This window comes from Geitlerinema sp. PCC 7407, assembly GCF_000317045.1.
Classification (GTDB): Bacteria; Cyanobacteriota; Cyanobacteriia; order PCC-7407; family PCC-7407; genus PCC-7407.
The window spans coordinates 880,201-937,871 of sequence record NC_019703.1 but is presented as its reverse complement, the minus strand read 5'-3'; the positions used below and the strand labels follow the sequence as shown (position 1 = coordinate 937,871).

The 57,671-nt window shown below is 61.3% G+C and carries 46 protein-coding genes and 1 other RNA gene (2 of these 47 only partly in view); 7 read left to right on the top strand and 40 right to left on the bottom strand.

Annotated elements, in window-relative coordinates; genetic code table 11:
• The 6 genes from GEI7407_RS03955 to GEI7407_RS03930 form a co-directional block, all read right to left on the bottom strand.
• A protein-coding gene (locus GEI7407_RS03955; RefSeq protein WP_015170836.1) for an FAD-binding oxidoreductase crosses the window boundary here: on the bottom strand, window positions 1–532 show its 5' end (the start). It extends 824 nt beyond the left edge of the window; the window shows 532 of its 1,356 coding nt (coding positions 1–532); it begins with the start codon at window positions 530–532; the stop codon falls past the left edge of the window.
• A 106-nt stretch (window positions 533–638) separates the two neighbouring features.
• Window positions 639–2,003, bottom strand: coding sequence for a cytosine deaminase (locus GEI7407_RS03950; protein WP_015170835.1), 1,365 nt, complete (start codon window positions 2,001–2,003; stop codon window positions 639–641).
• Window positions 2,004–2,135: 132 nt separating this feature from the next.
• A complete protein-coding gene (locus GEI7407_RS03945; RefSeq protein ID WP_015170834.1) occupies window positions 2,136–3,014 on the bottom strand; it encodes an ABC transporter permease in 879 nt (292 codons plus the stop codon).
• Between the two features lie 18 nt (window positions 3,015–3,032).
• Window positions 3,033–3,866 (bottom strand): ABC transporter ATP-binding protein, encoded by an 834-nt coding sequence (locus tag GEI7407_RS03940; protein ID WP_015170833.1) that lies wholly within the window; start codon window positions 3,864–3,866, stop codon window positions 3,033–3,035.
• A 100-nt stretch (window positions 3,867–3,966) separates the two neighbouring features.
• A complete protein-coding gene (locus GEI7407_RS03935) occupies window positions 3,967–5,046 on the bottom strand; it encodes an ABC transporter substrate-binding protein (RefSeq protein WP_015170832.1) in 1,080 nt (359 codons plus the stop codon).
• A gap of 188 nt (window positions 5,047–5,234) precedes the next feature.
• Complete coding sequence (locus tag GEI7407_RS03930) at window positions 5,235–6,062, bottom strand: sulfite exporter TauE/SafE family protein (RefSeq protein WP_015170831.1); 828 nt, start codon at window positions 6,060–6,062, stop codon at window positions 5,235–5,237.
• A 466-nt stretch (window positions 6,063–6,528) separates the two neighbouring features.
• On the opposite strand from GEI7407_RS03930, the gene GEI7407_RS03925 reads away from it, so the two are divergent.
• From GEI7407_RS03925 to GEI7407_RS19300, 4 genes are all read left to right on the top strand, one after another.
• On the top strand, window positions 6,529–9,402 hold the full coding sequence (locus GEI7407_RS03925) for a response regulator (protein WP_015170830.1): 2,874 nt from the start codon (window positions 6,529–6,531) through the stop codon (window positions 9,400–9,402).
• Complete coding sequence (locus GEI7407_RS03920) at window positions 9,396–11,615, top strand: response regulator (RefSeq protein ID WP_015170829.1); 2,220 nt, start codon at window positions 9,396–9,398, stop codon at window positions 11,613–11,615. Before GEI7407_RS03925 ends, GEI7407_RS03920 begins: the two co-directional genes overlap by 7 nt.
• 126 nt (window positions 11,616–11,741) lie before the next feature.
• A complete protein-coding gene (locus tag GEI7407_RS21770; protein WP_255347605.1) occupies window positions 11,742–11,870 on the top strand; it encodes a hypothetical protein in 129 nt (42 codons plus the stop codon).
• The gene (locus GEI7407_RS19300) at window positions 11,864–14,371 is read left to right on the top strand and encodes a tetratricopeptide repeat protein (protein WP_015170828.1); all 2,508 of its coding nucleotides are present in this window, start codon (window positions 11,864–11,866) and stop codon (window positions 14,369–14,371) included. The genes GEI7407_RS21770 and GEI7407_RS19300 overlap by 7 nt, the downstream gene beginning before the upstream one ends.
• Here GEI7407_RS19300 and GEI7407_RS03910 read toward each other — a convergent pair.
• On the bottom strand, window positions 14,368–14,829 hold the full coding sequence (locus GEI7407_RS03910; protein ID WP_015170827.1) for a T3SS (YopN, CesT) and YbjN peptide-binding chaperone 1: 462 nt from the start codon (window positions 14,827–14,829) through the stop codon (window positions 14,368–14,370). The two genes, GEI7407_RS19300 and GEI7407_RS03910, sit on opposite strands and share 4 nt — an antisense overlap.
• Before the next feature lie 385 nt (window positions 14,830–15,214).
• On the opposite strand from GEI7407_RS03910, the gene GEI7407_RS03905 reads away from it, so the two are divergent.
• Complete coding sequence (locus GEI7407_RS03905; RefSeq protein ID WP_015170826.1) at window positions 15,215–16,006, top strand: DUF2993 domain-containing protein; 792 nt, start codon at window positions 15,215–15,217, stop codon at window positions 16,004–16,006.
• A gap of 5 nt (window positions 16,007–16,011) precedes the next feature.
• Here the strand turns inward: GEI7407_RS03905 and GEI7407_RS03900 are convergent, their stop codons facing one another.
• The 14 genes from GEI7407_RS03900 to GEI7407_RS03835 form a co-directional block, all read right to left on the bottom strand.
• Complete coding sequence (locus GEI7407_RS03900) at window positions 16,012–17,343, bottom strand: HEAT repeat domain-containing protein (protein WP_015170825.1); 1,332 nt, start codon at window positions 17,341–17,343, stop codon at window positions 16,012–16,014.
• Between the two features lie 49 nt (window positions 17,344–17,392).
• The gene (locus tag GEI7407_RS03895) at window positions 17,393–17,845 is read right to left on the bottom strand and encodes a nitrate reductase associated protein (RefSeq protein WP_015170824.1); all 453 of its coding nucleotides are present in this window, start codon (window positions 17,843–17,845) and stop codon (window positions 17,393–17,395) included.
• Window positions 17,846–17,871: 26 nt separating this feature from the next.
• A complete protein-coding gene (locus GEI7407_RS03890) occupies window positions 17,872–18,336 on the bottom strand; it encodes a phosphate-starvation-inducible PsiE family protein (protein ID WP_015170823.1) in 465 nt (154 codons plus the stop codon).
• A gap of 87 nt (window positions 18,337–18,423) precedes the next feature.
• On the bottom strand, window positions 18,424–20,628 hold the full coding sequence (locus tag GEI7407_RS03885; protein ID WP_015170822.1) for a molybdopterin oxidoreductase family protein: 2,205 nt from the start codon (window positions 20,626–20,628) through the stop codon (window positions 18,424–18,426).
• Between the two features lie 73 nt (window positions 20,629–20,701).
• Complete coding sequence (locus GEI7407_RS03880; protein WP_015170821.1) at window positions 20,702–20,953, bottom strand: DUF1830 domain-containing protein; 252 nt, start codon at window positions 20,951–20,953, stop codon at window positions 20,702–20,704.
• Between the two features lie 63 nt (window positions 20,954–21,016).
• A complete protein-coding gene (locus GEI7407_RS03875) occupies window positions 21,017–22,537 on the bottom strand; it encodes an MFS transporter (RefSeq protein ID WP_015170820.1) in 1,521 nt (506 codons plus the stop codon).
• Window positions 22,538–22,607: 70 nt separating this feature from the next.
• Window positions 22,608–23,444: a nitrate ABC transporter ATP-binding protein gene (locus GEI7407_RS03870; protein WP_015170819.1), complete on the bottom strand. Its 837-nt coding sequence runs from the start codon at window positions 23,442–23,444 to the stop codon at window positions 22,608–22,610.
• Between the two features lie 24 nt (window positions 23,445–23,468).
• Window positions 23,469–25,475, bottom strand: a complete 2,007-nt coding sequence (locus GEI7407_RS03865) for a nitrate ABC transporter ATP-binding protein (protein WP_015170818.1) — start codon at window positions 25,473–25,475, stop codon at window positions 23,469–23,471.
• A gap of 48 nt (window positions 25,476–25,523) precedes the next feature.
• Window positions 25,524–26,363, bottom strand: coding sequence for a nitrate ABC transporter permease (gene ntrB / locus GEI7407_RS03860; protein ID WP_015170817.1), 840 nt, complete (start codon window positions 26,361–26,363; stop codon window positions 25,524–25,526).
• 162 nt (window positions 26,364–26,525) lie between these two features.
• Complete coding sequence (locus GEI7407_RS03855; RefSeq protein WP_015170816.1) at window positions 26,526–27,863, bottom strand: CmpA/NrtA family ABC transporter substrate-binding protein; 1,338 nt, start codon at window positions 27,861–27,863, stop codon at window positions 26,526–26,528.
• Window positions 27,864–28,063: 200 nt separating this feature from the next.
• Window positions 28,064–29,614: a ferredoxin--nitrite reductase gene (locus GEI7407_RS03850; RefSeq protein WP_015170815.1), complete on the bottom strand. Its 1,551-nt coding sequence runs from the start codon at window positions 29,612–29,614 to the stop codon at window positions 28,064–28,066.
• Between the two features lie 748 nt (window positions 29,615–30,362).
• Complete coding sequence (locus GEI7407_RS03845) at window positions 30,363–32,447, bottom strand: cation:proton antiporter (RefSeq protein WP_015170814.1); 2,085 nt, start codon at window positions 32,445–32,447, stop codon at window positions 30,363–30,365.
• A gap of 313 nt (window positions 32,448–32,760) precedes the next feature.
• Window positions 32,761–33,228 (bottom strand): cupin domain-containing protein, encoded by a 468-nt coding sequence (locus tag GEI7407_RS03840; RefSeq protein ID WP_015170813.1) that lies wholly within the window; start codon window positions 33,226–33,228, stop codon window positions 32,761–32,763.
• 245 nt (window positions 33,229–33,473) lie between these two features.
• Window positions 33,474–34,400, bottom strand: a complete 927-nt coding sequence (locus tag GEI7407_RS03835; protein ID WP_015170812.1) for a TIGR04168 family protein — start codon at window positions 34,398–34,400, stop codon at window positions 33,474–33,476.
• A 193-nt stretch (window positions 34,401–34,593) separates the two neighbouring features.
• Here GEI7407_RS03835 and nadA point away from each other — a divergent pair, with 193 nt between their 5' ends.
• Window positions 34,594–35,556, top strand: coding sequence for a quinolinate synthase NadA (nadA, locus tag GEI7407_RS03830; RefSeq protein ID WP_015170811.1), 963 nt, complete (start codon window positions 34,594–34,596; stop codon window positions 35,554–35,556).
• 83 nt (window positions 35,557–35,639) lie between these two features.
• Here nadA and GEI7407_RS03825 read toward each other — a convergent pair whose 3' ends face one another.
• The 11 genes from GEI7407_RS03825 to groL form a co-directional block, all read right to left on the bottom strand.
• Window positions 35,640–36,125 (bottom strand): TerB family tellurite resistance protein, encoded by a 486-nt coding sequence (locus tag GEI7407_RS03825; protein ID WP_015170810.1) that lies wholly within the window; start codon window positions 36,123–36,125, stop codon window positions 35,640–35,642.
• Between the two features lie 44 nt (window positions 36,126–36,169).
• The gene (locus tag GEI7407_RS03820; protein ID WP_015170809.1) at window positions 36,170–36,670 is read right to left on the bottom strand and encodes a host attachment protein; all 501 of its coding nucleotides are present in this window, start codon (window positions 36,668–36,670) and stop codon (window positions 36,170–36,172) included.
• A gap of 347 nt (window positions 36,671–37,017) precedes the next feature.
• A complete protein-coding gene (locus GEI7407_RS03815; RefSeq protein WP_015170808.1) occupies window positions 37,018–38,805 on the bottom strand; it encodes a M61 family metallopeptidase in 1,788 nt (595 codons plus the stop codon).
• A gap of 5 nt (window positions 38,806–38,810) precedes the next feature.
• On the bottom strand, window positions 38,811–39,494 hold the full coding sequence (locus GEI7407_RS03810; protein ID WP_015170807.1) for a Crp/Fnr family transcriptional regulator: 684 nt from the start codon (window positions 39,492–39,494) through the stop codon (window positions 38,811–38,813).
• A gap of 255 nt (window positions 39,495–39,749) precedes the next feature.
• Window positions 39,750–40,610 (bottom strand): 3'(2'),5'-bisphosphate nucleotidase CysQ, encoded by an 861-nt coding sequence (locus tag GEI7407_RS03805; RefSeq protein WP_015170806.1) that lies wholly within the window; start codon window positions 40,608–40,610, stop codon window positions 39,750–39,752.
• Between the two features lie 103 nt (window positions 40,611–40,713).
• Window positions 40,714–41,802: a sugar MFS transporter gene (locus tag GEI7407_RS03800; RefSeq protein WP_015170805.1), complete on the bottom strand. Its 1,089-nt coding sequence runs from the start codon at window positions 41,800–41,802 to the stop codon at window positions 40,714–40,716.
• A gap of 35 nt (window positions 41,803–41,837) precedes the next feature.
• Entirely contained in the window at window positions 41,838–42,437 is a 600-nt protein-coding gene (locus GEI7407_RS19295; RefSeq protein ID WP_015170804.1) for a hypothetical protein, read from the bottom strand.
• Window positions 42,438–42,844: 407 nt separating this feature from the next.
• Window positions 42,845–43,249, bottom strand: an RNA gene (gene rnpB / locus GEI7407_RS19810) — RNase P RNA component class A.
• 66 nt (window positions 43,250–43,315) lie between these two features.
• The gene (locus tag GEI7407_RS03790) at window positions 43,316–43,987 is read right to left on the bottom strand and encodes a hypothetical protein (protein WP_015170803.1); all 672 of its coding nucleotides are present in this window, start codon (window positions 43,985–43,987) and stop codon (window positions 43,316–43,318) included.
• 71 nt (window positions 43,988–44,058) lie between these two features.
• A complete protein-coding gene (corA, locus tag GEI7407_RS03785; protein WP_015170802.1) occupies window positions 44,059–45,243 on the bottom strand; it encodes a magnesium/cobalt transporter CorA in 1,185 nt (394 codons plus the stop codon).
• Between the two features lie 205 nt (window positions 45,244–45,448).
• Window positions 45,449–47,119 carry a chaperonin GroEL gene (gene groL / locus GEI7407_RS03780; RefSeq protein WP_015170801.1) on the bottom strand — a complete coding sequence of 557 codons (1,671 nt, stop codon included), beginning with the start codon at window positions 47,117–47,119 and terminating at the stop codon, window positions 45,449–45,451.
• A 284-nt stretch (window positions 47,120–47,403) separates the two neighbouring features.
• On the opposite strand from groL, the gene GEI7407_RS03775 reads away from it, so the two are divergent.
• A complete protein-coding gene (locus GEI7407_RS03775; protein WP_015170800.1) occupies window positions 47,404–48,180 on the top strand; it encodes a pentapeptide repeat-containing protein in 777 nt (258 codons plus the stop codon).
• Between the two features lie 3 nt (window positions 48,181–48,183).
• Here the strand turns inward: GEI7407_RS03775 and GEI7407_RS03770 are convergent, their stop codons facing one another.
• The 8 genes from GEI7407_RS03770 to GEI7407_RS03735 form a co-directional block, all read right to left on the bottom strand.
• Window positions 48,184–49,203: an aldo/keto reductase gene (locus GEI7407_RS03770; RefSeq protein ID WP_041268262.1), complete on the bottom strand. Its 1,020-nt coding sequence runs from the start codon at window positions 49,201–49,203 to the stop codon at window positions 48,184–48,186.
• Between the two features lie 54 nt (window positions 49,204–49,257).
• Entirely contained in the window at window positions 49,258–50,610 is a 1,353-nt protein-coding gene (locus GEI7407_RS03765; protein ID WP_015170798.1) for a cobyrinate a,c-diamide synthase, read from the bottom strand.
• 126 nt (window positions 50,611–50,736) lie between these two features.
• Window positions 50,737–52,071 carry a glucose-6-phosphate dehydrogenase assembly protein OpcA gene (gene opcA, locus GEI7407_RS03760; protein ID WP_015170797.1) on the bottom strand — a complete coding sequence of 445 codons (1,335 nt, stop codon included), beginning with the start codon at window positions 52,069–52,071 and terminating at the stop codon, window positions 50,737–50,739.
• 58 nt (window positions 52,072–52,129) lie between these two features.
• Window positions 52,130–53,659: a glucose-6-phosphate dehydrogenase gene (zwf, locus tag GEI7407_RS03755; protein WP_015170796.1), complete on the bottom strand. Its 1,530-nt coding sequence runs from the start codon at window positions 53,657–53,659 to the stop codon at window positions 52,130–52,132.
• A 222-nt stretch (window positions 53,660–53,881) separates the two neighbouring features.
• The gene (tal, locus tag GEI7407_RS03750; protein ID WP_015170795.1) at window positions 53,882–55,021 is read right to left on the bottom strand and encodes a transaldolase; all 1,140 of its coding nucleotides are present in this window, start codon (window positions 55,019–55,021) and stop codon (window positions 53,882–53,884) included.
• Between the two features lie 62 nt (window positions 55,022–55,083).
• Window positions 55,084–56,157 carry a class 1 fructose-bisphosphatase gene (gene fbp / locus GEI7407_RS03745; RefSeq protein ID WP_015170794.1) on the bottom strand — a complete coding sequence of 358 codons (1,074 nt, stop codon included), beginning with the start codon at window positions 56,155–56,157 and terminating at the stop codon, window positions 55,084–55,086.
• Window positions 56,158–56,460: 303 nt separating this feature from the next.
• Window positions 56,461–57,210 (bottom strand): WecB/TagA/CpsF family glycosyltransferase, encoded by a 750-nt coding sequence (locus GEI7407_RS03740; protein WP_015170793.1) that lies wholly within the window; start codon window positions 57,208–57,210, stop codon window positions 56,461–56,463.
• A gap of 432 nt (window positions 57,211–57,642) precedes the next feature.
• Window positions 57,643–57,671, bottom strand: partial view of a 2-phosphosulfolactate phosphatase family protein gene (locus tag GEI7407_RS03735; protein ID WP_015170792.1) — the final stretch only. 706 nt of this gene lie beyond the right edge of the window; 29 of the gene's 735 nt are visible here — the last part of the coding sequence; its start codon lies beyond the right edge, outside the window; it ends in the stop codon at window positions 57,643–57,645.

Genomic DNA, 57,671 nt, shown 5'->3' with positions numbered 1-57,671 from the left:
CCTGGAGATTGCCGCGATCGCGCAGCTGGCCGTAGGTAATCGAGCCAATGCCGCCACTGCCCCCTGCAATGAAGCCCCCGATCGTCGCCGTGCGGTAGGTCGAGGGCACCATGCGCAGCTCCCAGCCCTGGGGGCGCGCTTCTTTGTCAAAGGCCGCCATTTTCACGCCGGGCTCCACGCAGGCCAGCCCGGGCCGGATCCAGTGAATCTGGTTGAGACGGCTCACGTCCAGGATGATGCCGCCCTGCAAGGGCACACACTGGCCGTAGTTGCCGGTGCCCGCCCCGCGCACGGTCAGGGGCACCCGATGCTGGACGCAGACCCGAGCCACCTGGAGAATCTCGTCAACGTTGGCCGGACGCACCACCAGGTCGCCCCGCTTATCGCTCAAGAGGGGCACCAGCACCGGGCTAAAGGTGTAGTAATCCTGGGAAAGCTTGGTGATCTGGGCCGGGTCTGCGATCAGCTCCAGATTGACCAAGTCGCGCTGGACAGCGTCCCAGTTGATAACAGGCGAAGGCGTTGCGGTCATGACAGCTCTAGAAAAGTAGGCAAGGAATTTAAAGGGGGTTTAGCCGAGGCTCCAGCAAGGCTCAAGCGAGGTCCAAGCAATCCACCAGGGGTTCAAGCCCGGGGGTCTAGGACCCGCCGACCAGATCGTCCAGCTCGGCGTAGTCGGGCAGGGTGGTGTCGATGGGCTGGCCCTGGCGCAGCACCACGCGATCGCCCTGGGGACGCGACAGCAGCTCGCTGTAGCTGCGCCCCCGGAACAGCACCAAGTTGGCTGGCAGCCCGGGCGCAATGCGGCCCACCTGAGGCAGCCCCATCAGGTCCGCAGCGGTTTTGGTGACGGCCTGGGGCCAGTCGCCGTAGGGGCGATCGAGATGGGCGATTTTCACCGACTGGCTAAACACTTCGAGGACGTCGTGATCGCCGAAGCTGTGGAAGACATCCCGGCAATTGTCGCTAGCCAGCGCCACCGGAATTCCCTGGTGCTTGAGCTCGTGGATCAGGGTCACGCCTCGCCAGCGGGGGGTCGTGGCGATCGCCCCTGGCAAGCTTTCTGACAGATTCACCCAGCGCTGAGACGCACTTTGGGCGCGATCTTGCAGATAGAGATTGCACATCGGCAGGCTCACCACCCCGGCCCGCACCTGCTGGAGCGCCCGGATCGTCGCCATCACCGCCTCGGGCTGCTGGACCGCCAGGCTACAGCAGTGCCCACAGACAATCTGCTGCTCAAAGCCATTGCGGAGGGCCGCCTCAGCGATGTAGCGCAGGGTAATGCTGCTGGGGTCGCCGGTCTCGTCCGTGTGGAAATCCAGGGGCAGACCCCGCTCCTGAGCCAGCTGAAACACGCGATCGAGCTGCTGGGGCAGCTCCGGGTGCATCAAGACCAAGCCCCCTAGCACGCCCCCAACCTCCGCGATCTGGTCGGCGAGGCGATCGCCCAAAGGCGTCAAAAAGGTATCAATCGAGGTCAGGGTGACCGCCTGGAGCTCCAGGCGACCGGCCCAGGCGTCCTTGAGCGCCCGAAACACCGCCAAGTTCGTTGTTGCCAGCCCATTGTCGTAGCAGTCGAGGTGGGTCCGCAGGGCCTGGGTCCCGTGGGCATAGCTACAGCGCAGCCCAAACTCCATGCGGCGGTAGAGGTCTTCGAACTGCCAGTGCTGGGCGGCGTCCTGCTTGATTTTGGTGATGGCCGACTCAAAGGAGCCGTCGGGGTTGGGGGTGCGCTCCCAGGTGTGGCCCTTGTCCAGGTGGGTGTGCAGATCGACAAAGCAGGGCCAGACCTGACCGCCGCGCCAGTCCACCGCCGGCTGCGGGCGATCGCCGTCTCCGGCCGCCGCGATCTGGGCGATCGCCCCGGCGTCAATTTGCAGATCCACCCGCACCAGATCATCGCGATCGCGGGTCGCCAAGAGGCCAGGATCCACCCCTTCCAGCAGGGCTGCCGGAACCCGGACATTGCACAGCCAGTATGTCGTCGCCTTCGGAATCATGCTCAATTTAACGCCCAGCCCCAGCAAGTCAGCGCGATCTAGAGGCAGCGATCGCCCCCGCGCGCTCTTTCCATTCTTGACCAATTTTTTCGAAAAAACAGCGGCCCCGCGGCCCCATTCGCGATCTGGGGCCTAGCGATCGCGGCGCACCGCGCTCTCGTGCCAGTGACGCAGCCAGTAGTCCGACAGCACCGTCAGCAGCACAAAGATGACGACCCCCAGCCCCGTGGTCATCAGCAGGGCCGCGAACATGCGCGGAATCTGGAGATTGTAGCTAGAAATCAGAATTTGGTAAGCGATCCCCGATCGCACGCCGCCGGTGCCCGCCACAAACTCCGCCACCACGGCCCCGATCAGGGCCAGCCCGCCGCTGATGCGCAGCCCCGCCAGGAAGTAGGGCAGAGCGCTGGGCAGGCGCAGATACAGCAGGGTTTGCCAGCGCGAGGCCCGGTAGAGCCGAAAGAGGTTTTGCAGGTTGTGGTCGACGCTGTTGAGGCCGAGGGTGGTGTTGGCGACGATGGGGAAGAAGGCCACAATCCAGGCGCAGACGACCAGAGCGGCAAAGGTGTTGTTGCGCAGCCAGACGATGATCAGGGGGGCGATCGCCACGACGGGGGTCGTCTGGAGGATCACCGCGTAGGGAAACAAACTGCGCTCGATCCATTTGCTCTGGGCAAACAGCACCGCAATCAGCAGCCCCGAAACCACCGCCGCTCCAAAGGCCACCACCGTGATCTGGAGGGTGATCAGCAGGGACCCAAACAGCTCGCCCCCCTCCGTCCCCAGGGTCTGGAGCACCAGCAGCGGCCCCGGGAGCAGGTAGGGCGGCACATCTAGCCAGCGAACCAGTCCCTCCCACAGCAGCAGGCTAGCGAGGCCCACCCCCGCCGGGGCCAGGACATCCGCCGAGAGCAGCCGAGACCTCAGGCGCTGGATTCTAGGACGCCTCTGGGGCGATCGCACCGGGGGCTTGGGTTTGGGCACACGAAAAGGGGCACCGGAGGGGGGCATGGCAATTTCGTTAGAGCGTCAAACAGGCGAATCTAGAACGCCGGGGTCCGCCAGGGGCGAAGGGGCGATCGCCTCGGCCAACGCCGCCGACACTCGGCGGCAGTACTGATTGAACAGGGGGGAGGTGCGAAAGCTCTCCGAGCGGGGATAGGGCGCTTCGATGGGGATATCCGCCACCACCCGGCCAGGCCGCGCCGCCATCACCACCACGCGATTGGAAAGATACACCGCCTCATAAATGTTGTGGGTGACAAAAACCACCGTCCAGCGCATTTCGCTCCACAGGGCCAGCAAGTCTTCGTTGAGGCGGCTGCGGGTGATCTCGTCGAGAGCGCCAAAGGGCTCATCCATCAGCAGCACCTTGGGGCGAGTGACCAGGGCTCGGGCGATCGAAACCCGCATTTTCATGCCCCCCGATAGCTCGCGGGGATAGCAGCGCTCTGCTCCCTCCAGGCCCACCCGGTGCAGGGCCTCGCGAGCGGCGATCGCCGCCTTGCGGGGCGGCACCCCGGCCAGCTTGAAGGGCAGACACACATTCTCTAGGACCGTCGCCCAGGGCATCAGCGCCGCCTCCTGAAACACAAAGGCCAAGCCGTGGCTCTCTTGGGCCTCGGCATTGCGCGATCGCACCGCCGCCGCAATGCCGGGATCTGCCCACTCCACCTGGCCCGATGTGAGGGTACCGAGACCCGCCATCAGCTGCAGCACCGTACTTTTGCCGCAGCCCGACGGCCCCACCAGGCTGACGAACTGAGACTCTGGCACCGCCAAATCCAGATTTTCGAGGGCCACCGTCCCGTTGCGGTAGACCTTCGTCACCTGACTGAGCCGAATTGCTGGGCGATCGCTCATACCCCTTTCCTCCCTGGGGGAGCCCACATCCCCTTGCCTCCGATCTCCCGCATCAAACCCTCCGATCGCACCGCCACTGTCGCTTTGCTCTCCGTTCGGCCTACGCCTTGTAGTACTCCGGTCCACGATTCACAAACTTCAGCGTGTACGCCTTGCGGTAGTCCGTCTCTGGCTTCAAGATTCCCACCGACGCCATCTCGTCAAAGAACGTCTTCCAGCGCTCCTCGGTCATCGCCCCAATCCCCAAGCGCAGGGCGTCCGGCCCCAACACCATGGCATATTCCTTCATTTTTTGAAGGCTAAAGGCCAAGTGCTCATCGCTCATTTCGGGGTTTGCCTGCTTGATGAGCTGATTAGCGGGAGTTGGGTTCTCCAGGTAGCTGTACCAGCCCTTGATCGACGCATCCACAAAGCGCTGCACTAGCTCGGGGTTTTGTTCAACCAGCTCTGTCTTCGCCTCGATGGTGGTCGAATAAGGCGTGTAGCCGCTATCGGTCAGCAGCAGGACCACGGGCTCAAATTTGCCCTGCTTCTCGATGGCAAAGGGCTCAGAGGTGGCGTAGCCCTGCTGGGCCACGGTCTTGTCTGCCAGAAAAGGCCCCGGGTTGAAGTTGTAGGGGCGTTTTTGGTCGTCGGTGAAGCCGTATTTGGCGCGCAGCACCGGCCAGTAGGTGGCATTTGCGGAGGCCGAGACGTATATGGGGCGGCCCTTGAGGTCCGCTAGGGTGGTGACGCCGGTGTTGGGGTGGGCGATCAGGCACTGGGGATCTTTTTGGAAAATCGCCGCAACCGTCACTTTGGGGATGCCTTCTTCGACGGCCTTGATGGCGTCGATGCCGTAGCCCATGAACAGGTCCACTGCGCCGCCCATCAGGAGCTGGGTTCCGCTGGGCAGCTGAGGCCCTCCCATTTTGATCGTGACATCCAGGCCCGCTTCGCGGTAGAGCCCGGTTGCCACCGCCTGGTAGAAGCCGCCATGCTCAGCTTCGGCGACCCAGTTTGTACCAAAGACCAGCTTTTCGAGGCCGTCGGCGCTGGCCGAGGGGCTGCTGGAGCGATCGCTGGGCAGCCCTGCACAGGCCGCCGCTAGACTGCTGCCCAGGGCCAGGCCGCTGTACTGCAAAAACCGACGCCGATTGAGCTTTGACAGGCTCAGACGAGACCGAGATGTGTGATGCATGGTGCTTCCTCAAGGAACGGGGCCACGGGGGGACGCGGCCACTCACTGGATCAAAAATCGGGACGATGCGGGTCTCTGACAGGGGGTCGAAAGCCTCAACCCCGTAGGTAGCATACAACTGAGGCTCCGTTTCGGGAGAGGGCGATCGCCCAGCTCAAGCAGCGCTGGGGTCCATGCGGGGCGATCGCCTAAAGCGCGATCGCTCCGACAGCCAGGTAGCTTCGCCACGCCTGCCAAAAGGTATAGCCTGACAGCAGGGTCAGCAAGGTACAAAAGGCGATCGCGATCGCCCGGTCGGGCAGCTTGGGCAAAAAGCGCGTGCTCACCTGAGCCCCCAGCAGCCCCCCGGTTCCCAGCAATAGCCCAGGCCACACTAAAACATGCCCATTCCAGGCATGCCCGAAAGCCGCCGAAATGGCTGTCATGACGATCACAGCCAAGCTGGTTTGGATGGCCATTTTGATCGCTTCTCCCAAAAACAGCATTTGCAGGGGCACCAGCACCACGCCGCCCCCCACCCCAAACAGCCCCGCCAGCAGACCAGCCCCACCGCCCGTGAGCAGCTGCGCGAGGCGGGGGTTGAGGCGGGCCTGGGGCGGCACAGCGGCCGCCAGCAGGGAGCGCCGTAGCTGCATCAGGGCGATATTGAGCCAGAGCACCAGGCCGAAGGCCAGCAGAAGCAGGTAGGGGGCGATGTAGTTGGCGAGGAAGGCTCCGATCTGCGCCGTCAGCAGGGCTGGCAGGCCCAGGGCCAGAACCTGCGGGAAACGCAGGTAGCCCATGCGCCAGTTTTGGAGGCTGCCGGAGAGGGAGGTGATCAAAATGGCGAGGCTGCTGGTGGCGACGGCCTGGACGGGGGCAAACCCCAGGGTAACCATGAGGGGCACCAGAATCGTGCCGCCGCCGATGCCGAGAAATCCGGCCAGGATCCCCGCGAGGAACCCCCCAATGGCCAGGCCACCCATCACCAAGGGTGCGATGTCGTCGAGCACGCTGAGCTGGCTCCAAGAAGACATTGAGCTACAAAACGATCAGCTTAGCGCGATCGCTTGATTTCTACGGCTCTGGGGGCAACAGGCGAGACCGGGGCCAGAAATTGGGCGATCGCTCACTGTAGCAGCAGAAGATCGACAAAATTGGCGGCTGCTCGCAGCAGCGTTAAATCTTTTGGGCAGGGGAGGTCCATCGAGTAGATCCCCTTGGTAGCTTTCTAGCAGGGGGCGATCGCCCTTGCACAGGGCACTGGGCTCTGCCAAAGCACCCACCTGAGCCCCAAAATCAGCTCAGAAATCAGCGCGACTAGGCTCTCCCATCAGAGAAATTCAGATCTCTCAGCCAATTTGCGGATTCTCCCCACAGTTCGTACGGACTCTCCAAGATTTTGGGAAAAATAGCCCTTAAACCCGCCACCTGTTTCCCCGCTTGCCAAAGGGCCTCGACTTTGGCGGGCTACCTGCCCAGGACCGTGAGGAGATTTGCCCTATGTCAATGTTGATAGGCCCGCTAGCGGGGCTGGGGGTGTCCTCGACTGCCCTAGGAGCGCTCACGCCGTTTTTGGCCAGCGATCGCCTCCTGACCCTGAGTCACTTGGCCCTTGTCCTAGGCGTGGGCTGGCTGGCCGCTCGCCAGAAATGGGTTGCGCCGGCGATCGCCCTTGGTTTTAGCGCGGTGCTGGTGGTGTGCGCCGGGTTACCCGCGGTGGCGCACTGGGCAGGCCAGCCTCTCTCAGCAAATTTTGTGGGTAGCTTGCAGCTGCTCCAGGCGGTGCTCAATGGCTTGGTGCTGGTGGCGGGAGGCCGATGGCAGCTCAGCCAGATCTCCGCCCGCCGCAACCTGCAAGATCAGCTCCAGCGGGCTGTCTTGCTGCGCAATATCACCCTGGAGATTCGTCAGAGCCTAGATGCGGGCCAGATTTTTCAGACGACGGCTACCCAGATCGGCCAAGCGTTTCAGGTCGATCGGTGCGTCATCTTTGGCTACAGCGCGACGGCCCAGCCCCAGCTGCCCATCGTCGCCGAGTACCGCCAGGGCAGCTACCCGTCCATGCTGCACTACAGCATTTCGCTGGTTGACAATCCGCTGATCCAGCAGCTGCTGGCCCAAAATGAGGCGATCGCCCTCGAAGACGTCAACGCTGAGCCGCGCATCGCCTCCTTTGCGCCCCTGTGGCAGGCCCTAGAGCTTCAGTCGATTTTGGCGATCCGCACCTCCTATCAGGGAGAGCCCAACGGCCTGATTAGCTTGCAGCAGTGCAGCGCCCAACGCCAGTGGTCCCCCGAAGAGACGGAGCTGCTGGCGGCGATCGCCGACCAGGTGGGCATCGCCTTGGCCCAGGCCCAGGTGCTGGCCCAGGAAACCCGGCAGCGCCAGGAAATGACCGAAAAGAACGCCGCCCTCGAGCACGCCCGCTACATTGCCGAGGCGGCCAACCATGCCAAGAGCAGCTTTTTGGCCGTGATGAGCCACGAAATCCGCACGCCCATGAATGCGGTCATCGGCATGACGGATCTGCTGCTGGACACGTCCCTGACGCCCCAGCAGGAGGACTTTGCCCAGACCATTCGCACCAGCGGCGAGGCGCTGCTGGCGATCATCAACGACATTTTGGATTTCTCCAAAATCGAGTCGGGCAAGCTGGATATTCAAAATCACCCCTTCGATCTGCGCAGCTGTATCGAGAGCGCTCTCGACCTCTTGGCCCCCAAGGCTGCCGAGAAGCAGCTGGAGCTGGTGTATTTCATTGAGCCCCACGTGCCGACGGAGCTGGTGGGGGATGAGGTGCGGCTGCGACAGATCTTGGTGAATCTGGTCGGCAACGCGGTGAAGTTCACGGCGGAGGGGTTTGTGGCGATCGCGGTGACGGGGCGATCGCTGACCCCCGACTCCCAGGCCTCCTCGGAGGCGCCGCTGTACACTATTCGGTTTACGGTCCAGGACACCGGGATCGGCATTCCCTCCGATCGCCTCGATCGGCTGTTTCGGCCCTTTAGCCAGGTGGATTCCTTCACGGGGCGGCAGTATGGCGGAACCGGCCTCGGCCTGGTGATCAGCCAGCGCCTCAGCGAGATGATGGGCGGCCGCATCTGGGTCGACAGCGAGGTGGAGCAGGGCTCAACGTTTTATGTGTCGGTGCTGATGGCGGCGCGACCTGCGGCCCCAGCGCCGGGGCGGGAGCGGCCCTTAGCGGGCAAGCGTCTGCTGCTGGTGGACGATCACGCCCTGGTGCGCCACAGCCTGACGACCGACGCAGAGGCGTGGGGCATGGGGGTGTGCGCGGTGGATTCGGGGGTGGCGGCCCTGGCTCGGCTGGCGGCGGGCGATCGCTTCGATGTGGCCCTGATCGATCACACCCTGCCGGACACCGACGGCCACTCCCTGGCCCTGCGCATGCGCGAAGACTACGCCGATCAGCCGCTGGCGCTGGTGCTGCTGGCGCCTTTGGGCAATCTGCCGATTCCGGAGGTCGATGAGCGGGCTCTGTTCCAGGCAGAGGTCCACAAGCCGGTGCGGCAGGCCCAGCTGTACGGGGTGCTGAGCGAGGTGCTGTCGGAGGCCCCGGACCCCATTGCTTCGCCAGCACCGCCGCCCCTGGCCCCGGCCGCAGACGCTTTGCCGCCGCGATCGCTGCGGATCTTGCTCGCTGAAGATAACCTGGTCAACCAGAAGGTAGCCCTCCATCTGCTCAAGCGCCTCGGCTACAGCGCCGATGTCGCCCACAATGGCCGCGAGGCCCTGGAAAGCCTACAGCGCCGCGCCTACGATCTGGTGCTTATGGACATTCAGATGCCCGAAATGGACGGTCTGAGCGCGACGCGGCGAATCTGCGCCGATTTCCCGGCCCAGGAGCGGCCCCGCATTGTCGCGGTGACAGCCAACGCCATGCAGGGCGATCGCGAGCAGTGCTTGGCGGCGGGTATGGATGACTACACCAGCAAACCGCTGCGAATTGCAGAATTAATGCGGGTTCTACAGTCGTGCACCGTGCGATCGCCCGTTGCACCGCTGCCGCCCATTGTCTCCACGCTTCTAGAAACGCTGCAAGCCCAACTTGGTGATGTGACAACCGAAATCTTGGCTGAGGTTATCGACAGCTACCTACAGGAAGCACCGGCGCTTTTGGGCCAGATGCAGCAGGCGATCGCCCAGGCCGACGCTCTCAGTCTCCAGCGCGCTGCCCACACCCTCAAGTCCAGCAGCGCGACCGTCGGAGCCCTGGGCCTTTCTCGGCTCAGCCAGGAGCTAGAAACCCTGGGCCGCACCAGCAGCTTGCCCCCAGCGCCAGCCCTCTTGGCCCAGCTACAGCAGGAATATTTACGGGTTGAGGCAGCGCTGCGGGAGGTGTGCCTGCTATGTTGACCGATCGATCCAGCCCCCGACAGCACACCCCTCCCCGGATTTTGATCATTGACGATGACCAGTCCACGCGGCTGGTGCTGCGCAAGATCATGGCCGAGGAGGGTTATGAAATCATCGAAGCCAGCAATGGCCAAGAGGGTTTACAGATTTTTGAGTCTTACCAGCCCGATCTGGTGCTGACCGATGCCCTGATGCCGGTGATGGACGGCTTTCAGTACTGCGCTCAGCTGCGCCAGAAGCCCAACGGTCTCGACGTTCCGCTGCTGATTATCACTAGCCTGGACGACGAAGCGTCGATCGATCGCGCCTTTGAGGTCGGCGCGACGGACTACATCACCAAGCCGGTGCACTGGGCGGTGCTGCGGCAGCGGGTCCGGCGCTTGTTGCAGGGCAGTCGGGCCACCCAGGAACTGCGCCACCAGGGGGAATGTGAGCGGCTTTTGCGGCGCATTATGCTGCAAGTGCGGCAGTCTCTTGATCTCCAGCAAGTGCTGGCGACGGCGGCCCGGGAGGTGCGATCGCTCTTGGGGGTGGAGCAGGTGGCGATCGCCCGCGTCCACACCAGCGGCCATACCAGCTTTGTGGTGGAGTCGACCGAGCCGGGTTTGCCGTCCATTCTGGGCATGGCCTGTCCCCTGGGAGCCGAGGCCAGCACCTCCCCGACCGGCGTGATCGCCATCGCCGATGTGTTGAGCCACAGCAGCCCCCTTGACAGGCGATCGCCCACCGCGCTTTTAGGATTGCGGGCTCGCTTGGTCATGCCCATCACCCGTCAGGCGATGACTTGGGGGTTTCTGTGCGCCCACCAGCACTCTAGTCCTCGCCTGTGGGAGGCCTTTGAGATCGATTTGCTCTGCCAGCTCGCCGACCAGATCGCCATCGCCATTCAGCAGTCCGAGCTGTACCAAAAAGTCCAGTGGCTCAACGCCGACCTCGAGCGCCAGGTCCAAGAGCGCACCGGACAACTAGAGCAGGCCCTCGAGTGCGAGGCGCTCCTCAAGCGGATCACCGACAAGGTCCGCGACAGCCTGGTCGAGGAGCAAATTCTCGAAAGCGCTGTCCGCGAGCTGGCCCTCGGCCTCAACGCCAGCGGCTGCAACGCGTCTCGCTACGACCTTGAGGCCGAGATTTCCATGATTTGCTACGAGTACACCACGACGATTCCCAGCTCTCAGGGACGCGTTTCCCAGATGAGCGGCTTTGCCGAAATCTACGGGCAGCTGCGCCAGGGGCAGGATTTTCAGTTTTGCTCCATCGCGCCCAATCCGGTGCGGGGCCGCGTGGCGATGCTGGCCTGCCCAATCCTGGATGACCAGGGCGTGCTGGGGGATCTGTGGCTGATCAACCCGCCCGATCGCCCGTTTAGTGAGCTCGAGCAGCGGCTGGTGCAGCAGGTGGCCAACCAGTGCGCGATCGCCATTCGCCAGGCCCGCCTCTACCAAACCGCCCAAACCCAGGTGGAGGAGCTCGAGCAGATCAATCAGCTCAAGGACGACTTTCTCAGCACGGTGTCCCACGAGCTGCGCACGCCCATGGCCAGCATGAAAATGGCGATTCACATGCTGGCGATCGCCCTCAAAGAGTGTCTGCCCGAGATGGGCAGCAGCACCGCCAGCGAGGCCCTCGCCAAAGCCCATCGCTACTTTGAGATTCTCAATCAAGAGTGTGAGCGGGAAATCAACCTGATTAATGATCTGCTGGACCTGCAGCGCCTCGAAGAGGGCAGCCAGCCGGTCGCCCTGGAGACCATTCACCTCGATCGCTGGCTGCCGCCCCTCCTGGCCCCCTTTCACGAGCGCACGCGCAGCCGCCAGCAGCAGTTTCATCTGCACATCCCCGAACCGGCTCCCCCCGTGATCTCCAACGGGCTCAGCCTGGCCCGCGTCCTCACCGAGCTGCTCAACAACGCGTGCAAGTACACCCCGGCCCAAGAGGCGATCGCCCTGGCCATCCACTTTTCGGAAGAGGCGTGGCACCTGCGCATTAGCAACTCCGGCGTCGAAATTCCCGCCCCCGAAATTCACCGCATCTTTGACAAGTTCTATCGCATTCCCAAGGCCGATCCCTGGAAGCAAGGCGGCACCGGCCTGGGGCTGGCCCTGGTCCAAAAGCTCGTGCAGCACCTCGGCGGCACTCTGACCGTTCGCAGCAGCTGCTGCCTGACGGAGTTTTGGGTTGATTTGCCGCGCAATCCAGCTCTGGAGACTGGCTAGACTGTCGCTGCCCAATCTCCAGCCACCTTGAGCGCAGGAGCGAGGGGCTTTCCGGATACCACCCGGCGAAATTAGAAAACACAAGAGAGTGGCATCCCTCGGCTGAGACGCTCCCAGATTTCGCTGATGCGAGCGGGAGTCGCACCTTGGCCCGGGGCGATCGCCCTCACCGCTGGGGGTGCAGCCTTGACGGATCGCCGCAGCGATCGCCCCTCGACCCCATTTTTCACCGATCGCGGACTGAATTCATGGTGAAACAACGCCCTTGGTCGGAGATTGCTGAATCTCTGTTGATTGTTGGTTCGGGGGTGGGCTCTGTCGCCTCCATCGTGCTCCAGGAAGCGGCTTTTGCGTCGGCCCCGCTGACCCTCGCGGCCCTGCTCAGCTTGATCAACCGGCGGCGCGCGGAGCAAGAGCTAGAAATCAGTACGCGCACCACGGTCAACCAGTCGAGTCGCTATTTCACCGAGGCGCTCAACACCCTCAACCAGCGGGTGCTGTCGCTGCCGACGCCGGATGACCTCAACAGCTTGCAAGAGGTGGTGATCCAGACCCTCGATGAGCAGCATGACGCCATTGACGCGCTGCACGGCGATCTGGCGGCCTATCTCAACCAGTTTGAACAGCGGACTCTGGAGCCGGTGCGCCAGCAGGTGGGCAAGGTGCAAGAGCAGCAGGGCACTTTGCAGGAGTCCCAAAATCAGCTCGCGGCCCTGATCGCCGGACTGCCCAAGTCTTCGAAGGTGGAGGCGCTGGAGCGGGCGATCGCCGAGCTGGGCGGCGAGAGCGGCCAGTTGCGCCTGGGTCTGGAAATGCTGGCCAAGGAGGCGCGCCAAAACATTCGGCCCCTCCAGGAGCAGATCGACCGGCTCAATCGCCGGATCAACAATTTGCCGCCGCCCTTCGACGCCAGCGCTCTGCGCCAGGATATGGAGTCCGTAATGAAGGTGGTGACGACCCTGGTGGCTCGGCCCGAATTTGACGGGCTGGTGGGCCAGGTGGAGAAGCTCCGAGAGCAGATCGAGCTGCTGGATCGCGGCACCGTGCCGATGCGGGAGGCGATCGCCCTTTGTCAGGCCCAAGTGGTCGCTCTGCAAGCGCAAACGAGCGATCTAGAACAGCAAATGGGCGATCGTCCGCGTCTTGAGCAGCTCGAAGCCATAGAAACAAGTTTTAGCCATTTAGACGCCCAAATTTCTAGCCTGAAGGCCGCATTCCAAGATCTAACCCATCCCCTGCCTGAGGACTTTCGGCCCACCATCGAAGCCGTGGTGGGGGCCCACACCCAGACCTGGCGCCAAGACCTCCAGCAGCTCCGGCAGCACCTACAGACCCTGGAAGATCAGCAGCACCAGTGGCAAGCGGAGACCCCCAGCACCGCCGATTGGCAAGCATTTCAGGCCCACATTCAGGCGGTTTTGGGCCGCGTCCAGAGCGGCATTGAGGCCACCCAGCAGGCGCTGGACACCCAGATTTCCCAAGCGGCGATCGCCCTGGTCCAGACCGTGCAGCCTGCGGTGCCGCCCGACGAAGAGTTTCCGGCCACAGTCGAGAGCTTGACGGCCCTGGAGCTGGCCCTGGAGCAGACCCACAGCCACCTGGCCCTGGGGTGGCCCAGCCTGGAAGCCAGCCCGCTGACGGGGGAGATGCTGCGCAAGCTGGCGCTGTTTCTCGACGGCGGTGGCTCGTTGGATATCGGCTGGGGCGCCAGCAGCGCCCAGAGAGACGCCTACACCCCGCGAGCGATCGCCCCAGAAGCGGGTTCAGGCATTCCCAGCGATGAGGCCCTCTTGCAGCAGCTGACCCTGCTGCGGCAGCACTACCCCAGCCAGATTCGCTATCAGCACCTCGAAACAACCACGGCGTTTTTGGTGGGCGATCGCCGCTTTGCCATTCTCGAGCAGCCGCCCTCCCCCGCGCCCAAGTCCAGCGACGCCCCCAGCCGCCGCACCTTCCAGCCCGCCGCCGTCCAGGAGCTGCTAGAGCGCTTTGAGCCGCCCGCCGCCAACGCCTGGGAGAGCGCTCTGCGCCGAGGCATCGCCCGCCAAGACCTCGGCGACTGGATGGGCGCGATCGAGGCCTACACAGAGGCCATCAAGCAAGGGGCGCGCACCGGCTTGATCTACAACAATCGCGGCGTGGCCCGCCACGCCCTGGGCGATCGCCTGGGAGCCCTCGATGACTTCCGGACCGCCCTGACCCTGCGCAACGACCAGGCCATGCTCTACCAAAACCGGGGCATCCTGCACGCCGAGCAGGGCGAATTTGCCAACGCCATCGCGGACTTTAGCAGCGCCCTGCACCTGGAGCCCCACAACGCCGAAGCCTATCTGCGCCGGGGCCTCAGCTACGCCAAGCTAGAAAACTGGACCCAGGCGATCGCCGACTACACCGCCGCCCGCCAGCATCAGCCCCAGCGCGCCTCCCTCTACTTCCATCGGGGGCTCGCCCGCGGCAAGCTCGGCCAGTTTTCGGAGGCGATCGCCGACTACACCCACGCCCTCCAGCTCAACCCGCGCCACGCCCTCGCCCACTTTTGTCGGGGGCTGCTGCGCCAGCAGCTGGGCGACCTCCAGCGGGCCGTCTTCGACCTCACCACCGCCGCCCGTCTCTTTGCCGAGCGCAGCGACTGGGAAAACCACCGGCGCGCCCTCGACACCCTCAAGAAAATCCAGCGGACTCCGCACCTGAGTCCCCATCCTGTCCGGCTCACCGCTGTCCCGCGGCCCCGCGTTCTCGAGCCGCCCGCCAGCTAGCTCATCAGCGCCCGACTCAGCAGCCGGTCCGCCGCCCGCTGGCCGCCCCAGCGCGCCACAATTTCGTCGTCGTAGTCATCGGCAAACTTGGCGATCGCCATTACCGAGGTCCGCAGCTCCTCGCGATCGCAGGTTGAACCCATGATGCTGTGCTCAAACACCACGTCGCCATCGTCGTCGATGGCAAAGCGGCCAAAATAAAGGCTGTCATTTTCGCGCAGCAGATAGTAGAGCAGCTCCGTCGTCAGCTCCACATCTGTGACCACGTAGGCGCGCGTAATCACGATCGCCTCGTCGGTATCCCAGGGAATCACCTCGGTGTAGGCCACTGCCGACCCAAAATTCACCGCAAACAGCGGTTCCTCCGGGTAGCGAATCAGCTTTTCGCCAAACAGCTCCTGCATCCAAGGCAGAATTTTTTGGTAGCAAGACTGCTGCAGCTCAGTCTCAAATTCCATGATCCCAGCCCTTTTAGCATCATCATTCGTTAGAATGCTTCACCAAGCGCGCCCAGGTTTCCGATAGCGAGAATTTTTTAGAAATTTCGGCCGCTTTGCCCTCAGCTCACCCAATACACCCTGTTTCGCAGACTTCCAGCTCCAGTTTGAGTTCAGAGCCACCGCGATTCCTGAGTTTTGATAGGCTAAATTTTCCCACAATTTCTTCCTAAAGGCGGCACCAGAGGGCCAAACACCTGTCTATTAGGGGATTTGTGGCGTCCCAACCATCGCAGGTCTGATGGCATTCATCAGGGGTTCTGATGGGCTTCGTCCCCTGGTTGAATTGCCGAGTTCTTCATATTTTGTTACAAACAGGGTAGAACGCCTAGAGACCAATAACTGCATGTTTGGTGGCTTAACTGGCTTAACGAGTCCTTCGGGCACAGATTTTGGCGAACGCATGCTCAATGCCGTCGCCAGCCAATCGATTCGCCACCTGTTCACAAGCAGCGAATCGGTTGATGTGGAAGTCCGCTGTTATCCCTCAAGCAAGCTGCTCCAGGGCAGCATTGACAGCTTCAAAATGAATGGCAAGGGGCTCGTGATTCGGCGCGAGTTCCGAACCGCTGAGTTGACATTTGAAACCGATGCGGTGGCTATCGATATCGGGGCGGCGCTCGGGGGCCAGATGCGCCTCAAGCAGCCCACCCAGGCGGTGGCCCAAGTGACCCTGACCGAGGCCGATATCAATCAGTCTTTCCGGGCAGAGCTGGTGCGCAAGCGCATCCAGGAGGTCCAAATCCCGGCGCTGGAGTCCCTCACGGGCGGCCAGGCAGTTTCCTTTACCAATGTTCAGATCGAGCTGCTGCCTGACAACCGCGTGACGCTCTTTGCAGACACCCAGATTCCGGGACGCGACTCGATTCCGGTGAGCCTGACGGCGCGACTCGCTATTGAGCGGCGGCGCCGCATTCTCTTCCAGGAAGCGCAGTTTCGCCCGGAGCCAGTCCCCGAGGCGGTACGCAGCGAGTCGGAGACGCTCTCTCGGGCCTTTGCGGAGGTGCTCAACGACATGGTCGACCTCGAGCGCTTTGACCTAGACGGCGTGACGCTGCGGCTCAATCGCCTGGAGACTGAGGGCAAAAATCTGCTGTTTAGCGGCTACGCTCAAATCGATCGCTTCCCGGGCACCTAGGCAGCTCAGCCCTGCCCCAACTCCCATTCCTGAAGCGCCTGGGTGATACCTTGGCGCAGGGGAGCGGGAGTCTGGGGGTCCTGGGCGAGGGTCCGCAGGTGCTGCTGGGCAGCGGTGCGATCGAGGGCCTTGAGGGCCGCGATCGCGTGGAGACGGACGCCAGCGTCCTCGTCGGCCAGGAGGCCCGTCAGGCCCCCTAGAGCGGCGCGATCGCCGAGCTGCCCCAGGGCCAGGGCGATCGCCTGCTTGGCAGCCGCAGAGGCCTGGACCCCAGGCTGGGACAGCAGCGACTGGAGCCGCTGAGCCACCTTGGGCCGCCAGCGAGGCTCCTGGGTCCGCCCCAGAGCGGCGATCGCCTCCAGCAGGACCGGCGCTGGGGCCGTCTCCAAAATGCTTTCTAGGGCTGCCAGAGCCTCTGGGACCTTCATCCAGCCGAGGGCGCGCACCAAAGCGATTTGCTGGGAGATCGGCGTGAGGGGCTGAAACTGCACAGACAGGGCCAGGACGGCCGCCGGGGTGCCGATGCGTCCCAGGGCGATCGCCACTTGCTCAGCCACAGCCCCGTTGAGATCGCGCAGCAGGGGGCTCAGCAGGGGCACCAAGTCCAGGGCGATCGCCTGATCGGCCCGCAGCCCCAGCCCGATCACGGCTTCTTTGCGGACGGCGGAGGCCGGATCGCTCAGGGCGCGCACCAAGGCTGCCGAGACCCGGGGCTCATGGACGCTGCTGAGGGCTTCGAGGGCCGCCGATCGCACCGCAGGGTCCGGATCATCGAGAACGCTCAGCAAGGGCTCAACAACGGCAGCGCTGCGGACGTGGGCCAGGGTCTGGACCGCCACTAGGCGAGTTTCCGGCTCCGCCAGCAGCTCCGTGAGGGCCAAGGTGCTGAGGGGACCCAGGCTGGCCAGGGAAGCCGCCGCCGCGCTGCGCACGTCGTCATCTTCGGTCTGCTGCAACAGCTCCGCCAGGGCGTCCACGGCCGCCGGATGGGCCACTTCCCCCAAGAGGCGCGCCACAAACCAGCACAGCTCTTCGTCGTCGCCGTCGGTCTGGAGGGCCGCTACCCAGGGCATCACGAGCCGCGATCGCTGGTCCTCAGAGAGGGGGGCCGCCGCAATCTGGGAAAACAGCTTCGCAATCTCCCAGCGCTGCTGGAAGTCCCCCAGCCTCAGCACCTTGAGCAGCGCCTCCGCCACAAGCTCCAAAAGGTCCGCCGCCAGCGGGCGATCGCCCGCTTCCGCGTCCAGCGCTATCTGCATCTGGCACAGGCACTGGTACACCAGCGCCCAGTCTTGCCGCTGCGCAGCCAGCTGCGCCTGTTCAAAAGAGGTCAGCATTCAGAACCCGCAAATAACAAGGGTGAACAAAACCAGGGGCCTCGCTCGATCAGGCGAGGTGAAACTCGCGCAGCGCTGGCAAAAAGTTGCGGCTTTCGTGGCTGGGACGGCTGAGCTTGAGCAAGGCAAAGCGCTGGAGCGGCGTCAGGCCCGCCCACTGCTGCGGGGCGATCGCCACTCCCACCGCTTGGGCCTTGGTCAGCAGCGCCTCCGGCACCTCTACCCCCTGAAGCCATGCTGGTTCTGGCTCTATCGGCAGCTCTGAGGCCGGAGCGCCCGTGTATTGCTGCACCAGGTCTTGAATGAGCGTGTGGCACTCCTGGATCTGGGTCGGCGTTGTGCAGGGCTGAGCGACGATCGCCTGCCGCTCCATTTGGCTAAAGGCAAGCCAGTGATCGAGCTTGAGTTTGATCCCGCAGGTGTCTAGTTTGTAGCGCACCTGCATCGGAATGCAGCGCAGGGACTCTACAAAATCTGCCTCAAACTCAAAAAAATCAGTCATAGTTTCTAGCCTTCGTGCAGGGCTCGCTAGTGCGAGGAGGGAGAGGTATGGCGAACGATCCAGTAGCTCAGGGACAGGGCCAAAATCGCGGCCGCCAAGCCAACAATGTCAATGCCAGACACCTTTTCCAGATCGAGAATGATAATTTTCCGCGCTACTGCCGTCAGGGAAGTGACGATGACCAACTCTACCTGAACCACGTGCTTGCGCAGATAAGCCGTAATATTTTCCAAAATTTCTAGGGCAATCAGCACGCTCAAAAAGAGCCCAAACACTTCGATCAGCGTGCGGTTGAAAAAGCCGTAGGGAGACGAAAACAGCTCTAGCAGCAAAAACCAAGCCAGATCGATCAGCGCCACAAAGATGACGACGATCATCAGCAGCGAGAGGACTTTCGAAACGACGCTTTCGGTCAGCTCGATGAGCTTGAGAAAGTTTTCATCCGATCCAGTTCGAGAGAGGCGATTTTTAAGTCGTCTGAGCCACAGCATGGTCCAAAGTGAGGCTAGGGTGAACGCAATCCATCAACACTTTGGAGCACAGAGGTCAAATGAGCAAGATCCAAATCTATGAATCCCCTAATAGGTAGTTGACATAGATAGAGGACTACTGATAGACGCCATTGAATCTAGACTGCTCTCTTCCGGGGTCCAGGGCGCTAGCTGCACGGCGCAGGCCTTGAGCTCGGGCTGCTTGGAGTCTGGGCAGGCCTCGGGATGCATGAGGGCGTTGGCCTCGGCGTCGTCGGCCCACAGAGAGCCCCAGTGCATGGGCACGAAGACAGTCCCCGGGGCGATCGCCGTCGTGATCTTGGCGGGAAAGCGTCCCTTGCCCCGGCGCGATCGCACCTCAACCCAGGATTCTTCTTGGATGCCGAGCTGCGCAGCGTCGCGAGGATGAATCTCAATAAAGGGCTGGGGATGCATCTGACGCGTCTTTTCGATGCGGCCTGTGCGGGTCATAGTGTGCCAGTGGCCGTACAGACGGCCCGTGGTGAGCACCCAGGGATAGGCAGGGTCAGGGGGCTCGGCGAGGCCGCGCGAGTGGTAGGCAGCAAAGCGAGCGCGGCCGTCCGGCGTGGGAAAGCGCAGCTGGGTGTACAGGCGAGGCACCGAGACTCCGCCGGTGATCTCCGAGCAGGGCCACCGCAGCGGCCCCTCGGTCCGCAGCCGCTCGTAGCTGATGGCCGTCATGTCGCAGACGCGATCGCGGGTTAGCTGCACAAACTCGCGGTGCACCGCCGCCGAATCCGCAAAGTCGAAGTGAGTCCCATAGCCCAGCCGCCGGCCCACCTCCGCGAAGATTTCCCAGTCAGGCCGTGCTGAACCCACCGGATCGCGGAAGGCCGGACACAGGGTTACATAGCGCTCGGAGTTGGTCATGGTGCCGGTTTTTTCGCCCCACTGAGCCGCTGGCAGCACCACGTGGGCGTAGGCCGCCGTCTCGGTGGGATAGTAGGCGTCTTGATAGACGGTAAAGGGCGATCGCAGCATTGCCGCCTTCACCCGCTCTAGGTCCGGCAGGCTCACCACCGGATTGGTCGCCGCCACCCAAAAAACGCCCACCTCGGAGCGTTCCAGCCCTTCGATCATTTCCCACACCGTGCGGCCCGGCTCCGGCGAAATGCTGCCCGGCGCTAGGTTCCACTGGACTTCTAGCTCAGAGCGGTGCTGGAGATTTTTGACCAGGCGGTAGCCCGGCAGCAGGTGAGAGAGGCCTCCGGCCTCGCGCCCGCCCATGGCGTTGGGCTGCCCGGTCAAGGAAAAAGGCCCCGCCCCCGGCCGCCCAATTTGGGCCGTCATCAGGTGCAGGTTGATCAGCGTTCGCACCTTCGCGGTCCCCTCGGAGGACTGATTCACTCCCATGGACCACAGAGACAGCACCCGCTTGGAGTCGGCCCAGTAGCGCGCTGCCAGCTCCACCGCCTCGGCTGCGATGCCGCAGCGCTCGGCGACCACCTCCGGCGGATAGTCGGCGAGGATCGCCGCATAGGCCGGAAATCCGGTGGTGCATTCATCCAGGAACGTCAAGTCCAGGCATCCCCACTGCATCAGCAGGTGGGCAATTCCATTCAGCAAGTCGATGTCGGTACCCGGACGAATGGGCAGGTGCAGATCCGCTGCCTCGGCCGTGGCGGTGCGCCGGGGATCAACCACGATCATCTTCACGTGGCGGTTGCGCTTGTGGTACTTGCGCAGGCGGTTGAAGGCGATCGGGTGGCACTCCGCCGCATTGGTGCCGATCAAGAAGGCGCAGTCAGTCTGCTCGAGGTCGTCGTAGCAGCAGGGCGGGCCGTCGGACCCGAAACTCTGGATGTAGCCTGCGACCGCCGAGGACATGCACAGGCGCGAGTTGGCGTCGAAGTTGTTGGTGCCCAGACAGCCCTTGAGCAGCTTTTGGGCGATATAGTAGTCCTCGGTCTGGAACTGGCCCGAACCGTACATGCAGATGCCGTCTGGCCCGTGGGTGGCCAGGGTGGCCTGGATCTCGCGGGTGATGCGATCGAGGGCTTCTTCCCAGGTGGCTTGGCGAAAGGAGTCGTTGAGGGAGTCGCGGATCAGCGGATGGCGCAGACGGTCTTTGTCGATGGCCTCGGCGATCGTGGCTCCTTTGACACACACCATGCCTTGACTGGAGGGATGGGCGCGATCGCCCCGCACCTGCCAAATCGGGTTGCCGTATTTGTCGCGGTTGGTTGGCTTTCCGGGCTGGGCAGGCGGTAGCACCTCTAGGCCACAACCCACGCCGCAGTAAGGACACAGGGTTTTGGTGGGTTCAGTCATGGTGGCTCCCCAAAAGACTCAAGAGCAGAAAACGGGATAGGGGCTTGATTTTACGTGAGGACCAGAGTGATTCCTATCCGGAAATCAAGGCAGTTTGGGCCAGCTGGCCGCAGGGAATTCGGATAACTTCCGTAGGATTTCGCTGCTGGGGCTGAATTTCTAGCTCAGCCTCGGCGGGAGCGTCAAACAGCAGTCGCTCCATGGGAAACAGCAGCCGCTCGAAGGATTGGCCGGGGAAATTCGCGATCTGGACGCGCTGAATTTGGGGGCTGGTGTTGATGTAGTGGCACAGAAGCCATCCATCGGGGGTAGAAGGATTGTTCATGGCGATCGCCGCAAAAAGGAAAGAAGCTGGGGCAAAGGGGGCTGGGAAGCCGAAATTTGGGGGTTAGTTGCGATCGTCCCGCAGGACCAGTCGGGGCTCCGTCACGGTAGGCTCCAGCTCTTCCCCTTCGTGGTGGGCCGAGAAGGAACCCTTGGGCTCCTTGAGGAAGAACCAGCACAGGAAGGCCACCACCAGCGCCGCCAAACCCAAGGTCTGGAAGAAGATCCGGTTGGCGATCGCCCCCTCGGGCAGCAGGCTAAACAGGGTCAGGTAGCACACCGCTCCCACGTTGCCGTAGGCTCCCACGTTGCCCGCGATTTGCCCCGTCACCCGCCGCTTGATCAGCGGCACGATGGCAAAGGTCGAGCCCTCACCGGCCTGGACAAAGAAGGAGCACGCCATGGTCAGCAGGATCGCCAGCGGTAGCCACCAGCCCCCCGTCACGCTGCCCATCATTAGATAGCCCAGGCCCATGCCCGCCGTCAGCACCGCCATGGTCCACTTGCGGCTGCCCAGGCGATCGGAAATCAGGCCGCCCCCAGGTCGGGACATCAGGTTCATGAAAGCATAGCTGGCGGCAATCATGCCCGCCTGGCTGGGGTTCAGGCCAAAGGTCTGCTCAAAGAACGCTGGCAGCATGGACACCACCGCCAGCTCCGAGCCAAAGTTCACAAAGTAGGTCAGCTCTAGAATGGCCACCTGGTTGAACTGATAGCGATCGCCTGCCTCGTAGCGCTTGCGGCCCTGCATCAGGTCCTGATTCACATACCAAGCTTTGGAGGCCTGAAAGCCATAGAGTCCGGCCAGGGCCACCCACGTAACGACGAGGCCGGTGGTGTCGAGGACGCCCTCCTGGGTCAGCCGCCAGGCCAGCAGCGCCAGCACGCCCACCAGAGGCACATTCATCACCAGCATGAACCAGAAGTCGCGGCGGGAGGTGACTTCGATGCCACCGTGGCGAGCGGGCCGCTGATACACCTTGCCGGGTGGGGTATCTTGGACCCCAAAGAAGTAGATGACGCCGTACACCGCCGCCGCAATCCCCGTCAGGGCGATCGCCAGCCGCCAGTTCGCTTGGCCGCCCGCCAAGAAGGACAGGCCCAGGGCCACCGACGGCAGCGTAAAGGCCGCCGCCGCCGAACCGAAGTTGCCCCAGCCGCCATAGATCCCTTCAGCTAGGCCGATTTCCTTGGGCGGAAACCACTCCGCCACCATGCGAATGCCGATCACAAAGCCCGCGCCCACGATGCTGAGGAGCAGCCGGCTAATCACCAACGTGTTGAAATCCTGAGCGAGGGCAAACAGCGTACAGGGAATCGCCGCAAACATCAGCAGCAGCGAGTAGGTCACCCGAGGCCCGTACTTGTCCAGCAGCATGCCAATGATGATCCGAGCTGGCACCGTCAGGGCCACGTTGCAGATTGCCAGCGTCCGAATTTGGGATGTGGTCAAGCCCAAGTCAGCCTTGAGCGTCGTCGCCAGGGGGGCGAGGTTGAACCACACCACAAAGGACAGGAAGAAGGCAAACCAGGTCATGTGCAGGATGCGATAGCGTCCCTGGAGTGACCACAATTCTGAAAGCATGGGATTCGCTCGAATAACAACAGCGTTGGCGCGGGGCGATGGCTCAGGCCATCGGGGCTTGGGTCAGGTGCTAGTCCTCCTCATGGGCAAAACGGCGATAGAGGAAATCAAGGGCGTAGTTGCGCAGCTCGTAGTACTGCGGGTCCTCGATCAGCTGGGCGCGATCGCGCGGCCGGGCAAAGGGAATGTCCAAGATTTCGCCGATGGTGGCCGACGGGCCGTTGGTCATCATCACCAGGCGATCGGCCAGGAAGAGCGCCTCGTCGATGTCGTGGGTGATCATCAGCACCGTCGCCCGGTGGTCTTGCCAAATCTTGAGCAGCTCTTCTTGGAGCTCTTCTTTGGTGATGGCGTCGAGGGCTCCGAAGGGCTCATCCAGGACCAGCACCTCGGGCCGGATCGACAGCGCCCGGGCGATCGCCACCCGCTGCTTCATGCCGCCGGACAGCTGGTGGGGGCGCTTGTGCGCCGCCTCGGAGAGGCCCACCAAGTCTAGGTGGTGACGGGCGATCGCCACTTTCTCTGACTTGTTCTTTTGGGGATAGGCCGCATTCACTGCCAGGTAGACGTTCTCGTAGGCCGTCTTCCAGGGCAGCAGCGCGTAGTTTTGGAACACCACCATGCGGTCTGGACCTGGCTTGGTGATGCGCTTGCCGTTGAGACGAACCTCACCCGTCGTGGGCCGCAAAAAGCCCGACACCATGTTCAGCAGCGTCGACTTGCCGCACCCCGAGTGGCCGATGAAGCAAACAAACTCTCCTTCCTGGAGGGTCAGGTTCACGCCATCAAGGACGGTATAAGGCCCCTTCGGCGTTGGGAAGGACTTCGAGACGTTCTCGATCGTCAGGTAAGGCTCCTGAGAGCGGTGGGACTGAGCATCAGAGTGAGCATTTTTGAGGGTCTGCATGGGAGGAGGTGGGGGAATAAATCACTAAGCAGCTTTGGACGGGACAGGCGCATCGAGGATGATTTCCTCCACCCGCACCTCCCCCTTGATGGCCAGGCGATCGAGGTAGCCCAGAGGGTCATCGGGGTCAAACACCACTCCGTCAAAGAGGGCAAAGGGCTTGCGATCGGGCTCCATGTCAGGCCAGCCCAGCTGGCGAGCCGCTTCGCCAAACAGGTCCACTCGGCGCACCCGCTCGAGGATCTCCACCCAGTTTTTGGGGAAGGGGGTGACGCCCCAGCGGGCTAGCTGCGTCAGAATCCACAGCCCCTCTGCTCGGCCAGGGCAGTTGGTCTGGTCCACATGGAACTGGTTGAAGCGGGGCAGCGATCGCCCTTGGGAGCCCAGTCGGGTGGGATAGGGATCGATGAAGCCGGGGCGCAGGAAGTTGACCTGGCTGCCGATGTACTGGGGCTGAGCCAAGATCTGGACGATTTCTTCGCGGTGGCGGAGGTCGTCGCAGTATTCGCAGGCCTCCAGCAGCGCCTTGACCAGGGCCAGGTGGGTCTGGGGATAGCGCTGAGCCCAGGATTCCTGGACGCCGAGGACTTTCTCGGGGTGACCGGCCCAGATGTCGAGGTCCGTAGCGATCACATAGCCCAGCTCTTCTTGCACCGCGCGGGAGTTCCAGGGCTCGCCCGCACAGAATCCGTCAATGGTCCCGGCCTTGAGGCTGGACACCATTTGGGTCGGCGACACGACTTGCAGATCGAGGTCGCGATCGGGATCGATGCCGCCCGCAGCCAGCCAGTAGCGCAGCAGCAGGTTGTGCATGGAGGCACCGTGGACCATGCCCAGGATGTGGCGCTGGTCAGGCTCAGCGGCGATCGCCGCCTTGAAATCGGCCAGGGTCTGCACGCCTTGCTCCTGGAAGCGACGATCGAGGGTGATCGCGTTGCCGTTGCGGCTGAGCACCAGCGCAATCACCATGGGCAGGGGCATTTTGCCCTCCAGGCCCAGGGTCATGGCCAGGGGCATGCCCGCCGCCATCATGGCCGCGTCCAGTCGCCCCGTCGCCACTCCTTCCGCGATCGCCCGCCAGCTCGGCTCGCGGCTGAGGGTCACTTCTTCCAGGCCGTGCTTGCGGAAAAAGCCCTTTTCCTTGGCGACCACCAGGGGCGCGCAGTCCGTCAGCGGCAAAAAGCCCAGATCCAGGTTCACCTTCTCCAGGCCATTGCGGGCGATCGCGCCGCGCTGGGGCACCGGCCGCCGCTTGGCCCGCTTCTGCTGGTTAAGGAAGTAGACAATCTCGTTGCGCAGACCGTAGTAGCTGGGGTGGTTCATCACCTCCAGACGATGACGGGGCCGGGGCAGCTCCACCTCCAGAATCTGGCCGATGTGGGCCTCGGGGCCATTGGTCAGCATCACCACCCGATCCGACAGCAGCAGGGCCTCATCCACATCGTGGGTCACCATGATGCAGGTCACCTTGCTCTCCTGGCAGATCTGCATTAGCTGCTCTTGGAGGTTGCCGCGGGTCAGGGCATCGAGGGCCCCAAAGGGCTCATCGAGCAGCAGCACCTTGGGCCGGATGGCCAGGGCCCGGGCGATCGCCACCCGCTGCTTCATGCCGCCCGACAGCTCGTGGGGGCGCTTGTCCGCCGCCGCCCGCAGATGCACCAGGTCGATGTGCTGTTCGACGATGCCCCGGCGCTCCCCCTTGGGCAGGTGCTTGAGGGTCGAGTTCACCGCCAGGGCGATGTTTTGGCGCACCGTCAGCCAGGGCAGCAGCGAATAGTTTTGGAACACCACCATCCGCTCGGGGCCGGGCCGCCGAATCTCGCGCCCTTCCAAGATCACGCCGCCCTCGGTGGGGCGATCGAGACCCGCCACCATATTCAGCAAGGTCGACTTGCCACAGCCCGAGTGGCCGATCAGCGAAACAAACTCACCCTGGCGAATCTTTAGCTCAATATTTTTGAGAGCAATGTAGCTAGCGCCGTTTGGGAGGGCAAATATCTTGCCAACGTGGTCGATTTCAACAAAAGCCATGGCACTTCTCAATGGGGACTCAGAGCAGAGCAACAAGCAACCGAGGGATTAGCGCTGGCCTTCGGGGACCACCAGGCTGGCAATGAAGCTTACCAGCCGATCGAGCAGCAGTCCCACGACGCCAACATAAATCAGGGCCAGGATGATTTCGCTCAGGCGCGAGCTGTTCCAGGCGTCCCAGATAAAGAAGCCGATGCCTACACCGCCCACCAGCATCTCCGCCGCCACGATCGCCAGCCAGGACAGGCCGACGCCAATCTTGAGGCCGGTAAAGATGTAGGGAACGGTCGAGGGAAACAGGATGTTGAAAAAGTACTCAATGCGGGACAGCTGGAGCACCCGGGCCACGTTGCGATAGTCCTGGGGGATTTGCTGAACGCCCACCGTGGTGTTGATGATGATGGGCCAGATCGCCGTGATGAAGATGACGAAGATGGCGGAGGGGTTGCTGTCGCGGAAAGCAGCCAGGGAAATGGGCAGCCAGGCCAGGGGCGGCACCGTCCGCAGCACCTGGAACAGCGGGTCCAGGGCGTTATACATGAAGCGGTTGGTCCCGATCAAGATACCCAGACCGATGCCCACGATCGCGGACAGAGAAAAGCCGATGGCCACCCGCTGTAAGCTGGCGAAGATCTGCCAGAACAGGCCTTTGTCGGTGCCGCCATTGTCAAAGAAGGGATCAATAATCAGTTCCCAGGTTTCGCTGAGGGTCTGGGTGGGGCTGGGCAGGTTGGACTGGGGGCCGCTGCACAGGATTTGCCAAATGAACAGAAAAAGGGCGATCGCAATGATCGGCGGAAATACGCGCTGGGAGTTCTGCTTGAGAAACTTGCGAACGGCGGGCGGCAGTAGGGGTGCAGGCTTACGAGCCTCGAGGTTGACGGCCATGATTGCTCTTTCTCCTAAGGGGTCACTGGGGAATGCAGCGGGCAGTGGGATCAAACGCTAACGGGACCGATGGGGTCAATTTGATCAAGCTGGGGGAAGAGAAAAGCCCCCGCCGTCGCACCGTGAATGCGCTTGGGCGATCGCCGGGGGCAATCATCGGCCCTAAACCTTTTTGATGGCCAAGCCGTTGAGGTAGGCCTCGGGGTTCTCGGGGTCAAACTTCACCCCGTCAAAGAAGGTCTCAACCCCTCTCGAAGAGGTCGTCGGAATCTCAGCCTCCGCCACCCCGATCGCCTTAGCCGCCTCGCGCCAGAGATCTTCGCGGTTCACCTGGTCGACGATCTTGCGGGTGTCGGTGTCGGCGGGCAGGTAGCCCCAGCGGATGTCCTCCGTCAAGAACCACAGGTCATGGCTCTTGTAGGGGAAGGAAGCATTGTCGCGCCAGTACTTCATCACCAAGGAGTTGCTGTAGTCTTCGACCCGGCCCGTGCCGTAGTCATACTTGCCGGTCGAGCGATCGATGATGTCGGTGACAGGCACCTTGAACCATTCCCGCTTGGCCAGGATTTCGCACATTTCTTGCTTGTTCTCGGCGCGATCGCACCACTGCTGAGCTTCTAGAACCGCCTTCAGCAGCGCCATCGCCGCTTTGGGGTGCTTGTCCACCCACTCCGCGCGCATCGCAAAGGCTTTTTCCGGGTGATCCTTCCAGATCTCGCCCGTCGTGACCGCCATATAGCCAATCTGCTGGTTGACGGTTTGCAGCGGCCAAGGCTCGCCCACGCAGAACCCTTCCATGTTGCTGACCTTAATGTTGGCCACCATCTGCGGGGGCGGCACCACAATGGTCGAGACGTCCTGGTCTGGGTTGATGCCGCCTGCTGCCATCCAGTAGCGAATCCACAGGTCGTGGGTGCCACCGGGGAAGGTCATGGCCATCTTCAGATCGCGGCCCGACGACTTCTCCTTGGCAAAGGCACCCTTGAGCGCTTTGGTGTCGGCCCCGATATTCAGGTCCTTGTAGGTATTGGAGAGCATGATGCCCTGGCCATTCACATTCAGCCGCGCCAGGATATACATCGGCACTGGCTGCTTGGTGACGGTCCCGAGGGCCATCAGGTAAGGCATGGGCGTCAGAATGTGTGCTCCGTCGATGCCGCCGCCCCCGGAACCAAGCTCTAGGTTGTCGCGGGTGGTTCCCCAGGAGGCCTGCTTCTCGACGCTGACGTCAGTCATGCCGTACTTTTCGAACAAGCCCTTTTCTTTGGCGATGATCAGGGGCGCGGCGTCGGTCAGAGCAATGAAGCCCAGCTTGGCCGTGGTCACCTCAGGAGCGTCGGCAGCGCTCACATTCACGGCATTGTTGGTGCTGGATGCTGCCGCGGGCGTCGGCGCATTCCCAGAATTTGAGGAGCTAGAGGCACAACCGTGGAGAAAAAGCGTAAACGCGGTACTTGCACCCGCTGTTGCCAAAAACTGCCGCCGAGAGAACTTCGTCATGCTTTCTGCCTAACTGAAGGGTATATGAGGGTGGTGAAGAAAAAGCGAACAGTACCAGCGAGAGAGTGAGAGCGTTTGTGCCCAGAAGGCAGGCCGAATATTGCCCCCCTCGGGACTGCCTAGATGGGCCGTCTTGGGCAGTCCATTGGGAGGGTCGATCCAAGGGGAAGTGAATGCCACTACTGGCGCTTCCCCAAGACTTAAACTGCGATCGCTGAGGTCTTGACGCGGGCCTGAAACTTTTCAACCAAGACATCACGCAGCACCGCTTTGAGGTCTTCGCAGGGAACACCTTTCATCACGCAGGTTCCCAACTCTGCCTCTTTGCCAACTTTGCCGCCCATATAGATGTCCACCGCCTCAACCATGCGGCCGTCTTTGCGGGCTTTGGTGCCCATCAGGCCGATATCCGCTACCTGGGGCTGACCGCAGGAGTTGGGGCAGCCGGTCCAGTGAATCCGCACGGGGCGGGGAATCTGCAGCTCGGCTTCCAGCTCTTTGACCAGGGACAAGGCCCGATTTTTGGTCTCGATAAGGGCGAAGTTGCAGAACTGGCTGCCGGTGCAGGACACCAGGGCGCGGGTCAGGGGATCCGGATCGGGGGAAAAGCGCTCGAGCAGGGGCTCTTTGAGCAGGGGCTCAAGGCGCGAATCGGGCACGTTGGGCAGGATGACGTTTTGCTCAACGGTGAGGCGCAGCTCGCCGCTGCCGTACACTTCGGCGAGGCGGGCCAGGTCAAACATGTCCTGGGCGTAGAGGCGGCCGATGGGAATCAGCAGACCCACGTAGTTGAGGCCGGGCTGCTTTTGGGCGTGGATGCCGACGTGATCGCGCTTTTCCCAGAGAATCTCGTCCTTGGGGGCGGCGGGGGCGAGGGCGTGGCCGAGCTGCTGCTCGACGGCGGCCCGGAAAGCGTCGAGGCCCCACTCGTCGATCAGCCACATCAGGCGGGCTTTTTGGCGGTTGGCCCGCAGACCGCGATCGCGATACACCACGAGGATGGCTTCGCACAGGGTCACCACGTCTCGCGGGTGGACCCAGGCGTTGAGCGGGATGGCGGCGGCGCAGCGCTTGGCGGAGAAAAAGCCGCCGACCAAGACGTTGAAGCCGAGGACGCCGTCTCGGTAGGCCGGGACAAAGGCGATGTCGTTGATTTCGGCGTGGACGGAGTTGTCGCGGCAGCCAGCGATCGCAATGTTGAACTTGCGCGGCAGATTGCTAAAGGACGGGTTGCCATCGCCGTTGTTGGTGATCATGTCCTGGACTTTGCGCACCAGGCCCCGCGTGTCGATCAGTTCATCGGCGTCGATGCCAGCGACCGGCGAGGCGGTGATGTTGCGCACGTTGTCCATGCCGGACTGGACGGAGGTGAGGCCCGCCCCTTCGATGCGCCGGAAGATGTCCGGGATGTCCTCGAGGCGAATGCCGCGCAGCTGCAAGTTTTGGCGCGTTGTGATATCAGCGCTGCCGTCATCGCCATAGCGCTGCACGATTTCGGCGAGAACCCGCATTTGGCCACTGGTCAGGATGCCGCTGGGCATCCGCAGACGCAGCATAAATTTGCCCGGGGTAACGGGGCGGAAAAAGACGCCCAGCCACTTGAGACGATGATCTCGATCGGTTTCATCCATCGCCTCCCAGCCGATTTGGGCGAAATGCTCTAGTTCGGTCTTGACTGCAAGGCCGTCTTTTTCGGCTTTAAATTTTTCAAATTTGTTTGCGCTGGCGGGAGGGGTGGCGGTGCCGGTCATAACGTTGTGTCCTCGCTGTTTACGGCAATGCAGGCGATCGCCAGAGGCTTGAAAGGGCGATCGCGCTCATCTTTGGGGTTGAGGGTGACCGCTTAATTTCGGAGTCTAAAGGCTGCCCTAGAAGATGCCTGTATACACTGCAACCGAGTCTATAAATTTCCAGATTTCATAACAGAAATCCAAAGGTTTATAAGGGCGATCGCAGCAAAAGGCCTAGAATTCTTTGCCCTTAAGCAAGGGAGGCCAGTCAACGTTCAAGCATGATTAATACCGTCCCGTTGACTGGGATGATGTCTAGCCCAACCAAAGTTTGTGAGTGGTGAGGCAGCAAGTTTCAAAGAATCACTAACAGACAAGTTACGGGGAGCAACCCCTTCAATTCGTATATGCAGTTACAAAATATTGCTGCTGATGTTTTTTTAGGATAGCGTCCATGCAAAAAGCGCATGATCTAGCAAAATCAAGGGTTCCAGTGGCCCAGAACTTTAGGCAACTTGATAGAACTGATGAAGAAAGCTGATGATTTCTGCTCAAAAATCGCTCTGGGTTCGCTGATTGGCAAGCTAGCTTTAGCAATTGACCCTCTGGGCGATCGCTCTTCGATCTGACGCAAAGATTGCTCGGTTTTCGTTGGTTTTGACGATCGAAAATCAAGGGCCGCAAACCAAAAACAAAAATCCCTCACTTTTTTCAGCGAGGGATTTGAAATATCAGCTTGCTATTAGTTGATTTGCGAGAGCGCCAGTCTCTACCAAGTCAGAGGGCTGGGCAAGGTTTGGGATTCTCCGAGGAGAACAACCGAGCAAGACAATCGCTGTAGCAGCGGCGTTGTCACCTCGCTGACGGCCAGACCATCGGCGCCCCCTCGTCGCCGCAGCGATCGCAGCACCACCAGCTCATGATCCTGAGAAGCCCGCGCGATCGCCGTCACGATATTGTCTTCGCGCACAAGCTGCACCGTCGTCTTGTCAGGCGGCAGGCGAAGACGCTCCGCCAAAATCATCATCTGGCTGCGAAACCAGGCCTGTCGGGCTTCGGTCATCCGGGGCGAGCATACGTGGAGCAGCGTCACCTCTGCGTCATTGGCCTCCGCCAGGATCTGGGCAAAGCGCACCGTGCGGATCGCCGACGGCGTGAAGTTTTCCACCGGCACCAGGATGCGCTGGAACTTCAGGGGCGAGTTGAGCAGCCGAGCCACCACCACCATGCAGTGGGATGACCACAGAACGCTGTCGGCGATGTTGCCAAACAGGCGCGCCCGAAAACCCACTTCTCGGCTCAGACCGAGGATCACCAAGCTGGCGTCTACCTCGCGGCTCAGATGACTAATGCCTTGGGCCACATCGTAGGCAATGCGCATTTGGGGCATGACATCCACGCCCTGCTCCTGGGTCACCAAGACCGCCTGCTCCAGGAGCTGCTCTCCCCGCTGGAGAGCGCGGCTGAGCTGGGGCGAGTCCATATGGGCCTGGGCCCGGGCGATCGCCAGCGGAATGATTTTTCCCTTTTCGTGGCGAGCCAGCAGCGCCCCCAGCTCGATCAAGTAGCGCTCCGTCTCGGGGTTGTAGACCGGCACCACCACCTTGAAGTCCTTGGGAGACGCGATCGCCCCGCCAGCCACCATCGGTTCCTCCGGCTCCTCAACCTCCAGCGTCGTCACATCCTGGGCCAGCTTCGCCGCCGCCCGCGCCGTGATCAGCGGTCCTCCCACCGCCGTCACCAGCATCAGCAAAATCACGCTATTGAAGACATCCTTGCTGAGAATCTCCGCTTGGTAGCCCACCAGCGCCGCCGCCAGGGTCGCCGCCACCTGAGGAACCGACAGCGACCACATCGTCACCGTCTGGGTCCAGCTGTAGCGGTACAGCAGCTTAGCCACCCACGCCGCCAGAAACTTGGTCAGCAGCAGCATCCCCACGATAGCCGCCGGCAACCCCACAGACCCCAAGATGTCCTGAAACGCCTGCACATCCAGCAGCAGCCCCATATCCACAAAAAAGATGGGAATAAACAGGACGCTGCCGACAAACTCCACTTTTTCCTTGACCGGGCCATCGCCGACCACGTCATTGACCGCCAGACCCGCCAAAAACGCGCCGATGATTTTCTCGACCCCGATCAGCTGCGCCCCCACAGACGTGACAAACACCGCCAGCAGCACAAACAAAAACTGGTTGCCCTGGTCGTCTCGAGTCCGGCGAAAAAAGTCCTTACCCAGCCAGTCCAGCCCAAAAAGCACCGCCACGGCATAAAGTGCCAAGCCGCCGAGCAGGGTGACGAGCTTGGCAGTCGAGAAGTCTCCCTGGCTGACGCCCACACAGATCGCCAGCACCAGCAGCGCCCCCACATCCGTAAAGATGGTGGCCCCAATGGTCACTGTGACAGCCTCGTCTCGCACTACCCCCAGTCGCCGCACGATGGGATAGGCCAGCAGCGTATGGGAGGCCAGCAGAGATCCAATCAAAATCGAAGCGTTCCAATCAAAGCCAAACAGTCGGCCCAGGGCAGTCCCGCCGATCAGCGGGATCGCAAAGGTGGCAAAGCCAAAGCCCAGAGAGCGATTTCGCGTTTGGCGAAACTGAGCCAGGTCAATTTCAAGACCTGCCACGAACATCAGGTAGATTTTGCCGATTTCCGACAGCAGTTTCATGGTGTCGGAGTCGACATTTAAGACATTTAAGCCGCTGCCACCTAGGAGAACCCCTGCGGCCAGCAATCCAACAAGACCCGGCAAGCGCAGTCGCTCAAACACCGGCGGAACAATCAGGATTACTGCCAGCAGCAGCGCAAAGGTAACAACGGGTTCTCGAAGCGTTTCTGAAATGGGCTCCATACAATTTTGCTTGCCTACAAAAGGAGGCTACAGGGGAACCGCAGAGGCATTGATCAACCGTCGCGACGCATCCCGCAGCTTGGCCGTCTATGAACCGTTACCGGACAAGGTGCAGTGTAGGGAAGGAGCAGAGAGCCGTCCAACCTCCTAGCGACGGAATTCTGTATTTTTCGAGAGGGAAGCGATTATTTTGGCTGAAAATGCGGGGCGATCGCCCTTAAACACCAAAAAAGGGAGGCACCAGGGCCTCCCAACAGGGCACAGACGTTAGCTCACACGGCTTTGAACAAAATTTTGGTCTGAGGCGATCGCCCTAAGTCTCGTCTAGGAGCGATCGCACGACAGCCAAATCGTAGGGAAAGGGTTTGGGAACGGGACGATAGTCGCGATCGTGGGGCGGGCCGTGGCGGATCAGGGAGTTGATGGCGAGGCAGGGGCGATCGCTGAGGTTGACAGCGCCGTGGGGCACGCCGGGCGGGATTTTGACAACTTCGAGGCGATCGCCGCGCATGGGGATGTAGCGGTACTGGCGGTTTTGCAGCACGATGAGCACGGCGCAGCCCTGGACCACTAGGAGCTGATCGGTCTGGAAGTGATGCACAAACAAATCCTCGATCGTGCCCGGTGCTAGGGTCACCAGGGTGGTTTCGTGACCCCAAGTAGGCTGCTCAGCGTTGGTGTGGGTGGCCGTGGCGGCTTGGTCCAGCGGACAGATTTCGAGACCTTTGCCGGGGTGAATGCAGTGCAGCGGCGTGATTTCGATCTGACGTTTGATCCCCATGAGCTGAACCTCCTGCGGACGCGATCGCGTAGATATTTTGGCAGTTAATGAGTCATGATTTTGGCGAAGAGTCAGAGACCAGCAACTTGCGTTTGAGGCGATCGCAAGTCTATTTCAAGCCGTTACAAAGTGGCTTTTTGTTGATCCCCGACTCTAGATAGATTCATCTTAGCGCGCAGTTTTTGATCATTCCAGCTTCTCGCGTCCCTGTTCGATGCTCAAGAGTTTGGGAGAGTTTGAGCGTTTCAGGCACCCTGAGCGATCGAGGTTGCCCGCTCAAACAGAATGGTTTCCGCTGCGATCGCCCCTTGGGGCGTCACCCAGGCCCGCGAGACCCGCTCCACCGTGCCCGCGCGCAGGGTAACCAGCGAGAAATTGTGCAAGTGGCCCGCGTCTGTTTTGGTGATGCGGGGGACACAGGCCGCATTCAGATAGATCGTGTTGTCGGCGTCGATGTGGAGCGATCGCCGGTGCTGGGTTTTGGTGTGGCGCAGCGAGTGGTGCATGTGCCCAAAGGCCACCAGAGACACCTGCTTGCCCAGACGCTTGGCCTGGGCGATCGCCGCCGCAAAGTCCGGATCGCCATAGTCGCCGCCGATGGGCTGCCAATCCTTGCCGCAGGGGTCTTCTGGGCGATCGCCCAGACCCGTCGGGCCGCAGTGCCCGATCATCAGCACCGTTTCCCAGGCCGCCTCCTTCACTGCATCGACAATGCGGCTCGTCGACTGCTCAAAATTTTCTACGCTGTAGCGCTCGGTGTAGAACTCCCCATTGCGCCAGGTCGAGCCGCCCCAGCTAAACGGTCGGCTTCCCACCACCGACAGACTCAGCCCCGGAAAGTCCAGCTTGCCGTAGCCCACGTGGGTTTCGCCGAGCAGCTGCAGCTGATCTTCGACCCAGTCCTCTTGGAGGCGATCGTAGGGACAGCGCTTGAGGCCCCACTCGGTGGCGCTGTACCAGGCGTCGTGGTTGCCCAAAATCACCGCTTTCGGGACCGGCACCTTGGCGATCGCCCGCACGACCTCCACCGCCTCATTGCCAAAATCTCCCACAAACAGAGCCAGATCGACCCCCAGATTTTGGAGAGCCTCCCCGTCCCCCGACTCCCACAGCTCGTGGACATCTCCGATAACGGCAATCGTGATCGAACGCTGTTTTCCCTCTTGAGTCATAACCGCTGTCTCGCTGCTCCCTTCTCACTCTAGACCAGTTGCGGCCCCTTGCAGGAGAGCCTCAAGTCACGTCTTCGAAATCCCCTGGCCCAACCTAGTTGTTTTTGGTGAAAACAACTATAATTGCGATTACCGAAGAAAGCGCTTCACACTTCTTTACAAACCGTCCCGTCCTTCAGAGCGACTCGCCACTGTGTTTACCACCATTTCATCGCCGTCTGTTCCCGCCCTGCCGACCGACCTGTTTGCCGCCATCAACGACCTTAAAAAAGACCTCAATGCCGTGATCTTGGCCCACTATTACCAAGATCCCGACATCCAGGACATCGCCGACTATATCGGCGACTCCCTCGGCCTCTCTCGCCAAGCCGCCCAAACCGACGCCGACGTGATCGTGTTTGCGGGCGTCCACTTCATGGCCGAGACCGCCAAAATCCTCAATCCAACCAAAAAGGTTTTGCTACCGGACCTCGACGCGGGCTGCTCCCTCGCCGACAGCTGCCCGCCCGCAGAGTTTGCCGCCTTCAAGGCCGCCCATCCCGATCACCTGGTGGTGTCCTACATCAACTGCACCGCCGAGATCAAGGCCATGAGCGACATCATCTGCACCAGCTCCAACGCCGTCTCCATCGTGCAGCAGATCCCCGCAGATCAGCCGATCATCTTCGCCCCAGACCAAAACCTGGGCCGCTACGTCATGGCCGAAACGGGCCGCGACCTGCTGCTGTGGCAGGGCAGCTGCATGGTCCACGAGAACTTTTCTGAAAAGAAGATCGTGCAGCTCCAGATGGAGCATCCCGAGGCCGAGGTAATCGCCCACCCCGAGTGTGAGCCGAGCCTGCTGCGCCACGCCCGCTACATCGGCTCGACCACCGCGCTGCTGAAGTACGCCCAGCGCAGCGAGGCGCGGGCTTTCATCGTGGCGACGGAGCCCGGCATCCTGCACCAAATGCAAAAAGACGCGCCGGACAAGCAGTTCATTCCGGCACCGCCCATGGGAAGCTGCGCCTGCAACGAGTGCCCCCACATGCGCCTAAATACCCTGGAGAAGCTGTATCTGGCCATGAAGAACCAGAACCCCGAAATCACCATGGCCGAGGAAACGCGCGTGGCGGCACTCAAGCCGATTCAGCGAATGCTGGAGATGAGCGCCTAGGAGTTGGTGGCTCACCCACAAACCAAAGCTCCCGCCGAGAAATCTCGGCGGGAGCAAAGGGCGATCGCCCTCTAAAATGAACGCTACCCCTGCATGAATTCACCCACTTGGCGGGTGAGGGTATCTAGCAGGCTCTCGTCCGAGACGGGCTCGGCAGCCACTTCCCCTTCGATGCGGGCCACCGTCTCCGGCGGCAGCTGGAGAAATCCCACCAGATCTTGGTAGGCTTTGGCCTCTTCGACGTTGATGCGGGGCTCATCGGGCGATCGCGAGCTGGACTGGATCACTTCATAGCCCAGCCGCAAGACCAGTTCTCGCTCCTCAGTGCCGGTCAGCTTGGGCACCAGTTCTTCTAGGGGAATGTTTTGCACCAGGTAGTCCTGGAGCTCTTGGCGCAGTTTTTGCTGCTGCGCCGCATTTTCCCCAAACAGGTGACTGAAGCGATCGAGCATTACGTCCATTTCTTCGGTGGCCAGATGGCCGTCGCACCACGCCATGGAGGCCACGATGCGCAACAGGTTCATTTGGCGCGGCGAGATGGACGGTGGGGGCGGGGGCTGAAGGGGCATAATCCTGTCTCCATAGAAACGATCAATCAGGCTCGGAAGCGGCCCTAGGGGCTGGCCTTGGGCTTGCGGCGCTCCGGCAGCAGGCCTTCGGTGGCGAGGTATTCGTGGAGTTCGAGGGGGCGAAATTTACTGAGATCCTTGGTGAGAACCTGGACCGCACAGTGATTGGGCAGGGAGGTGCTGACAGCGTCTCGGGTCGTTCCCACCATTTGGGATTCAGCGACCAAGATCACCTGGGGCGAAGCGTGGGTGGTGGCGAGGCGGGCCGCCTCGGCAGCGACCATCTGGGCGAAGCGGCGACTAAATTCTTCGCGATGGCTTTCACGATGATCGTCGTACTGGTGCGATCGCCCCCCTGAGCCTCCTCGGTTGCGTCCGGTGGAGGTGTTGGCCCACAGCTCGCGATCGCTGGCGCTTTGCTCATTGTTGACAAGGTCGTCGTGCTCGACCAGATTGGGGCCTGACTCATACTCAGGGAACTCCGCCTCATGCAGCGTAAAAAAGCGAGCGCGAATCCCGTCAATGACAACCACACATTCGTTCATAAGACTCTCTCGGTGAGGTGCACGGCTCCGAAACTGACCCCTCGATGTCACCAGCTCAAGCGATTTCTGGGCGATCGCCCACTCCATTTCACTGCGAAGCCACCCCTGGAACACCGCCAGGGAGTCAATATCGCGGCAAGCACCGGTCAGCAGCGAGGCTACTTGCCCGAAGATAGGTTCAAAACCAGCGATCGCGGCGCGTCGCCTTATCCACCTCTTGGCAGCTAAGGCATCCACAAACCCAGATCTCAGTGAGGCGCGAAGGGATCGGAACCTTGACTGCAAAACGAACAACTTTCGTTTAGGCTATCACGCCCTTTCAGCCTGCTCCGAAAGCCTAATCAAAACTACAGAATGCTGCTGAGCGACGTTCCAAGCCAGCCCGTGAAGTTCGCTTCCTGAGCGGGCGTCGGGTTCTCGACCGGCACGATCTGGTAGCGGCCAGGGCGCGGCGCGGCCAGGGTGAGGGCGCATTCTCGGAGCTGATCTTGGCGGAAGCTCGTGACTTGGATCGTAGAGCCCGCTCGGTAGTCCTTGAGGCGATCGCCCAGCTGCTCCGCCGTCACCCGCAGCCCGTCGATGGCCAGCAGCTCATCCCCCGGATCGAAGCCCGCCTGCTGAGCGGGCGACCCCGCCTCCACGGATTTGACCACCTCGCGGCCCGCCTCCGTCTTCACCGTCATGCCCAGGTAGGGCACCGGCTCGCCGTCGGTCTCGGGCACCACGCGCAGGCCAAAGGGCGCTAGGTAGTCATTGAGCGGCAGCTCCTCCGTGGTGTGCAAAAAGCGCTGGAAAAAGTCCCTCAGGTCTGCGTCAGCCACAGCGGCGATCGCCCCCTCTAGCTGCTCCGGCATAAAGCCCACCTCAACCGTCCCAAACTCCTCCCAGAGCTGCCGCATCACGTCATCGAGGGAGCGGCGATTTTGGTGGCGATCGCGAATCAGCAGATCCAGCAGCAGCGACACCAGCTCGCCCTTGAGGTAATAGGAAATCTGAGAATTATTGCTGCTGGCGTCCTGGCGATAGAGCTTGATCCAGGCGTCAAAGCTCGATTCGCTCAGGGGCTGGACCAAGCGCCCCGGCGTCATCAAGAACCGCGTCAGCTCCTTGCTCAGGGCCTTGAGAAAGACTTTGGCATCATAGATGCCTGCCCGCAGCGGCAGCAGCAGGTCATAGTAGCTCGTCGTCCCCTCGCTAAACCACAGAGACGGCGTGTAGTTTTCCTGCTCATAGTCAAAGCGCTCTAAGGCCTTGGGCCGCAGGCGCTTCACGTTCCACAGGTGAAAAAACTCGTGGGCCACCAGCTGCAAAAAGCGCTGGTAGGACTCTTCTGCCCGAAACCCGAGCCGGGGAAAATTCAGCGTGCAGGCATTTTTGTGCTCGAGGCCGCCGTAGCCCTGGGCCGACAGGTGGAGCAAGAACACATAGCGATCGTAGGGCAGCCCGCCAAAGAGCTGGGCCTCGGTCTCAATGATTTTCTGGATATCCGGAATCAGGCGCATCGCGTCCAGGTTGCCCGTCCCCCACACCACCAGCTCGTGGGGCGTTTCGCGCACCTCAAAGCGATAGCGCGTCTGCTGGCCAATCTCGAAGGGGCTGTCTACCAGGGTGTCAAAGTCCGCCGCCTCGTAGGTGTCGGGCTGGCCAGCCACCTCCGGCAGCGGCGTCGCCACCTGCCAGCCCGTGGGCGGCACGATCTCGACCTGCAGCGGCTGGCGATCGCACCCCACCACCCAAAAAAACAGCGCGGCCCCATTGAAGTAGCCGTGGGTGAGGTCCAAGTGATTGGTGCGGACCGTCAGCTCATTGGCAAACACCTGATAGGTGACGACGATCTCCGAGGCCCCTGGGGTTTCAATCTGCCAGTGATTTTTGCTGCGCTTTTGCCAAGCTAGCTTTTGGCCGTCAGCCCCGCGCGCCTCGAAGTTTTGGACATGGCGGGAGTACTCGCGCACCAGGTAAGACCCCGGCGTCCACACCGGCATCTTGAGGTCCAGCACCGCCTGGGACCAGCGCTGCACCCGCACCGTCACCTCGAACAGGTGAGTCTCGGGATGGGGCATCGCGACCCGGTAGGCGATCGCGGGCATCACAGAGCGCGAAACATCAGGCCGAGTCGAGGCTGCTTTGGTCATAGCGATTAGGCGTGTCCTGCCAAGTGCGTGAGCTGCTTGAGGTTGATCAGGCGAATCACCGGCTCATCGGGGTCAATCTTGAGCCAGCCCTTGTCATCCAGCTTTTCCATGATTTTGGTGGCTTCTTCCACCCCGATATCGGTCACATCCGCCAGATCTTTGAAGGGGATTTTGTAAATGTCGACGCCGTTTTCGGAGGCCTGGCCGTAGTTTTCGCTGAGGCCCACCAGGGTATTGGCCAGCTTGACCGCGGGCGGCTGATGACGGCGCTGAAACCGCAAATTAGTTTGGCGCAGGCGCTGCACCATCAGCTGCAGCATCCGGTGATGGAGCTGGGGATCTTTGAACAGGGTCTGAATGAAGCGCTGAGCCGAGATGCTCAAAAGCTGTACTGGCGAAAGGGCGATCACATCCGTCGAGCGGGGGGACTCATCGAGAATGGCCATCTCGCCAAAGAAATCTCCCCGGCCCAAAATCGCTAGGGTTGCCACATCATCCCCGGAGAGACGACGAACTTTTACCCAGCCCGACACGATGAAGTAGACGGCGTTGCCCCAAGCGTCTTCCATGAGCACAGCGCGGCCGGTGGGGTACTCGTGCTCAACCGCAACGGACAGCAGCCACTCTACTGTTTCAGGATTCGCAGCGTTGAAGAGCGGGAAAAGCTCACTAAAGGCTTCGGTCTGCATGAAGAATCTTCAAGGTAGGCGATTGAGATTGAGCGATGGGTCGCGCGAGCTGCCGAACCGAGGCAAGAACCGTTGAGCGATCGCGATTGGGTGGTTTGGACCTGGAGAAGACACTCATCCAGGTTGCTTGGCGCGACTTTCGGGGGAAAAGCTGCAAGACCCAGGAGATTCGGGCGATCGCAGGGATTCCCTCGCTTCCATTACAACACAATTGCGGAGCGTAATCGCCACCGCTCTCCTGTCGGCCCTTCAAGTTTATCGAGCCAGGACGCGGGCAGCCGCTGCCTGAATGGAAGGCCGCAGGGCTGTGACATAGCTGGGCCAGCCGATCAAGATGGGCTGGTGGTGGATCAGCGTCTCGCTGTCAATGGCCTCCGGGGTAAATTGCAGGGGCTGGCCGTCCAGGTCGCAGCACACCAGGCCCGCCGCCAGGGCTAGGGCCACTGGGCCGGTGGTGTCCCACAGCTTGACGCGCCCGTTGAGGTAGAGATACAGGCCTGCGCGGCCCTGGATGACTTCGAGCACCTTGAGGCCAAAGCTGCCGAGGGAGGCGAACTGGGCCGCCGGAATTTCGGCCCGCAGGGCTTCGCCAAAGTTGGCCTGATCGCGATCGCCCACCAGCAGCGGACAAAACGTCTCCGAGGGCGGCTCCGGCTCCACCGGCACCAGCAGATCGGCCCCCTCCTGCCCCTTGGCCTGAAACAGCCCCCACTCCGGCCCACCGTAGTACATCTGGTCCTGCATGGGCGCATAGACCCAGCCCGCCTTGGGCTGGTGTCCCTGGAGCAGGCCCGCCATCACGGAGTAGTGGGGCCGCCCGTGGATAAAGTCTTCGGTCCCGTCCACCGGATCGATAAACCACAGCCGAGCGTGCCCCGCCTGAAAGGCTTGGCGAGACTGGGCGCTCTCCTCGGTCACGACGCCGTCGGTGGGGCACAGGGTCGCAAAGGCAGCGGCCAGCTGCCGATCGAGGGCGCGATCGACATCGGTCACGTAGTCCTCAGGCCCCTTTTGGTCAACGGTGAAGGGCTGAGCAGCTAAATATTTCGCCTGCTGGCCGCAGTCGCGCAGCACTTGGCGAATCGCGCGGTCTAGCTCGGGCGTGAGATATTTCATGGTGGTTAAGGACAAGGGCAGTGAGGCGATTGTATTACAGCCCTTTGCGGGATTGGTGGACTGCGAGGCATCGCGCATCTGGCCAGAGGGCGATCGCGCGCGGTTAGGGCAGGCTGTCTGGGCAGGGGTCAGGCCCCAGGGCGAGGCGACCGCTCGACCACCACAGCAGCACCGCAAATCCCGTAAACAGCAGCGGCAGCCAGCTGGGATGGGGAACCCAGCTAAAGAGGCCCGAGAGCCCCATCTGGCTGATGTAAGCGACGTAAAACAGATAGCTGAGCGCCACGTGACCGCAATCTTCTTGCAGCTTGGCAAAGAGGGTCGCGAAGGTGGGGCCGTAGAAAATAGCGGCGATCGCCATCAGCGGGGCCAGACTAGGGACCAGGGTCAGTCCCAGGGCGATCGCCCCCGCCAGCAGCAGCCAGGGCAGGCGCGCCATGGGCTGACGGCTGATCCACGGACTCAGAAACACCCGCCCCAGGGTCAGGCCGCCCCAGTACAGCGACAGCAGGCCGCTGCTCCAGGCATCGCTCCAGCCCAAAAACTTTAGATAGGTGCCGCTCCAGGTGCCAATCACCCCCTCTAGGCCGACATACAGGCCCACCACTCCCAAAATCGGCGCCGCGCGGCGCCACGGCATGCGATCGCGCGCGGGCACGAAGTTCTCGACCGGCGGAGCCTGCCACGCCAGCGCCCCGCACCCTAGGGCTACCAGGGCGATCGCCCCCAAGGCCACCCGCCACGGCAGCAGCGCCCCCAGCAGCGGCGCCGTCAGCGCCCCCACCCCAAAAGTGGCATTGGCCCAGTTCAGCAGCACGACCCGGCGCTTGGGGTGGAGTTCGCCCACCAGGCTGTTGCTTTGGAGATTGACCACGCTGTCGGCAAAGCCAATGGGCAAGGCCGCGATCGCAATTCCCCAAAACCCCGGCACCAGCGCCGCCCCCAGCAGCGCCACCCCGATCAGCCCAAAGGCCATCGACAGCCACGGATGACGGCGATCGCGCTGGGCGTTCCAGTACAGCCCCGCCACGCTGCTGATCACAAACAGCGCGTAATAGGCTCCCAAATTCACCGCTGTGCCAAAAGCCGCTTGCCACTGGAGCAAAAACGCCCCCGGCATCGCCACCACCAAACCGTGCAAAAAAAGCCCCACAAAGCTCATAGCCGTGAGGCGTCCCCTCGAAACCAGCATCAATTTTGGGCCTCAGCCTTCTGGATGGGCGGCGTCTAGGCGGACTGGGGCAGCGCAAACGGCTGAGCGCACGTCAGCGCGACCGGCGGGCGAAAAAAATCGCCCAGCTGCCCCACGCTATACTCCTCCACCAGCTTACCGGGTGGGCGATTGGCCACGGCGATCGCGCTGTCCTGGAGCCAGCGAATCGACAAATTTTCTTCCCCGATTTTGACCCCCTCGGGCTGGAGCCAGCCCGGATAGCGCTGGCGCGCCCGCTGCATCGTCTCGGGGAAAACCCCCACCAGCGCCGCCAGGGCATCCGTCGGCAGGCTCGCCACCGTCCGCGCCCCAAAAAACGCCTCCAGACACACCAGCAGCTTTTCTGAGCGCTGCACGGGATCTGCATGGTCCGAAATCTTGCGCAGCCAGCGCATCCACTGAATTCGCTTGCTGTAGGCTTCTTGGCGCTCGGCAACGGTCGTTACGGGACACAGCTCCAATCGTCCAATCGCGATCACCCGCGTCGTTCCTGCCTCGATCCCGCTACCCACCGCAGCGCCTGGCCCCGCAAACTCCGCGTGGAACCCCTTGAACAAAATCAAGCCACTGCGTTTACTTTCACTAATCGCCAGAAGGGGATAATCGTGCAGCACGTTGGTCGATCACTCCGCCGTTAAACATCATCTAACCGACAGCAGAGTTCGGCGATCGCCCCTTTCCGATAGAAATCAAGTGTCGCGATTCGCCAAAGTCTGCCTAAGCCAGCCCAGGGATTTTGCCCTCGATCCTAGAACGGTCGGCGAAGCAAAGGTAGCGAGGCCTACAGTACTTTGTCGAATCTAAATAATTGGTTGAACAATGGCAAAAACTTGATGAACCGGGGACTCGCCCCCCTTGGCAAATCGTCAACCGCCGCGATCGCCCGAAAGCTTCATCGAGCGTTTTCGAGCCCTAGAGCCCGAAAATCTTAATTTTTAGGGGCAAATCTACAAAATGTGAGACAGGCTTGGCGTTGCAGAGAGTTTTTCGCCAGAGAGGGCGATCGCCCAGCGATCGGTAAAAGCAGAGTTGGGCATAAGCCGGGTTCTGTTTTCCAGGCTGCAAGCACAGCCCAGAAGGCAGTTATCTATCTGGGACGCCTGTTACCAGACGCCTCTAGCGGTGTCTAAGCGGAACCGGTAAAAGACCAACCGTCGCTCCTCTACCTTGCTCCCAACCGGGGTTTACCGAGCCAGCGCCTCTCGACGCTGCTGGTGCGCTCTTACCGCACCCTTGCACCCTTACCTGTGAGATCTGGCTCAGGGGCGATCGCCCCCAAACCCTCCATCGGCGGTATGTTTCTGTGGCACTCTCCTCACGGTCACCCGCACTGGGCGTTACCCAGCAAGTTTGGTCTTTCGGGAGCCCGGACTTTCCTCAGGCCAGTGGCGATCGCCACTGACCCGCAACCGCCTTCGCCAACTCTGCTTCCCTCCAGTGTACCGATCTCACCTCCCCAGCGCGATCGCCCGCCCTCACTTTTTGCCCAGCCTCACTTTTTGCGCGGGAAAGCTGGCTTTTGGTTCCAGGGCAGGGCCTCCGTCCAGTGGAGCGACGCCAGCGTGAACTGACACGTCAGTGCGTGGGTCCGCATCCCGCCCCCCGTCAGGGGGTCTGTCAGCTGCACGATGATGCGCAGCGAAAACTGGCAGGGCTTGCGCTTTTCCTGGAGATCTTTGAACTTGCCCACGTTGATGAGGGGCTTTTGGATCAGCTTGCCCTCTGGTGTGGTTTCCAGGGAGTCCGCCACCGCGATCACTTCCTTCAGCGTCACCCCCGGCGGCGCCACGCTGGGAAACTGCTGCTGTCGAGGCTCGGGATACACCCCCGGAATCAAATGCAAAATCCGGCGAGAATTGCCGTCAAAATCCGTCATGGAACTATAGTCCCAGTTGATCAAAACCGTGGTGGTCTTGGTCTTGTTTTCCACCACGATCGGCAGCGTGGTGAACTTGTTGAACTCGTAGCGCTTCTTGATATCGACCTTGAGGTTGATCAACTCTTGCAGCTTTTGATCGAGGATTTGCTGCTTGAGTGCTTCAGGATTGGTTTGAATATCAAACTGATTTTCGAGGGTGTTTTCGAGAGATCGAAAGGCCTGGTACAGAACATAGACCACGATGATGAAGTAAACCGTGATCAGCAGAAGGTCAAGATCGCGCATAGGAAAGGCTGCCCTGGGCGATCGCCCGCAGGAGAGGACGCTCCTGCGACGCAAAGGCCCCGCAGAGAAAGCTATCGGTGACGCTGGTGACCATCATCCTCGATCGCCGAGAGATCCTTGAACCAGCCCCGCTGCCAGAAAAACATCACCAGCGCCATGGCGATCGCGCCCATCGCCACCAGACAAGCCGGATATCCCCAGTACCAGCGCAGCTCAGGCATATTCCAGGGCGACACGCTGGGGTCAAAGTTCATGCCATAGATACCCGCAATGAACGTCAGCGGAATGAAGATTGTCGAGATGACCGTGAGGACTTTCATGATCTCATTCATGCGGTTGCTAACAGAGGAGAGATAAACGTCCATCAGGCTGGACGCCAGTTCGCGATAGGTCTCGACCATGTCCAGGATCTGGACCGTGTGGTCGTAGCAGTCCCGCAGGTAGATCTGCACCTCAGGGCTAATCAGCGCGCTGTGATCGCGAATCAAACTATTGAGCATTTCCCGCTGCGGCCAAATGGAGCGGCGCAGGGTAAGCAGCTCGCGCTTGAGGGTATGAATCGCTGTGAGGGTTTGGCGAGTGGGATGGCGCACCACTTCGTCTTCGAGATCTTCGATGCGCTCGCCATAGGCCTCGAGGATCGGGAAGAAGCCGTCAATGATGGCGTCTAGCAAGGCGTAGGTCAGGTAGTCCGGCCCGAGGCGGCGAATGTTGCCCTTGCTGCCCCGAATGCGCTCTCGCACCGGATGAAAGGTATCGAGATCAGGCTCCTCCTGGACTGTCAGCAGGTAGTGCGGCCCGAGGATGAAGCTGACCTGCTCCCGCACAAAGCTCTCTCCCTTGGGGTCGGGCATGACCATCCAGGCAATGATCAGCAGCTGATCGGTGTAGTCCTCGACCTTAGGGCGCTGGGGGACGTTGACAATGTCTTCGAGAACAAGGGGGTGCAGGCTGAAGACGCTGCCCAGGCGCTTGAGAATGTCTTCGCTGCCGAGGCCCTGGACGTCGACCCACGACACCGACTGGCTATCGAGGTAGACGGCACACTCTTCGGGGGTTCGCAGGACGACTCGGGTTGCGGCGGCTTGGCTGTAGTCGATCAGGACCAGAGTCGGAGGTGGGGCGTCTTCTTCGATGACGAGGGTGCCCGGCGACATGCCCGGTTCGTCGTAGTGGTAGTCCACATAGGACTCATCATCGTCATTGTGATTGTTGAGCAGTTGCGATATACCTTTGCCGAGCCTGACTCTCACCATGGCAGTTTTTTTGTGGGGGGACGCGTGAGGCGCTGACTGGCCCCTCAGACGAGCCAATCGCTGAGCTGACTGTAGCAGGATTGCCGAGGGGCGATCGCCCCCAGCAAGCGGCACAAAAAAAGGTAGCCCGTTGAACTGGGCTACCCAAGACGCGACGCGGAGCGTCAGCGTTCATTTATGGAGCTGCGGCAAACTCGGCCTAGGCCTACATCATGCCCATGCCGCCCATGCCACCCATACCGCCCATGCCGCCCATGCCACCCATGCCGCCCATGTCAGGCGCGGGGGATTCCTTGACGGGCTTCTCGACCACGAGGGCTTCGGTCGTGAGGACCAAGCCTGCGATGGAAGCAGCGTCTTGGAGCGCAGAGCGGGTCACCTTGGCAGGGTCGATGATGCCGGAGGCGATCATGTCCTCAAACTGGCCGGTGACGGCGTTGTAGCCCATGTTCAGATCCAGGTTGCGCACCTTTTCGACGACGACTGCGCCTTCGGCGCCGGCGTTGTCTGCGATCTGGCGCAGGGGCGCTTCGAGAGCTTTGGCGACGATGTCAGCACCGATGCGCTCTTCAGCGTTGAGGCCTTGCTTGACTTCGTCGACCAGCTTGGTGAGGTGGAGGAGGGTCGTACCACCGCCGGGGATAATGCCTTCTTCGACGGCGGCGCGGGTCGCGTTGAGGGCGTCCTCGATGCGCAGCTTCCGGTCTTTGAGCTCGGTTTCGGTGGCAGCACCCACTTTGATCACGGCTACGCCGCCCACGAGCTTGGCAATCCGCTCCTGGATCTTTTCGGCGTCGTAGTCCGACTCGGTTTCAGCCAGCTCTCGGCGCAGTTGGCCGATGCGGGTCTGGATTTCGCCACGACCGCGATCGCTCGGCTCGGCGACGATGGTGGTGTTGTCCTTGGTGATGGTGATCTTGCGGGCGCTGCCCAGCATGTCCAGATCCACATCTTCGAGGCTCAGGCCCACTTCTTCAGCGATCATCTGGCCTTCGGTGACGATGGCGATGTCTTGCAGAATGGCTTTGCGGCGATCGCCAAAGCTAGGAGCCTTGACCGCAGCCACGGTCAGCACGCCCCGCAGACGGTTGACCACCAGGGTCGCCAGGGCTTCCCCTTCGATGTCTTCAGCGATGATCAGCAGGGGCTGACCGGTGCGGGCAATTTTCTCGAGCACCGGCACCAGATCCTGCACAGAGCTGATCTTTTGGCTGGTGATCAGAATGCGGGGGTTCTCGAACTCCGTGATCATCCGCTCGGTGTCGGTCACGAAGTAGGGCGACATGTAGCCGCGATCGAACTGCATCCCTTCGACCACTTCCAGCTCGGTGGTGAGGGATTTGGATTCCTCGACCGTGATGACGCCGTCGCGGGTCACCTTGGCCATGGCGTCTGCGATCATCGCGCCGACCGCTTCATCGCTGCCTGCCGACACTGCTGCCACTTGGGAAATCGCGTCGCCTTCTACCGGCTTGGCGATGGATTTGATTTCGTCGAGGAGACGGGCGACCGTCTTGTCGATACCACGACGCAGGTTCACCGGGTTGCTGCCCGCTGCGACGTTCTTTAGACCTTCGCGAATCAGAGCCTGGGCCAGCACCGTTGCGGTGGTGGTCCCGTCACCGGCCAAATCTTTGGTCTTGGAGGCCACTTCCCGAATCAGGCGAGCCCCGGTGTTCTCAAAGGGGTCTTCGAGCTCGATTTCCTTGGCGATCGAAATACCGTCGTTGACGATTTCGGGCGTCCCAAATTTCTTCTCTAGGACGACGTTGCGTCCCCGCGGCCCGAGGGTAATGCGGACGGCATCGGCCAAGGCGTTCACGCCGCGCTCTAGCGCTTGACGCGACTCCTCATCAAACACAATTAGTTTGACCATATTTGCTCTTTGCACTCTATCTCCCCTAAAATTTAGCACTCAGGGCTGTCGAGTGCTAAAGAATCCCGCCGGAAAGGGAGGCGCGACACCCCGCAGGGCTGAGGTGGCAACTGGGCGATCGCCCTTTGACCAGCATTTTTTCTAAAAAATCAAGCTTTCGGGCGAAAGAGCGCGCATTCTGGCGATCGGCGATCGCAGCCTCTGTGAAGCCGCCTGCAAAGATGTGGACGCAGGCAGGAAGCGGCGTGTTATATGGATAGGCAGCATTGCGAGTTCGCTCATCTATGAATTCTCGATCTAGAAGTCTGTCTGCTGCTGCACTGGTGGCCCTGTGCTGCTGGGCAGCCCCGGCCCGCGCCGAAAAACTCGCCCATGTCCAGCAACTGCTCTCAAGCAAGAGCTGCGAAGGGTGCGACCTGATGAATGCCGGTCTGGTTTTCACCGACCTGAGCGGGGCCAACCTCAAGGGCGCCGACCTGCGGCGCGCCAACCTGAGCCAAACGGATTTGACGGGGGCGGACCTCAGCGGGGCCAACCTGGCCGGGGCCTCGCTCCACGGCGCCAACCTCACCGGCGCCAACCTCACCGGCGCCAACCTGACGGGGGCCGATCTCCGGCAGGCCTACCTGATGGAAGCCGTCTTCACCGATGCCAACCTCTCCAGCGCCTTCTTGGAGGGGGCCATTGGCCTGACGGGCAACATTGGCGACGCGGACGCTTTTTATCGGTGGGCCCTGGACTCGGCCCGCATCGGCAACTACAGCGAGGCGATCGAAAACTTTAACCAGACCGTGCGCATCAACCCCAACTACGCCAAGGCGTATCTGGGGCGGGGAGTGGCGCGCTACAAAATCGGCGATCGCGACGGCGCCATGCTGGACACCAACTACGCCGCCTACCTGTTTGAGCGCAACGGCGATGCCCAGGGCTACCAAGCCTCCAAGGAGTTCATCGCCGGGATCGAAATGATCGAAAATGCGCCCAAAGGCGGCAAAGGCAAGCCAAATTTCCTGGATTTCATTGGTTCGGTGAGCGGATTGCTGCTGCGCTTCCTGTTTTAGGCCTTAGCGGCGATATTCGTCACCACAGTCACCAATCAGAGCGTAGAGGTCGCGGGCCCCGGTCAGCGCGTCCTCGATTTTTGCGTGGTCTTCCGCATCTAGGCTGAAGCCAAAGACGGCGGCATTGTCCTGGCGGTGCTCCGCGATCCCCAGGCGCGCCCCCACGATGACCCCCGCCACGGCGGGCTGGTCGAGGACGTAGCGGACGGCCACATTGGCGAGGCTGACGCGGTGCTTTTGGGCGATCGCCTGCAGCGTTTGCAGCAGGGTTTGGAGCTGCGCCCAGCCGCCCCAGGCATCGACCATTTGCTTGTACTTGCGCAAAGACGCGGTTTCCAGACCCCAGCGCGAGGGTTCCCGCTGCCCCAGGTAGGCCTCCGAGAGCAGCCCACCGGCCAAGGTGCCGTAGGCCAGCAAATGAATGCCCCGCTCTTGGCAAAACTGAGCCATTTTCACCAGCGGACGGCGATCGACCAGGGAAAACTGCACCTGATTGGACACGATGGGAATGCCCTGGTCCAGGATGAGTTGCAGGCGCTCGGTGTCGAAGTTGGTGAGGGCAAGGTGCTTGATTTTGCCAGCTTGCTGGAGGTCGGCGAGGTGCCCGAGGGCGTCGAGATAGGCGCGATCGCGATAGTCCCACCAGTGAAATTGCAGCAGGTCGAGGCAGTCCACGCCCATGCGATCGAGGGAAATCTGAATATTTTCGGTCACGACTTGGCGCGTCATCGGCGCAGGCCGGGGCACCCATTTGGTAAAGGCCTGAATGTCTTTGAGGCTCTCGGGGCCGTGGAGCGCCAGCATTTGACGCCGAAACTCGCCGATGAAGTCCTCGGCCGGACCGTAGTGATCTGCCAAATCCCAGGTGGTAAAGCCCGCCTGGTGGTAGTCCTGCATAGCGGCGATCGCCTGCTGGGGCTGGATGCGGCCGTGGCCCCCGGACACCTGCCACAGGCCATTCAGCAGGCGGCAAATCGACAGGTCAGGGGTGAACTGAAATCGGCTAGCGGCGGGAAGATTCATAGACTCAGGCATCAAGAAATCCAGGACATCAAGCGGGCGGCCCCACAGAGCCCCCTAGGGACAGTATCGGGCGCACTGGGCCAAAAATCGAGCCGCCAAATGGGGCGTCGCGCCCCAGTGGAGGTGGGTATAGGAGGCGTGAAGGGTGGGCGATCGCCAGCCCTCGGGGGGCAGGGGCGCAGGGTCGTCGTAGCGCGTCAGGGCGTAGAGGGGCTCAGCAGGGATCTGGCTCAGGCTCGAGCGGTGAAACTCGTGACCCACCACGGTTTCGCCCGGTGTCACCAGGGGGCTCGCGTGCTGGGCCGTCCCTCGCCGGTAGCCCAGAGTCAGGCGATCGCCCATGCGGGCGTGGCTCGGCAGCGCCCCCACCATCTCCCAGGCGCGCCCCTCAAAGTCCACCACGCTTTGGCACAGGTACATCAGGCCGCCGCACTCGGCATAGACCGGCATTCCTGCCTGGATCGCCTGAGCCACCGCCTGCCGCGCGGCCCTGTTGTCCTGGAGCTCGGCGGCAAACATTTCTGGAAAGCCTCCCCCCAGATAAAGCCCCTGAGCCCCCGGCGGCAGCGCCCGATCCGCCAGCGGACTCCAAGGCAGCAGTTCGGCCCCCAGATGGGTCAGCAGGTCCAGGTTATCGGCGTAGTAGAAGCTAAAAGCGCGATCGCGGGCGATCGCCAGCCGCACCGGTTGTGGTCGGGGTTCAAGATCTTCAAACAGGTTGGCTGATTGGGACTTCAGCGCCAGTAGGGGCAACAAGCGCGACCAGTCAAAGCAGGTCTCTCCCAAGTGGGCCAGGCGATTGACCACCTCATCCAAGGCGGGCAGCTCATCGGTGGGCACCAAGCCCAGATGGCGATCGGGCAGCCGGATCGCGTCGTGGCGATGCAGCACCCCCAGCACCGGCAGTCCCAAGGGCTCCAGCGCACTCTTGAGGAAGGCCAAATGGCGATCGCTCCCCACCCGATTGAGCACCACGCCGGCCAGCTTGACGCGCGGATCGAGGCTCTGGTAGCCGTAGGCGATCGCCGCCACCGATCGCGACAGCCGCCCCGCATCGAGCACCAGCAGCACCGGCAAGTCCAGCAGCCGCGCCACGTGGGCCGTACTGCCCTCATCAGAAGCGATCGCAGCTCCATCAAACAGCCCCATCACCCCTTCGATCACCCCATACTCTGCCCCGCCATGGGCCGCGAAGCATCGCTGGACATAGGGTTCACTGGTCAAAACCGGGTCTAAATTTCGGCAGGGTCGCCCCGTCAGATACCGATGAAACATCGGATCGATGTAGTCGGGACCGACTTTGAAAGACTGGACCGACGCTCCTCGCTGCCGCAGCGCCGCCAACAGCGCCAACGTCACCGTTGTTTTGCCGACTCCGCTCCGCTCCCCTGCCACTACCAACGCCATGCTTTTCCTCGGATCTGGGCGATCGCGCAACCGCTCCCCAACTTATCACCATTTTGGCGGGGCCGAGCCCCGCCAAAATGGGCGGAGACCCTGCCCCGCCCGCTGCTTTTTTGAGAAGTCCTGAGGTTATGCCTGATTGCGCAGGCGCAGCATTTGCGCCGTTACTGCCAGACTCTCCTCATACAGGAAATCCCGGCCCCACCGCTGAAGCTGCTGCCCCAGCAAGAACTCCGCTTTTTGGTCGCTGAGAGCCGTTACCTGCTCCGTCCGCGAAGACTGGGCGCTGCCACCCGCCTCCATGCGCATACAGCCCGTGGTTTCCGAGCACAAAATCGTATTGCAGTCCGCATGCGGATTGGTAGACGAGAGGCGCAGACCGATCAAGTCTCCAGACACCTCCCCCCAGTCTGCCGTCGGCACCGCTGCCAGCTCCGCCTCAATGGGGCGATCGCCCGGTCCCTGAAACCAAATATGGCTCAGCTCATAGTCATTCTCCAGCGACTCGGTGTAGCGCAGGGGCTTCCAGCCCAGTCGACTCGCCAGCCAGCCCAAATACATCAGGGCTTGAGCCGCATTGCCTTTTTCGTAGTCAATAGTCACCCGATCGATCTCGACCAGGGCCTGACGACGCTCTGGCGGATCAAAAGCCGCTGCCGCCAGCTCTTGCCAGGGCGAAAGGCGGTGCCAATTTAAATCCGCCACGTAGGTTTCAGATTCAAGCAGCTCCTGCATTTTGAGAAATTCTGACTCAGGATCGCTGAAATAACTCGAATCTAAAATCAGACAATTACAGACTTCGGCCAAAAGCTTAAAGAGCGGCTGCTCAGGATTGGGAGTGGCCTTCCACCAAACAAACTTCGGCAAATCCGAGATCATCAAGGACTCAATCAGATCCCCCGTTTGGGCCAGCGACTGTTTGTCACCCCGGAGAGAAATATATTCACAGCAAATCAACCGGCTGCCGCTTTGCTTTTGCACCGGGCAGTAGGCTGAGACCTGGACGCTGATGCCCTCTTCCACCCCAATTTGAGGACACAGAGTAATCACGCGGCAGGGGTTTTGGGCGGCGATCGCGCTGCTGAAGTTGAAGCCGCGCTGATCCACGTTCGTCACCGGCGTCGGTCCCCGCTGGCCCATCTCCGCCCGTAGGCGCTCCAGGGTCTCTGAGTCAATGCGTCCCGTCACCCGCAGACCATAGGTAATCTGGGCCTGACGGACCGCCTCTTTGGTTTTGGGGCCATAGAGCCCATCGATGGGGCCATCGTAGAACCCCAAAGCTCCCAGGGTCTGCTGAAACTCCTCCGGCTCATATACCACCATCGTGAACGTGGTAGCGCGGGTTGCTGAGTGGTTCCCCTTTTCTCCACTTTGGCTCCGCCAAATCTGGCTCAGCTCAGCCTCAATTTCATCCAGGGAAATGCCTTTGGGCTTTTGCAGAGCAAAAATTGGAGTTGTAGTCATAGGGATTTTCCTTCATTAGATAATTAATTGAGTTATTGGAGGACTTTAGGAGCGATCGCTATAAACGCCGCCAGCGACGACCATCTTGGTTGAGCAGCATCTCCGCCTCCACCGGTCCCCACGTTCCTGCTTCGTACAGCGACACCGCATCAGGGCTAGCAGGCGCATCCCACACCGACAGCAGCGGCGTCAGCACCCGCCACGACGCTTCCACTTCATCGCCCCGCGTAAACAGCGTTTGGTCACCCAGCATGCAGTCGATCAGCAAACGCCCATAGGCATCGGCATTGGCCTGCCCAAAGGCCGTGTCATAGCGAAAGTCCATGTCCACAGAGCGCGTTCGCAGCGACGTTCCCGGCGTCTTCACCTCAAAGCGCATGGAAATCCCTTCATCGGGCTGAATTCGCAGAGCCAAGACATTGCGATTCATCTGCCTGGCCGCCGACTGAAACATCAAAAACGGCACTTCCCGAAAATGAATCGAAATCTCGGTTACCTTCTTGGGCATGCGTTTGCCCGTCCGCAGGTAGAAGGGGACCCCCTGCCAGCGCCAGTTATCGACAAAAAGCTTGAGGGCCGCGTAGGTGGGCGTTGTCGACTGAGGCAGCGCTCCTTCCTCTTCGCGGTAGGCGGGCACCTGCTTGCCGCCCATCCAGCCGGTGGTGTACTGGCCGCGCACCGCCGACGCATCGATGTCGTTGATGTCCGCTAAGCGCGCCGCCTGAATCACTTTGACCTTTTCGGTGCGGACGCTGTCGGCATCGAGGGAGTTAGGGGGCTCCATGGCCGTTAGGCAAAACAGCTGCATTAGGTGGTTTTGCACCATGTCCCGCAGCGCGCCAGAGGTTTCGTAGTAGCCTGCTCGCCCTTCGAGGCCGACGGTCTCTGCCACGGTGATCTGCACGTGATCGACAAACTGCCGGTTCCACAGGGGCTCAAAGATGGCGTTGGCAAACCGGAACACCAAGAGGTTCTGGACCGTTTCTTTGCCAAGGTAGTGATCGATGCGATAGATCTGCTCCTCGGCGCACACCTGCTGCACGATCCGGTTGAGGGTTTTGGCCGAGGAGAGGTCATGGCCGAAGGGCTTTTCGATCACGAGGCGCTGCTTGGCGGGATCGGTCAGCATGCCGGCAGCCCCCAGCTGCTGGGTCGCTTCGGCGAAGAAGCGGGGCGCTACAGAGAGATAGAAAACGCGGTTCCCGAGGGTGCCGCGCTGTTCATCGAGTTCGCTCAGGAAGGCTTTGAGCTTTTGATAGCTTTCGGACTGGTCCATGTTACCAGCGCAGTAGTAGAGGCCTTTGGCGAAGTCTTCCCACTGGGCCTCGGTGCCGATGCCACCACCAAATTCTTCGACGCCTTCGCGCAGATGCTCCCGAAAGAAGTCGTGGCTCCAGTCGCGCCGAGCCACGCCAACGATGGTGAGTTCGGCAGGGAGTTTGCGCTCTCGCTTCATTTGATAGATGGAGGGCACGAGCTTGCGCTGGGTCAGGTCACCGGAAGCACCAAAAATGATGAGGATTTGGGGTTCTGGAATTCGGTCTTTTTGGAGTCCAACGCGCAGGGGATTCTCGAGCAGGGTGACCATAGAAAGTAGTGAATAGGACGAAGGATGGAAGGCGCAAAGGGGCGGAGCAGGCAAGGGCCAGGTCTTCTTCTTCTTGCCTTGCAGTCTAGTACAGGTGAGCGGAAATGGCTGTATCGGGCGATCGCCCTTTGGGTCGCCTCTTCACTCACTCGCGCCCGTCCCAGGGGCGTAGCTTGTGGCGCAGAGTTGACAGGGAGCGATCGCCCTTGGGGCACTAGGGGCCTACACCGGCGACAGGTGATGCACTTTTTCCTCCAGGGACTGCATCAGGGTATTGAAGGGCTGGACAAACTTGTCGATGCCTTCTTCGAGTAGCTCAGCCATGACCTGGTCGAGATCGATGCCCAGCTCGGGCAGGGTGGCGATCAGGGTCTGGGCCTGGGCCACATCCTGCTCTAGGCGATCGCCGACGTCGCAGTGATCGACGCAGGCCTCGATGGTCTCGGGGGGCAGGGTGTTGACGGTGTCGGGGCCTACCAGGGAGTCCACGTACATCACGTCGCTGTACTGGGGATTTTTGGTGCTGGTGCTGGCCCACAGGAGTCGCTGCACCTTGGCGCCCCGGGCTGCCAGGGCCTGCCAGCGATCGCTCGCCAAAATCTCTTTGTATTTCTGGTAGGCGACTTTGGCGTTGGCGATCGCCACTTTGCCCAGCACCGACTCCAGCTGCGCCTTGCGGCTCAGATCATCGATCCCCACCAGGCGCTCGGCAATTTGCTGGTCTACCTTGGTGTCGATCCGGCTCAGGAAAAAGCTCGCCACCGAAGCAATGTGATCGATGGGCTGTCCGTCCGCCACTCGCCCCTCTAGGCCCCGGATGTAGGCCCAGAACGTCTCCACGTAGCTGTCGATCGCAAACAGCAGGGTCACGTTGACATTCAGGCCCGCTCGGATCGACTGCTCCACGGCCAGCAAGCCCTCCGGCGTGCCGGGGATCTTGATCATCACGTTGGGCCGAGCGATCGCCTCAAAGTAGCGGCGGGCTTCCTGCACCGTCTGCGCCGTATCGCGGGCGATCGTCGGCGGCACCTCGATACTGACATAGCCATCCAGGCCGTCCGTGCGATCGTACACCGGGCGCAGCACGTCACAGGCCCGCTGAATATCCGCAAACACCAGCGCCTCATAGATTTCCGGCACCGAGTGGCCCGCCTTTAGACCCGCCTCGATATCCGCATCGTAGATTGCGTTGCCTTTGATCGCCTTCTCAAAAATCGCCGGATTTGACGTGATCCCCGAGATCCCTTGCTCCTCCACGAGGCGCTTTAGCGCCCCAGATTCGATCAGATCCCGAGCCAAATTATCCATCCAGATACTTTGGCCATGGGCGTTGATTTCCAGCAGATGATTGCTGAGAGTCATGAAATCGCTCCTTGTCACGAACTTCCATCTACAACGGAGGGGGCCCCGTCTAGACGAAGGGTTTACGAGCGGGCTGCGATCGCTGCTTCCTCTTCCTGACGGCGCTTCCAGTCCTGAATAAAGGACTCCACCAGCGCCACGTCCTCTTTGCTACCAATCACTAGCGGCGATCGCGCATGGAGCCGCTCCGGAATCACATCCAAAATATCTTGCGTCCCCGTGCTGGCACGGCCGCCCGCCTGCTCCATCAAAAACGCCAGAGGCGCCGACTCATAGAGCAGCCGCAGCTTGCCCTCCGGCTTCTTCACCGTACCGGGATACAAAAACACCCCGCCCTGGAACAAAATCCGGTGAATATCCCCCACCAGCGCCCCGCTGTAGCGGCCCGTATAGCCCTCGTGGCGGTGGACATAGCGAATGTATTCCCGAATCGGCTCCTCCCACTGCCAAAAATTCCCCTCATTCACGCTGTAAATGGGGCCGTGGGTCGGCACCTGCACATTTTCCTGGGACAGAATAAATTCGCCCAAGCTCGGGTCCAGCGTGAACGCATGCACCCCATGGCCCATGGAATACACCAGCACCGTACTGGGACCATAGAGAATGTAGCCCGCGCCGATCTGCTTGTGGCCCGCCTGGAGCAGGTCTCGGGCCGAGCCGTCCTCGTCATTGCCCTCTTGCTTACGAATCGAAAAAATCGATCCCACATTTAGGTTGATATCGACATTCGATGAGCCATCAATGGGGTCATAGAGAAGCGTATGGCGACCAATGGGGCAATTCTCAGGAATGTAATAGGGCTCCTCCATCTCCTCCGAAGCAAGGCGGCACACAAGCCCACTCTGCTTGAACACCGCAATGAACACGTCATTGGCGTAGACGTCCATCTTCTTGACGGACTCGCCCTGGACATTGACCTCCCCTGTCACTCCCAAAGCCCCTTCTAGGAGGCCTGCACGGGTCAGGCGACGGGAAATCAGCTTGGCAGCTAGGCCAATTCGGTTCATCAGGGCGCTGAGCTCTTGGGCATCCCCCGAAAAGCTTTGGAGCTGCTGCAGCACGTGGCGCGAAAGCGTGGTGCAATCTCGATCTAAAGCAAGCTCTTGAACCACTGGTGGGTTATCAGCCACTACCATCCTCCCGTACTGTGCATTTCGCAGGTGTCTGCAAGCCGGAGACTCTTGGGGGGATGTGGAGGAAAGGCCGTGACATTCCAACCCAAGCAGCCCGCCTCACTGTGAATCCTGAAGTCTGGCTACGCGGGCAATTTCAGGCATAACCAGCCTCACTTCCTATATTAGGGAGGCATTTTGAAAGCAGCACCTAACTTTAGATGAACTACAGAAATCTGGAGAAATCTGGCGATCGCAGGATTCGCGCAGCCGTTGACTTCTCCAGATTCCTCTAGAAGGAGTAGCGCAGCCAAAAGGGGAAAGTTCTTAGCGATTAGGAGCGATATAAAGGTTGAGCTTTTGCTTGAGCACCAGCCAAAAAAACAGCGGATCTTCGAGCAGGTAGCGCCGCCACAGGCGATGGGGCTCCATGGCCAGGCGATACAGCCACTCTAAGCCAGCAGCGCTCATCCACTGCGGCGCGCGCGACAGGCTACCGGCCTCAAAGTCGATGGTTGCTCCAATGGCTAGGAAAATCCGCACGTTGGGCAAGCGATCTTTGTACTTGTGGATCCATTTTTCTTGCTTCGGCGCACCCACACCAACCGCCAAGACCGTTGCCCCCGACTCGTTAATCAAGTCAACAATGGCGTCACATTCGGCTTCATTTTTCTCGAAGCCAAAGGACGGCGAATGGGCGTCCACAATGATGTCGCGGCCTATTTTGGCGTTGATCCGTTGCTGGGCGGTGCGGGCGACGCCTTCGCGAGCCCCCAGCAAGAAGATCCGAATGTCGGGGTTGTGGCGATGGTATTCGTAGAAGGCGGGAAACAGATCAGAGCCGGAGATCTTTTCGCGCAGGGGCGCTCCGAGGAATCGGGAGACGTAATAGAGGACTTTGCTATCACAGACGCGAAAGTGCGCTGCTTGATAGGCTTCCTGGAACTCGCGATCGCTTTGCAGCTTGATTAGATGATCGACGTTGGGTGTGTAGACAACTCCCTGGTCGAGGTGTTCAAGCAATTCGTTCAAAGAGACGTTATCCACTTGAACATTCAGGATGTTAATTGCGTCCATTTGCTCCCTCATTCCCGCGTTTAAGACTGTCTTTGGAGACGCGATAAGCTGGCTTGCTTATCAACCCTGATGTGATAGGAGATCGGCTGCTGAACCAGGTCTCCCGAAGCGCTGGTCTAGAGGCGACGGGTTGTCCGTGGGATCTAGCGCAGGGCCTACAAAGTTGCTCTAGGGGGCAAAGGTGGTGTGAAGCAGTCTACGGAAGTTTGGGCTACCGGATCTCGGGCGTTGGATGGGCCGCCTGAAGACTGGATAGCTGTCCGGGCGATCGCGCTTTGGGGGCGACAAAGGAGCGATGCTGCCGCCCGTAGCGCGTCAACACTTTCACAGAGAAGCTTCTCTTTTAGGGTGCCCAATTTACATCCGTAGTCTCATAGAAAAACGATCCGCCATACAGCGGATCGTTTTTCAGAGCTATTTCGTGCTGGAGGCCTAGAATTTGACTAAAACGCCGGGTTCTT

Excerpts from the sequence above, each read along its gene's own strand:
- GEI7407_RS03910 (WP_015170827.1), bottom strand. The coding sequence starts at position 14,829 with ATGGAATTTGAGACTGAGCTGCAGCAGTCTTGCTACCAAAAAATTCTG.
- GEI7407_RS03895 (WP_015170824.1), bottom strand. The coding sequence starts at position 17,845 with ATGACTGATTTTTTTGAGTTTGAGGCAGATTTTGTAGAGTCCCTGCGC.
- GEI7407_RS03815 (WP_015170808.1), bottom strand. The coding sequence starts at position 38,805 with ATGACCAAAGCAGCCTCGACTCGGCCTGATGTTTCGCGCTCTGTGATG.
- corA (WP_015170802.1), bottom strand. The coding sequence starts at position 45,243 with ATGGTGAGAGTCAGGCTCGGCAAAGGTATATCGCAACTGCTCAACAAT.
- GEI7407_RS03870 (WP_015170819.1), bottom strand. The coding sequence starts at position 23,444 with ATGCAGACCCTCAAAAATGCTCACTCTGATGCTCAGTCCCACCGCTCT.
- GEI7407_RS03810 (WP_015170807.1), bottom strand. The coding sequence starts at position 39,494 with ATGCAGACCGAAGCCTTTAGTGAGCTTTTCCCGCTCTTCAACGCTGCG.
- ntrB (WP_015170817.1), bottom strand. The coding sequence starts at position 26,363 with ATGGCCGTCAACCTCGAGGCTCGTAAGCCTGCACCCCTACTGCCGCCC.
- GEI7407_RS03900 (WP_015170825.1), bottom strand. The coding sequence starts at position 17,343 with ATGCTGACCTCTTTTGAACAGGCGCAGCTGGCTGCGCAGCGGCAAGAC.
- GEI7407_RS03835 (WP_015170812.1), bottom strand. The coding sequence starts at position 34,400 with ATGACTCAAGAGGGAAAACAGCGTTCGATCACGATTGCCGTTATCGGA.
- GEI7407_RS03885 (WP_015170822.1), bottom strand. The coding sequence starts at position 20,628 with ATGACTGAACCCACCAAAACCCTGTGTCCTTACTGCGGCGTGGGTTGT.
- GEI7407_RS03930 (WP_015170831.1), bottom strand. The coding sequence starts at position 6,062 with ATGTCTTCTTGGAGCCAGCTCAGCGTGCTCGACGACATCGCACCCTTG.
- GEI7407_RS03840 (WP_015170813.1), bottom strand. The coding sequence starts at position 33,228 with ATGGGGATCAAACGTCAGATCGAAATCACGCCGCTGCACTGCATTCAC.
- GEI7407_RS03825 (WP_015170810.1), bottom strand. The coding sequence starts at position 36,125 with ATGCCCCTTCAGCCCCCGCCCCCACCGTCCATCTCGCCGCGCCAAATG.
- GEI7407_RS03740 (WP_015170793.1), bottom strand. The coding sequence starts at position 57,210 with ATGGACGCAATTAACATCCTGAATGTTCAAGTGGATAACGTCTCTTTG.
- GEI7407_RS03890 (WP_015170823.1), bottom strand. The coding sequence starts at position 18,336 with ATGCTGTGGCTCAGACGACTTAAAAATCGCCTCTCTCGAACTGGATCG.
- GEI7407_RS03855 (WP_015170816.1), bottom strand. The coding sequence starts at position 27,863 with ATGACGAAGTTCTCTCGGCGGCAGTTTTTGGCAACAGCGGGTGCAAGT.
- GEI7407_RS03805 (WP_015170806.1), bottom strand. The coding sequence starts at position 40,610 with ATGAAATATCTCACGCCCGAGCTAGACCGCGCGATTCGCCAAGTGCTG.
- GEI7407_RS03880 (WP_015170821.1), bottom strand. The coding sequence starts at position 20,953 with ATGAACAATCCTTCTACCCCCGATGGATGGCTTCTGTGCCACTACATC.
- GEI7407_RS03865 (WP_015170818.1), bottom strand. The coding sequence starts at position 25,475 with ATGGCTTTTGTTGAAATCGACCACGTTGGCAAGATATTTGCCCTCCCA.
- GEI7407_RS03800 (WP_015170805.1), bottom strand. The coding sequence starts at position 41,802 with ATGCTGGTTTCGAGGGGACGCCTCACGGCTATGAGCTTTGTGGGGCTT.
- GEI7407_RS03775 (WP_015170800.1), top strand. The coding sequence starts at position 47,404 with ATGAATTCTCGATCTAGAAGTCTGTCTGCTGCTGCACTGGTGGCCCTG.
- GEI7407_RS03875 (WP_015170820.1), bottom strand. The coding sequence starts at position 22,537 with ATGCTTTCAGAATTGTGGTCACTCCAGGGACGCTATCGCATCCTGCAC.
- GEI7407_RS03925 (WP_015170830.1), top strand. The coding sequence starts at position 6,529 with ATGTCAATGTTGATAGGCCCGCTAGCGGGGCTGGGGGTGTCCTCGACT.
- tal (WP_015170795.1), bottom strand. The coding sequence starts at position 55,021 with ATGACTCTCAGCAATCATCTGCTGGAAATCAACGCCCATGGCCAAAGT.
- GEI7407_RS03765 (WP_015170798.1), bottom strand. The coding sequence starts at position 50,610 with ATGGCGTTGGTAGTGGCAGGGGAGCGGAGCGGAGTCGGCAAAACAACG.
- GEI7407_RS03935 (WP_015170832.1), bottom strand. The coding sequence starts at position 5,046 with ATGCATCACACATCTCGGTCTCGTCTGAGCCTGTCAAAGCTCAATCGG.
- GEI7407_RS03820 (WP_015170809.1), bottom strand. The coding sequence starts at position 36,670 with ATGAACGAATGTGTGGTTGTCATTGACGGGATTCGCGCTCGCTTTTTT.
- opcA (WP_015170797.1), bottom strand. The coding sequence starts at position 52,071 with ATGACTACAACTCCAATTTTTGCTCTGCAAAAGCCCAAAGGCATTTCC.
- zwf (WP_015170796.1), bottom strand. The coding sequence starts at position 53,659 with ATGGTCACCCTGCTCGAGAATCCCCTGCGCGTTGGACTCCAAAAAGAC.
- GEI7407_RS03940 (WP_015170833.1), bottom strand. The coding sequence starts at position 3,866 with ATGAGCGATCGCCCAGCAATTCGGCTCAGTCAGGTGACGAAGGTCTAC.
- GEI7407_RS03845 (WP_015170814.1), bottom strand. The coding sequence starts at position 32,447 with ATGGAGCCCATTTCAGAAACGCTTCGAGAACCCGTTGTTACCTTTGCG.
- fbp (WP_015170794.1), bottom strand. The coding sequence starts at position 56,157 with ATGGTAGTGGCTGATAACCCACCAGTGGTTCAAGAGCTTGCTTTAGAT.
- GEI7407_RS03950 (WP_015170835.1), bottom strand. The coding sequence starts at position 2,003 with ATGATTCCGAAGGCGACGACATACTGGCTGTGCAATGTCCGGGTTCCG.
- GEI7407_RS03920 (WP_015170829.1), top strand. The coding sequence starts at position 9,396 with ATGTTGACCGATCGATCCAGCCCCCGACAGCACACCCCTCCCCGGATT.
- groL (WP_015170801.1), bottom strand. The coding sequence starts at position 47,119 with ATGGTCAAACTAATTGTGTTTGATGAGGAGTCGCGTCAAGCGCTAGAG.
- GEI7407_RS21770 (WP_255347605.1), top strand. The coding sequence starts at position 11,742 with ATGCGAGCGGGAGTCGCACCTTGGCCCGGGGCGATCGCCCTCACCGCT.
- GEI7407_RS03770 (WP_041268262.1), bottom strand. The coding sequence starts at position 49,203 with ATGAATCTTCCCGCCGCTAGCCGATTTCAGTTCACCCCTGACCTGTCG.
- GEI7407_RS03850 (WP_015170815.1), bottom strand. The coding sequence starts at position 29,614 with ATGACCGGCACCGCCACCCCTCCCGCCAGCGCAAACAAATTTGAAAAA.
- GEI7407_RS03790 (WP_015170803.1), bottom strand. The coding sequence starts at position 43,987 with ATGCGCGATCTTGACCTTCTGCTGATCACGGTTTACTTCATCATCGTG.
- GEI7407_RS19300 (WP_015170828.1), top strand. The coding sequence starts at position 11,864 with ATGGTGAAACAACGCCCTTGGTCGGAGATTGCTGAATCTCTGTTGATT.
- GEI7407_RS03945 (WP_015170834.1), bottom strand. The coding sequence starts at position 3,014 with ATGCCCCCCTCCGGTGCCCCTTTTCGTGTGCCCAAACCCAAGCCCCCG.
- GEI7407_RS03905 (WP_015170826.1), top strand. The coding sequence starts at position 15,215 with ATGTTTGGTGGCTTAACTGGCTTAACGAGTCCTTCGGGCACAGATTTT.